Raw genomic sequence first — 57,671 nt, forward strand, 5'->3', positions numbered from 1 at the left:
AGATCCTGATCGAAGGGGAGCTGCCCGGCGACTGGCGCGAGGCGATCTCCGCCATCACGCGGCGTACGCGGGAGGTGATCCGGCGCCACCCCTGGCTGGTCGACCTCGTCTCCCGGCGCTCGCAGGTCGGCCCGAACGGGTTGCGGCACGGGGAGCAGTCGCTGGCCGCGCTGGCGCCCCTGCGGATCGCGCCGGAGTGGAAGTGGCGGATCATCGCGGCGGTCGACGACTACGCGCTGGGGTTCGTGATCAGAGAGGTGATGCAGCGGGAGGGGACGCGCAGATACGCCTGGACGAAGGAGGAGCGCGACGCCCTCATGCAGCCCTATTTGCGTGAGCTTGTCGACAGCGGTGAGTTCCCCAATCTCGCGCCGCTTCTCGCGGGCGACGCCCTCGGTGCCCCCGATGCCCCCGACGTCTCTGGGGATTCCGGTGTTTCCGGCGCGGGCGAGGAGGCGGACCGCGGGGCCGACGACGACTTCGAGCGCGGGCTGCGCTGGATGCTGGACGGTATCGCCGGGGACCTGCCCACCTGGTGACCGGTGGCGTGGCCGTACGGGTTCCCGGAGCCGCCGCGTGTCCGGGCCCTCATCCGGGCCCTCATCCGGGCCCTCATCCGGGCCCTCATCCGGGCCCTCGTCCGGGCCCTCTTGGCCTGCCGTGTCACACCACCGGGTCCGGGGAAGTCGTCAGGTCTCGCCGGGCCGTTCGAGGGCCGTCGTGTCACCGGGGTCCGTCGGATGCCCCGTCCCGTCTCATCTCTCGTCTCATCCGGGTTCGCCGCGCCGTGCTCCGTCGAGGACCGTCGCCACCGCCTTCGCGACGAAGTCGTCGTCGAGGGGGAGGCCGCGGAAGATCGTCCGCAGCCACACCGCCCCGCCCAGCAGATCCATGATCAGTAGCGGGTCGGCAGTGCCGGGCAGCTCGCCACGCCGTCTCGCGCGCTCGAAGACGACCTCCTCCCTGGCGAACCGGTCGGCGAAGAAGCGCTGGGCCGCCGCGGCCAGCTCCGGATGGTGCGCGGCGGCGCCCAGTGCGGCCACCGTGACGTCGGCCGCCGGGGAACGGGTGAGCAGTGCGGTCACCTCTCGCAGCAGCGCCTCCAGGTCCCCCCTGAGCGTGCCGGTGTCCGGCGCCTCGAAGGTGAGCAGGTCGGCCTCGACCAGCGCGGCCGCGAGCAACGCGGCCTTCGACGGCCACCAGCGGTAGATGGTCGTCTTGTTGACCTCGGATCGCTCGGCCACCCCTTCGACGGTCAGCCCCTCGTAGCCCTTGGCGGCGAGGAGTTCGAGCGTCGCCTGGAAGATCTGCTGCTTCTTGCGCGGTGCCACGTGCCCGACTATAGCAACGCAACGGTGCGTTGTGTTTAACTGTTGGCGTCTCGATTTCCGCAACGCTGCGTTGCGTTGCGTTTGATGCGACTGGAGGTCGCGATGCCGCCCATCGTCTTCGTGCACGGAATCCGGGTCAGCGCCACCATGTGGGAACCCGTCATCTCCCACCTGGACCGTCCCGCGACGGCCGTCGATCTGCCGGGTCACGGCACGCGCCGCGGAGAGCCGTTCTCGATGGAGGGCGCGACCTCGGCGGTGGCCGCCGCCGTCGACTCCCTCGGCGGCAGGGCGCTCGTGGTCGGCCTCTCGCTGGGCGGCTACGTCGGCATCGCCACCGCCGAACGCTTTCCGGACAAGGTGGCCGGTCTGGTGGCCATGGGCTGTACGGCCCGCAACGCGCCGGCGGTCCGCGCCTACCGGCTGATCGCCTCGCTCGCCGCGCGGAACCCGTCACTCGCCGATCGGATCAGCTCCCGCGCCCTGCGCCGCCTCCTGCCCGGTCAGGTGGGGGCCGCGATGGTCGCCGGAGGACTGTCGTGCGAGGTGATGCCGCAGGCCGTCGCCGCCGTCGCCGAGCACGACCAGCTCGCGGCACTGGCGGCCTATCCGGGGCGGGTCTGGCTGGTCAACGGCACCCTCGACCCGTTCAGGACCGACGAGCGCGCCTTCCTGCGCGCCTGTGGCAACGGGCGGCTCATCCTGATCCCCGGACGCGGGCACCTCGGGGTGATGGCGGCTCCGGGCTCCCTGGCCCGGCTGGTGGGTGATCTCGCCGACCAGGTCGCGGGGGCCCGTGACGGCCTGCCCGTGCCTCGTCTCCCACTCGGGCCGGCTCCCGAGGGAACCCGCGCCCGGGCCGGTTCCCTTCCCTGACCGGCTTCCCCCTACCTGCTTTCCGACCCCTTCCCTGCGCTCTGACCGCTTCCCTGTTCTCTGAGTGGTTCTCTGAGCGGCTTCCTCCGTGACCCGGCCGATTCTCCGACCCGTCAAGGTCCGGGCGGTGAGGTCCGGACGGTGAGGTCCGGACGGTGAGGTCAGACCGCCCGTCCGGAGAGCGCGGTCACGACGCCGAGTCCCAGATAGATCACCCCGCTGAAGTAGCCCAGCGCGCGCGAGTGGTTCCGCAGCCTGCTGCCGAGCGCACCGGCCCCCGCGGCGTAGATGATGTCCGAGACCAGGCCGATGACCAGGAGGGTGCCGCCGAGGACGACGATCTGCAGCGGGACCGAACCCGCCTCCGGACGCACGAACTGCGGCAGGAACGCCAGAAAGAACAAGATCACCTTGGGGTTGAGCACGTTGACGACCACGCCCTCCATGAAGATCGAGCGCAGGGGACGAGGCCGGGCCTCCTGGGCCTCGGGCTCCTGCCCGCGGGTCAGCGCCCGGATGCCCAGGAAGAACAGGTAGGCCACACCGGCCCACTTGATCACGTTGAAGAGGGTGGCGGACCGGGCGATCACGTAGGACAGCCCAGCCGCCGCCGCGGCGATATGCACCATCGTGCCGGTTTCGACGCCGAACGCGCTCGCGAGACCGGCCGCCCGGCCCTGCGCGATGCCCCGTGCGGCGATGTAGAGATGATTCGGCCCCGGAACCAGGACCAGTGCCAGGGACGTCACCGCGAAGACCAGGAACGTGGACATGGAGATCATGACTCCGACCCTAGGGCCGCTTTGGTCCCATGGCGAAGGCCATTGAATCCCTTCTTTCGTGGACCAATCGGTTATCACCGACAGGCCGTGGCATACTCGCCCGCGTGGGGTGGACGAGGGCGCAAGGTGCTCTGATCGGGCGATCGGCCGAGTTCGAACGGCTCACCGCCCTGCTCGGCTCGGCCGCCGCGGGCAGGGCCGGTGTCGCCCTCGTGGGCGGTGACGCGGGCATCGGCAAGACACGCCTCGTCGCGGAACTGACCGGACGGGCCGAACGGGACGGGTTCGCCGTGCTCGTGGGGCAGTGCGCCGAGCTCGGTGACGCGCTGCCGTACCTCCCGCTGGCCGACGCCCTGCGCGACGCGCGCGGAGAGCTGCGCGCGGAGATCGACGCCCGCCCCGTCCTCGGCAGGCTGCTGCCCGGGGGCACCGACCTCGGATCCGAGACCACCTCGGGCCTCACCCAGCAGCGGCTCTTCGGCTCGATGCTCGGCTTCCTGGCCACGCGACCCGTGCTGCTGGTGCTCGAAGACCTGCACTGGGCCGACCAGTCCACCCGTGACCTGCTGGTCTTTCTCAGCCGGATGTTGCAGACCGAGCGAGTATGCCTGGTCGGCACCTACCGCACCGACGACCTCCACCGGCGCCATCCGATGCGCCGGGTTCTCGCCGAGCTCAAACGCCTGCCGTCGGTGACATCCGTCGAGCTGGGACCGCTCGGCCGCGACGAGATGGCCGACTACCTCTCGGCCCTCGGCGGCACCGATCCCCGGATGATCGACGAGATCGTCGAGCGGGCCGAGGGCAACCCGTTCTACGCCGAAGAGCTCCTGGAGGCCGCGACCGACGGCTGCTCGATGACCCACGACCTGGCCGGTCTCCTGCTCTCCCGGACCGAGGTGCTCTCCGACGCCGCCCAGCGGGTGCTCCGCGGCGCCGCCGTCGCGGGCAGGCGGGTCGACCACGACCTGCTCCAGGACGCCTCGGGCCTGCACGACCTGGCCTTCGACGAGGCCATGCGGGAGATCGTCTCGCGCGGGCTGCTCCGCCTCGACGGCGAGTACGGCTACGCCTTCAGGCACGCCCTGCTCCAGGAGGCGGTCTACACCGACCTGCTGCCCGGAGAGCGGACCAGGCTGCACTCGGAGTTCGCCCGGCTGCTCACCGCCCGCGAGGGTTCGGCGGCCGAGCTCGCCTACCACTACCTGGCGGGTCACGATCTGGCCGAAGGGCTGTCCGCCTCGGTCGAGGCCGGGCACAGGGCCGAGCGCCTCGGCGCCCCCGCCGAGGCGCACCGCCACTTCGAGCAGGCGCTCGGGCTGTGGGACCGGGTTCCCGACGCCGACCGTCTCACCGGGACCGACCGCGTACGGCTCGCACTGCGCACCGCCGCTGCGGCGGCCGACATGGGCGACAACCACCGGGCCATCGCCCAGCTACGCGATCTTCCCCCCTCGGCGGAGGTCGGCGAAAGGCTCGCCTACTACCTTTACGACTCCGACTACGTCCAGGCGGCGATCACGGCCGCGGAGGCGGCCGTGGCGGCGGCGCCTCCGGACAGCCCCGTCCTGGCCAGGGCGCTGGCCACGCTCTCTCGCACGCTCACCTGGTCACCGCGCTTCGCCGAGGTCAGGCCGCTGGCCGACCGCGCCCTCGAGGTCGCCAGGGCGACGGGGGCGAGTGACGCGGAGAAGAGCGCGACGATCGTGCTGGCCTCCTGCGCCGAGTACGAGGGCGACATCGCCCTGGCGGAGGAGCTGTCCGGCTCCGTCGCCTTCCAGGACTCCGGCAACCTCGCCATGGACCTGCGCGCCCTGTTCCACCACGCCCGCATCCAGTACGAACGCGGTCTCATGGCGGGCGCGGCGGAGACCACCGAGCACGGCGTACGGCTGGCGCGTGAGACCGGCCTGTCCTGGAGCACCTACGGCACCGACCTGCGGTTCCTCTGGCTCCTGATCCACTACATGACGGGAGACTGGGCGCGGGCCGCCGAGACGGCCGCCGGCTTCGGCGCGCGGGTCGGCAGGATCCCCGAGGCCACCCTGTCCTCCTTCGCGCTGTTCGTGGAGGTCGCCATGGGACTGCCCGAGGTGGAGGAGCGGCTCGACTGGCTCAGGCCGTTCTGGTCCGACTCCCTCGTCGCCTACATGTCCCGGGGCATGGCCGCCGAGCACGCTCTCTGGCGGCGGGACCCCGAGCTCGCCCTGGAACACACGACCGCGGTCCTCGCCGCCGTCGACCCCGGTGACGTGGGCGTCATCCGCATCAGTGCCGTCGCGCTGTGGGCCCTGGCCGACCTGGGCCGCACCGACGGAGCCGACGAACTGCTCGCCCGCGCGCGGCGGGCGGTCCGGGCCGGAATGGGCGTCGAGGGCCAGGGGTGGATGGCGCGGGCGGAGGCCGAGTGGCACCGCGCGCACGGCCGTGCCGATGTCGAGGCCTGGCGCCGGGTCGTCGACTTTTTCGCGCCCACCTTCGTCTACGAGACCGCGCGCGCACGATGGCGGCTCGCCGAGGCGCTGCTCGCCTCGGACGACCGCTCCGCCGCGTCGGAGGAGTGGCGGCTCGCCGTCGAGGCCGCCGAGTCCCTGGGAGCCCGGCCACTGGGCGAGGCTCTCGCCGATCTGGGCCGCCGCGCCAGGTTCACCTCCGCCCGGCGGACACCGCCGCTCGCAGGCCGGGAGCTCACGGGCCGAGAGGTCACGGGGCGGGAGCTCACGGGGCGGGAGCTCACGGGGCGGGAGAAGGAGGTGCTCGCCCTGGTGGCGGAGGGCCTGCCCAACCGCGAGATCGGCGAGAGGCTGTTCATCGCCCAGAAGACGGTGAGCGTCCACGTCTCCAACATCCTCGGCAAACTCGGCGTCTCCTCCCGCACCCAGGCCGCCGCCATGGCCCGCAAGGAGGGCCTGCTCTAGCCCTCGCGAGGACCTATGCCTCAGTCCGGCAACGGGGCTTGCTTCGGTCTTTGCCGGGGCTTCTGCTCCAGTCTGGCAAGGGGGTCTGCTTTGGTCTTCGCGGAGGCTTCTGCTCCAGCTTGACTGGAGGACCTGGAGGACCTGGAGGACCTGCCCTGGCCCGCTGTCCACTTTCCCTCCACCGTTCCACCGCTTTCCCTCCACCGTTCCGCCGCGTCCGTTTGCCTCCACCGTGTTCGTGACTGCCCATGCGCCGGTACGGCGAGTGATGAGGCGGTGTGGATCGGCGCCGTTGAACGGCGCTTGGCCCGGCGAGCCTTCACCACACCGGCCATGTCTCTGAGGGCATGAGGCGGCCGCCTCCGGAGCGTGGGCCGTACTGTTTCCGGACGTCCAGCAGTCGCCCCGGGCGACCCGCGGAACCGGCACAGCACGGAGCCGGAGCCGATGCCGCGAAGCATCGAGAGGCGGAGGCCGTACGGCGGAGACCGTCAGCCGCTGTGGGCGGCCAAGGCCAGATCGCGGACGACCTGGATGAGCTCCGACGGATCGAAGGGCTTGGTGAGGTAGGCGTCGACGCCGATGTTCATTCCCCGCCGCTTGTCGTCCTCCTGCGCCCGCGCGGTGATCAGCACCACCTTGATGTGGCTGGTCTCCTCGTCGCCGCGCAGTCTCGTCGCCGTCATCCAGCCGTCGAGTCTGGGCATCATGACGTCGAGCGTGATGACGTCGGGCATCACGTCCAGCACCCGATCCAGGCAGTCCTGCCCGTCGGAGGCGGTCTCCACCTGGAACCCCTCCAGGGTCAGGTTGACCGCGATGAGCTGTCGGATGACCTCGTCGTCATCCACCACCAAAACTCTGCCCAAAAGCTCACCCACGGCCGTGAGGCTAACTCCTCGGAGCGGGGTCACGCGCGGTTTTCGATGGATCTGTACACACAGCTATCCGCGAACGACAGATTTCCTCAGGCCACACCGGGTTCCGAAGGCGTTTTTCGACAGATTCTCGTGGTTTTCCCTGAAGACGCCCAGCGATCTTCCCCGGGGCTTCGTACCGCCGTCGGGGAGGGGAAGCCCGCGTATCACCCCCGGACGGGGGAGCGGCATCCCCGTCCTCGGCGTTCCCATGGCGAAGCGGAGTTCACCTGTGATCCTCCCATGCGGCCCGTACCCAAGCCCGAAGAAGAGAATGAGCCCGAAGCGGAGAGGTGGGAGAGAGGAGGAGAGAGGAGGAAGGACGGGCGAGGCGAAGGTACGAGCCGATGGAGTGTCACCGCTTCCGGAGCCTGGACGGCTCGCCCACCGTTCCAATCCGGCGCTGAGCGTGGAACCCCGTCCCTGAACACACCCCCAGTCCCTGAACCACACCCCCTGTCCCTGAATGCGAACTCTGTCCCTGCGGTGAGTGCGGGACGTCGCCTTTGGGGCCATGGGCGGCTCGGCACCGTTTCGCCCGTGTGGTGAGCGTGGCATGCCGTCTCCGCAGGATTCTGTCCCCGGATGAGCGCGGGGCGTCGCTGTCAGGGGCTGTGGACGGCTCCGGAGTTTTCCCCAGAACCGGATTCGGCCCCTCGGCGATCACGCCGGCCCGCCGATCCTGGGGCCTCGATCGTTCATCGAGCCCAGGGAGGCCACGCGTGATCACGACCTTCGTCACCGCCACCATCCTCGCAGCGGCCCTCGCGGGCGCTCCGCAGATCCCCGTGACCCACCCCTGCCGGAAGGCCGCCGACGGCTGGGTGAGGCTGCTGTTCGACACCGACCTGCCGGACGACACCCGGAGATGGCTCGGAGGCGGCTGCCGTCCCGCGACGGCCGCCGCCTGCCACCCGGGCGGGCGAGATCCCGAAGCCACACCCGGGGTCGCGGCCGGAGCCGTCCCCGCCACCGCCCCCCTCTCCGGCGAAAGCGGTCCTCACCCCATCCCCGCCCCTTACGCTCCCGCCTTTTCCACTCCCCACCCCATCCCTGCTTCCGTCCCCACTCCCACCTCCGCCCCCACCACCCTCGGTTCCTCCATCCCCGCCGCGCCCGGTTCCTCGGACCCCGATCCCTGGGGACCCGGCCCCTCGGCGCCTCCGAAGCCTTCGAGACCCTCCGGGCCGTCGGGGCGCCCCTCGGGAGACTCCTCGCAGGTGCGCCCGCCTGCCGTCCTCCCCACCCCGGAGACAGGTGAGATCGGCGAGAGCGACGAGGTGGGCGGGGTCGTCGAGCGTGACGGGGCCGACCACGTCGACCGTGTCGACGCGCTCTCGCGGCACCTCGGCACTCTGTCTCCCGGGCGGATATCTCCGGGGCGGGCCGCCGTCTCGGCGGCGTTGCGCCAGGTCGGCACGCCGTACGTCTGGGGCGGCGGTTCGAGCACCGGGCCGACCGGTGGCGGCTTCGACTGCTCCGGGCTCGTCCTGCACGCCTGGTCGAGGGCGGGGGCCACGCTCACCCACTACACCGGCAGCCAGTTCAGGCAGGGACGACGGGTGTCCTTCGCCCGGCTCCGCCCAGGAGACCTGGTCTTCTTCGGTGGCGGCGCCGGAGACCCCACCCACGTGGGCCTCTACGTCCGTGACGGCGTCATGGTCCACGCCCCCAAGACCGGCGACGTCGTCAAAACAACGAATTTCGCCGCCTCTGTCTACTACCGTGCCCGCTACCGAGGAGCCGTCCGCCCACAGCCCAGCCCCCTCTTCGGGTAAGCCCGGCACCCTCCCCGGATAACCGTCACCGCCCCCCGAGATCGGCTCTTCGCGCTTCGAGTGTCAGTTCCCCTCCGGATGCTGGTAATCTAATCACTCGTTGGCCCCCTTAGCTCAGGGGATAGAGCACCGGCCTCCGGAGCCGGGAGCGCAAGTTCGAATCTTGCAGGGGGCACCAGCGATCTACCAGGGGAAACCCTCGACGGCCTGCGGCAACGCAGGTCGTTTCGCTTTTCGGGGTGTTCCGTCCCGTGCCGCCGTACTCGATAACTTCGCCCTCGCGGTCAGCGTGGTGGGTTGAGCGTCTCGCCCAGTGTTCTGCCGGGTTCGCTCGTCCTCGCGGCGGGCCTAGCGGGTCCGGTCGGCGTATTCCGGGACATGTCACATGATTTGCTGCGCCTTGGCGATGATCTCGTCCAGGTGGCCGCTGTGTGCGCCGTGCCAGTAGACGTGGTGACAGGCACGGCACCGGGCGAACGTCTCGTAGGTGCGGCGGGTCCCCGCCGGCAGCATCCGCTCCACCTCGTCCTTGTCCGCCGGAACGAGTGGCCCGTTGCACGCCGTACACCGGGTCCACGGAGCCAGCGGTGGCGCGAACCTGTCCAGCACGTCGGCCAGCTGTTCGTCCGGGCTGGTGCCCCGGACGTATCCCCCCAGGAGCAACGCCCGGCGCTTGAGCAGCCCCCGATCCTGCGTCAGCAACACGCGTCGCTCCGCGTTCGCCTGCGCGATCAGCGCGTCGTCGTCCAGATCGTTCCGGTACGCGGTGTCGATCCCGACCACGCGCAGCCGTCGGGCCAGCGTCCCCAGATGCACGTCCAGCACAAACCTGGGGAGCGGGATGCGCTGGGGCCGCTCGATCGCCCGCACGTGTACGGCCTCGCCCGGCCCGAGCCGGTACGACGGGGGCACCTGGCGGCCGTTCGCCGCCAGCGAGCCGACCTCCGTCAGCGGCACGCCGATCGACTCGACCACATGGCCGAGCGACGACGTTCCGTCATAGGGGACCCGCAACTCGGCGTCTCCGGCCCCGGCGCGTCTCAGCCGCGGCGAGATGAACAACCGCAACTCGGGCGCGACGACGACGGACAGTTCGCGGCCGGCCATGCTTCCAGCATCCCAGCCGCCCCCGTACGACACGGCACGGACCCGACGGTTGGCGGTCCGCCACCGGTACCCGCTACGTCCGATTGAGGAGCGGACCCCCACCCGCCGGAGGGGGCGGCCCGGCGACGGCGGCCCCGCCGAGCTCTTCGGCGCGCTCCGAGACTGAACGCGAGCCGACTTCCGGGCGCCGGGAGTCCGGCGGCGTACCGTCGTCGCGAACGGTGGTGCGGGCGGCACCGCCAGACCGGGGCGCCTGCCGGGCGAAGTCGGCTCATTCTTGTTGTACTTGCCCCGCCGGTGTGAAAACGTCCCTACGAGCCTACGAGAGGGAGGGGATGTGACAGCGGCGCGAGTACTGGTGATCGGTCTCGATCCCGCCAGGATCCAGGGCTGGGACCCGAAGCCGATCCAGGAGGCGATAGCACGCGGTCGGGCCCGTTTTGACGATCACGGTATCGAGGCCGACTGGTGCCTGGTGGCACTCGACGAGGACCCCGAGGGAGTGATCCTGGAGGCCCTGACCGGCGAAGACTACGGCTGTGTGGTGATCGGGGGCGGCATCCGCACGCACGAGCCGTTGCTCGAATTGTTCGAGAAGGTGGTCAACCTGGTCCGGCGGCACGCGCCCAACGCGGCCATCGCCTTCAACAGCAGCCCAGAGGACTGCGCCGACGCGGCTTTGCGGTGGTTGCGCTGATGCCGTGACCGGGAACGTCCACCGGGGCGGGCGCTGTGACCGCCCGGGTGGAGGCCGCTATCCGGCGGCGGAAGTCATCCGGCGGCCGGGTTCAGGGGAAGGGGAGTCTCTTCCGACGCGTTCGCCAGGTCGCCGATCGGCATCAGGTCATCGGCGGGAGGAGGCGTGATGTCGGTCTTGGCGCCCCAGCCGGTCAGACGGACGTCGACGACGTACGAGAAGGTGGCGTCGTGGCTTCTGGAGAACGGTTCGGTCCACGAGCCCCGGGCCCTGCGCACCAGCTGGTCCTCACCGAGCCAGAGCCGCCAGGAGATCCCGGCCTTCGCCTCCTTCGCGGTGGGCTTCTCCTCGAGGTCGAAGGAGAACCCGGGAGAGGCCCGGTAGAGCTCGCCGAGAGTGATCGCGCCCTGGTAGAGCGTGGTGCGGGTGCCGTCGTAGACGCCCGCGGGGCGTTTGGTCTCGGTGGTGGCCAGCACCGCCTTCAGCATGACCGGATCGGCGATCTTGGTCCAGTGGGCGTCCAGCAGGGGCCGGATCTCCTCGTCCTCGGACACGAGCCAGTGTTTGCCGTTGGGCAGCCCCCTGTCCCTGGCGTACTCGCGGCCTTCGAAGGTGATTTTCCGGACGGTGGGCATCCCCTTGAAGAAGTCGGATCGATACGTCATGTCGATGGCGGCGATCTTTCCCTTGCCGAACTCGGCGACGCCGTCGGCCCAGAAGTGCTTCCTCTCCCCAAGGATCTCCTGCGTGCCGGTGAGGACCTTCGACATCCTCACGCCCCTGTTCTCGACGAGCAGGCGCTTGAGCGCGTCGACCGGGCCGGCCGGAGTGGCCTGGGCGTTCGCGGTGGTGTCGAGTCCGGCGATCACGGCCGGGACGGTCAGCACGACGGCCATCGCGGCGATCCATCGCCTCATCTGAAGGTGTCCTCCCGTTCGTGCCCCCACGACGAAGGGCTGTGGCGCGATCTTCGCAGCCCAACGTCTCGCCGGTGTCTCGTCCCAGTCACGGCGCTCACCGGGTGGCTCGCGGCGGGCAACCCCGCCTCCGACGCCGCCGGGTCGTGGAGTGCGTGCCATGCCGGTGCCCAGGGACGGCGTTGACGTCCGTTGACGTCGCGGTCCGGAGGAAACCGACGTCATGGTCCGAAGGAAACGTCACCGGTTGGGGTTGAGGGAGAGCTCGGTCTCCTCGTCGGCCATCCAGCGTGCGAACTCGTCCGCGGTGCTCCACACCGGCTGACCCCCGAAGTCGCAGATCACGGTGGTCAGGCCGGCGAGGGCCCTGTCCGGATGCCCGCCGGCCGTCGTCTCCTGGATACGGCCGAATCTGGACAGGACCGTCTCGGCGGCCGTAGGCGTCGCACTCGGTTCAGAGTCTCGGTTCCGTGATGCCGCCCTCCGGTAGGGGCTCACGGTGCCGGGGGTGTCCTCGGGGTGCCGGGAGTCCTGGTGCTCAGGTGGGCGGCGAGTGTTTCGAGCATGACGACGAGTTCGCGGACGCGCCGGGGGTCGTCGGTGCCCAGTGCCGCGCCCAGGGCGTCGTCGATGGACGTCGAACGGACCTCGGTCACCCGGGGGGACGCCTCGGGGGCCTCCCGGATGAGGAGGCGGCGGCGGTCCCTGGGATCGGTCGCCGTCACGATGGAGCCGGCCTCGCGGAGCCGGGCGACGGCGGCCGACACGGCGCTCTGCGGCAGGCCGGTCCGGGCGGCGGTCTCGCCGACGGACGTGTCCGGGTGCTCGCGGATGTCGCTGGCGACGATCAGGACCGTCCTGACACTCGTGGAGTGCCGGCCGATGCCCTCCGTGGGCATGGCGTCCTCGCCGATCTTCATCAGGGTACGGCCCAGCAGGAACAGTTCGACTCCGTTCATACCGGCGAACTTACATCAAAAAAGATACATCAAGATTGATGTATCAAACTTGATGGGTTATCGTCGTCCCGTCCGAAGCGACCACACCGGAAAGGTCTTTGATGAACGACACGAAGACGGGCACGCTGCGGGGTTCGGGCGTCGACCTCCACTTCGAGGTGCGCGGCACCGGTCCCCTCCTCCTCATCTCCCAGAGCGGCGAGGGCGACGCGGGGCGCAGCGTGGATCTGGTCGATCACCTCGTCGAGGACCACACCGTGGTCACCTACGACAGGCGCGGGCTGTCGCGCAGCAGGCTCGCCGATCCCGAGCGAGGGGTGACCATGGCGGAGCACGCCGACGACGTCCACCGGCTGCTGGCCTCCCTGACCGACGAACCGGCGCTCATGCTCGGCTGCAGCCTCGGCGCCGTCATCGGGCTCCACCTGGCGGTCCGGCACCCCGGCCAGGTGAGCACGCTCATCGCGCACGAGCCCGTCGCGCCGCGACTGCTGCCCGACGCCGAACGGATCCGCCACGAGCGGGAGCTGCGGCGGGTGCGGGAGATCCACCGCCGTGACGGCCTGGCCCCGGCCGTCACGGAGATCGCCAGGGTCCTGGGAATCGATCCCGAGAACCAGGAGACCGAGCCGGGCCTCACCCGGCACCCGTTCACTCCGGAGCGGATCGCCGACTTCGGCTTCTTCATCGAGCACGACTTCGGCGCCGTCGTCGAAGACACGCTGAACCCCGCCGAGGTGAGGGACACGCCGACCCGCGTCATCCCCGCGGCGGGCCGTACCACGCCGAGGACGGTCTTCGACCACCGCTGCGCGCGGGAACTGGCCGACCTCGTCGGGGTCGCCCTCGAGGAGTTCCCCGGCGGCCACAACGGCAACCTGACCCACCCGAGGGCCTACGCGGCACGGGTGAGGGAACTCCTCACCCCCGACACACATCGGCGGACGAACCAGCAGTCGTCCACGCGGACCTGACATGGCCGACCCCGCCAAGCAGCTCGGGAAACCGTCTCCTCAATGGCGCGTCCGCTGCCGCGTCGGGATGCGTGCGCACCTCCCGCCTATCGCGTCCAGCGAGCCGACGAACCGAGACGGTCACGGAATCCGGGAGGAGAAGTCATCGCCGTTCGGTTCGGCGGTCAGATCGGTGAGAAGGTCCCCGAGGACCATCTCCTCCTCGATCCGTACGGCCCGCCGTACCATCGCCGTCGACAGTCCGGGATCCCACGGCGTCGCGAGAGGGCGGCCGCTGAGGGATGTCATGGAGAGCACCTTGCCCGAGCGGCCCGAGAAGACCGCCGCCTCGTAGGCGAGGGTGTCATAGCGCCAGGGGCGCCAGTTGACCCGTTCACGGACGGCGCTCGCTATGCCGATCCCGCCCCAGTCGAAGTCACCGTGGTAAGCGAAGTCCGAGCCTCCGGCGGCCAGCAGGTCCAGTAGCCGCCAGACAGCCGCCGAAGGTCTGCCACCTGTGCAGACGATGGGAGGGCAGCGCGGTCCGAGCGCGTCGGCCGCGGCGGCGACCACAACGGGGTTCTCGCAGATCCTGACCAGCCCCGCGCGGAGGGGGAACTCGTGCCGCTGAAGCTGGCGCAGTGTGAGCAGGCAGGGCTCACCCGCCTCCCAGGTCGCGGCGAGCATGCGCCCGACCGGGGTGTCGTCTCCGGGAAGGCCAAGGCACAGGACGGACGATGAGAGATCGTCGAGGTGAACTCCGACGGACGCCCAGGCCCTCCGCCGGGCGTCGGCTGTGCCGTCTCCTGCGTACGGCAGGCCCCCCAGAGTACGGGCCGCCGACAACGCCAGCGCGGCCAGGGGCCTTCCCTCGTCCAGGGCGTGCGCGTCCCCGCAGGTCTCGGCGGCCAGGCGGCCGATCGGGATACCGGCGTGCGGCAGACAGGCCAGAATCGCGGCCACGGTGTCGAGAAGGATCCGGGCCTCGTGCGGGTCACCGGCGCTCCGCCGTACCAAGCCGGTCGTCTCCAGCCAGGATCGCCAGCCGGACAGTTCCGGACGGACGGCGAGGAGCGCGTCCAGCTCCGCGAAGGCATCCCGCCAGGCCGCGTCTCGCAGGGCGTTCTCCCGGCCGAGATCGCGGACGGGGCCCTGCAGCAGCACGACCGCGGCGGCCAAGCCCTCAGGGCAGGCTCCGCTGGATCGGAGCACTCGATCCACCTCGTCGAGTGAGACCGACAGGGAGGAACCCGTGCCAGCTCTGCGCCCGAGCAATCGTTCGATCGCCCGACGCTGCTCCGGCGTGGCGGCGCCCAAGGTGACCGGGCCGCTCGGCGGCCTGCCCCGCTCAAGACGGCGGCGCACCCGGTCGACGAGCCACGAGATCTCCGGGCCGCCCAGCAGCCGCTCCAATCGCTCGTTCACGAGAACAGCCCGTCCTGTTCCGGATCGGCGGAAGGCGGCGGCGCGGGGCGTGGGGCGGGGCGCTCGGTCCGGCGGCGCTCGTGCCCGTCCCACCGCCACGGGGTGACCAACACGGCGTCGACGCCGTCACGTCTGGACAGCTGGCAGATCGCCAGCCCCGGTACCTGCGGGTAGCAACCCCATTCCCGCTCGCTGGTCATCACGACATCCATGTCGAACGTCGCCAGCAGACCGAGACACTTGGCCCGTGAATCGTCATCGACTCCCGCGAAAGCCTCGTCGAGCGCGACCAGGCGGGGTGCGTACGGATTGCCTGCGGACTTGTAGTGCGCCGAGGCGGCGGCGAACAGCGGGACAGAGGCGGCCAGGACGCGTTCGCCACCCGAGGCCGGGCCGGTGGCAGACCGCCACTGCCCGTCCTGGAGACGCTGGATCGCGAACTCGTGCCAGACGCGGTAGTCCAGCGCCCTGGTCAGCTGCTCGTTCCAACCGGCAGCGGGGTTGCCGGTGTGCTCTCTGGTGATCTGCTCCGCCAGGAAGGCACCCACGCTCTCGCGGTCGGCGGCCGACCACGCGTCCACGGTCTGCCGCAGCTTCTCCCGCACCCTTTCCAGTCCGTCGGGGGCGTTCCGCACGCTCTTCCAGAGCAGCCGCAGCCGCATGCCCGTCGAGGTGGGGCGGGACTCCAGCTCGGCGTTCATCGTCCGCACCTCCTCCTCGGCGGCGGTGATCAACTCGTGCAGGGTGCCGGCCACCTCATTGAGCAGATGGTTCTCCAGGATCTCCCGTTCCCTGGCCGACAGCAGCCGTGCCCGCTGCTCGGTCTCCTCCTTCAGCGCCTCCGCCAAGCCGGGAATGTCCCGGCTGTGACCTTGGAACAGCACGTCAACCGTCATGACGCCGTCGCGCAGGGTCAGCCCGACCGAGTGGCCGTGCCTGGTCATGGCGTCGGAGAGCAGCTTGTGCTCCTCGGTGACCCGCTTCTGCGCCCGGTCCCACGGGCCGTCACCGTCATCGACGCTGTCGAGGTCGGCGTTGACGGCACGGGCCAGCAGCACGGCGGGGGTGGCCGCCCATTCGGCGGTGGGATCGAGAATCTCCAGCTCGGGCAGGGCAATGCCGATCAGGCCGGTGGCGGCGAACGCGCGGAACTCGGCGACGGCCGTGTCGCGCTGCCGTCCGGCCTCCCCGATTTCGCCACGCAGGGCATCACGCTTGCCCTCGGCCTTGCCGCGCTTGACCAGCGCGGCCCGCTCCTCTTCGCGGGTGGCGCGTTCGGTGGCGTCCCGCTCCGTCAGCGCCCGCCGTACCTCGTCGAGACGGCGGTAGAGCTCTTCGACGGCGGCTCCGGCGGTCTCCACCAATGCCCGGTGAGCCTCCGTCGCGGCCTCCGCGTGCTCACGCGCCTCCGCCGCGATCTCGGCGGCCTCGGCGTGCCGTTCACGGGCCAGGGATAGCTCCTCCGCTGTTTCCTCCGCCGCCTGGCGGGCGGAGATCAGCGCCTTACCCGCGGGCCAGAGTCCCGCCAGGGCCAGCCGGTAATCCGTCACGCCGTTCCGGATCTCGGCGAGTCCGTCCTTGTCCGGCGGCAGCCCGACATCTCCGGCGAACTCCGCCGCCTGCTCCTGAGCCTCGGTCACCTCGCCCCGTCGAGTCGCCACGGTCTGAACGGCGGTGGTGTGGTCGGCGTCGAGCTCGCGTCTGCGACCGTGCTCGGTGGCCAGCCTGACATGGGCCTCACGTAGCGAGGCGTCGGACGGCAGCGCGCGATGCTCGGCCGCGAGTGTTCCCTGCCGTACGGCGAGCGCCTTCAGCCTCCCATCCAGCTCCGCGAGGATCCTGTGCACCTGAGCCAGCTCCTCGGCGAGAGCCGCCAGCCGAACCCGCCGGGCGGTCTTTCTCGCTCCTTCACCGATGTGAACGGCACTCTGTTTGTGCCAGGAGCCCCCGAGCACCCCGTTGGCCCAGCGTCCGTCCACCGCGACCCAGGTCGCCGCGCCGGGCCCCAGCCCGATTCCAGCGAGGACCGAATGGACGGCGGAGTCCGACAGTGCGGCTGCCTGCGGGTCCGCGCGGTCGACGGCCGGGCACAGCACGGCGGAAAGGCAGGGACCGGCGACGGGGGAGCCGGTCAGGACGACCGTGTCGTCCACCGGGAGGAGGGTCCCCTCGGGAGTCACCCAGGCGTCGAGGATCCCCGAGGACTCCAGTGCCGCCTCCAGAGCGGCGCGGTGGTCTCCGGAGACGGCCTCGGCGAAGTCGACCACCTTCCACAGCGGGGCTCCCGGGCGGTCGTCACGCACCCCGGAAGGGCGGGTGTGCGGAACAGGCGGGGCGTCATGGCCGCCTGCCTCCAACCGTGCCATCTCCTCTTGGACGGCCACGGCCTGCTGCTGCCGCTCACGTAGCTCGGCACCGAGCTCGGCCTCCCTGCGGCCGAGTTCGGCCGTAGCGGCCCGCGCCGCGTCGTCGATGGCCGACACCGCGGGATTCTGGCCCTCGGCGGTTTCGGCCCAGGATTCCAGAGCCGTCAGGAGCTCATCTGGATCGTCGATCTGCAGCTCCACTACGCCGGCGAGGTAGGAGACATAGGCGTCGGCCAAGCTGGTCGCTTGCCGCCGGACAGTCGACTCGGCGGTGGTGATCCGTCCGCTGGCGGCCTGGATCTCGCCGGTCAGGCGGTCCACCTCCGTCCGGGCGGCCTCGAACCGGCTCTGGGCTCGGTCCACGGCCGAAAGCAGCCGGTCGAGCTCGGCCACCGCCTGCGACCGCCGGTCAGCCAGGGTCTCGGCGTCCCGGCGGGAGGCGGCGAGATCCATCTCCCATCGGACAGTGATCTCCAGGTGAGCGCGCTCGCACCCAGCCCGCCGCGCCGCAGTGCTCGCCTGGCTCCGCGCGCTGTCCCAGTCACGCGAGGCCTGGTCGGCCTTCGTTCGGGCGGTGTCCGCCCGGTTCTGACGGCGCGTGGTCTCCGTCGCCAGGTCGTTCCGGTCCTTCTCCAGGGCACGCGCGTGCCGGGCCTGCCGCTCGGCCTCCTCACCGGCCTGCTTGATCCGTTCGGCGTCACGCATTTCAGGGCTCTGCTGGAGCGCTTGTCCACGGGCCTCCAGGCGGACCCGCGCCGCCGCCAGCTCGGTGAGCCGCGCCTGCGCCGTCTCCAGCTCGGCCTGAGCCTCGGCGTGGCGAGCCTCGGCATCGAGGAGATCACGTCCAAGGTGCTCGTAGCGGCTGTGGGTCAGGCGGGGCGCCGCGGCCTTGCGTTTGGCGGCGATCCGGGCATACCTGCGGTAGTGACCGAGGAAGTCGGAGGCGGCCCCGCGGGTCTCCTCCAGTGCCCGCAGCACGTCACGCTCCTCGTCGAGCCCGCGGAACGCCTCGGCCACGGTGGTGATCAGAGTGGGACTCATCGGCGGCAGCGCCTCGGTGAGCGCACGCGAGAGCATCCTCTCGTCGGGCTTCTTCGACAGCTGCGGCTGGCGGAGCTGGATGAGCAGGTTGACCAGCGCCTCGTAGCGGTGCTCGCCCAGGCCGAACAGGGCCTCGTCCACGGCCCTGCGGTAGTCGACGGCCCGGTCGTAGAGCATGCCGCGCCCGTTGACGGCCTCCCGGAGTTTCTCGCGGGTAAGCGCGACTCCGGCGGGGGACATCAGCTCCAGCCCGTCACCGATCCGCTGACCGGTGACGAAGAACCAGTGCTTGGCGATGCCTTGGCCCTTGACCGCCTTCAGCCCGCAGCCGATGGTCCGGAACTCCACGCCTCCGTCTGCCGAGCATCGGCCGAACTCCAGCCATGTGTACCCCAGCCGTTCGGGATGCGGATGTCTGCCGCCCAGCAGGAGGTTCCACTCCATCCGTTTCTGACGGTCGCCGTCGGGTTCGACGCGGTGCGGGGAGAGCTCCCCGTCGAGCAGGAACGGCAGGGTCAGGGCGAGCACCTTGGACTTGCCGGTGCCGTTGTTGCCGCGCAGCAGCAACCGCCCGTCGTGGAAGTGGAACTCCTCCACGTCGTAGTGGAACATGTCGACGAGCCCGGCTCGCAAGGGCTTCCAGCGCTCGGATGCGGGGATCGGGAGCATCACTGTCCTCGGATGACGGGGGTGTCGAGGGCGTAGCGGGCGATGGCGGGCAGGCCGCGGACGCGCTCTTCGTGGATCTCGACCAGACGAAGGGCGGTCAGTTTCTCCAGGGCCACACTGAGAAGCCCGTCTTCGGCGCCGGGGTCGGTCACGCCCTTGCGCCAGAAGGAGGCGTGCTTGGTGGCGGCCTGCCGTACGAAGGCACGCAACTCGTCCAGAGCCACTTCATCCTGGGCGGACCGGGTGGACAGATGCTCGGCCACCAGCAGGGTGACGTGCCCGTCGGTGCGCTGCTCGGGCATGCGCACGTCGGTCAGCTCGTCGTCGGGATCGACCATCGCGATCCCCTCGGCGCGGATCTCGGCGACCAGGCCGGTGGCCTCCTCGACCCTGCGGACGATCGCGTGACGCTGGGAGACGAGATAGGCACGCTCGGCCTCGTCCAGGTCGTCGTAGTAGACGACGGGGTCCTCCAGAAGCTTGCGGGTGAGCCGTCGGCGAACTTCCTGGTTCCGCAGGCTCTCGGTGTCGGCGACGGGTTCCGCGACGAGCTGGGCGAGCCGTTCCTCGAAGGAGGTGGCGCCGATCGTGGACGGTCCGCGTGCCGTGACCAGGAGCGTGGCCATGACATGTCTGCGCACGTCGTAGAGGACGTCCCCAGTGGCCGACAGGTAGGCGTCCTCGTCACCGGCGACCCTGCGAAGCACGCCCCAATCGAGCAGCATGCGCACCACCGCCACGAGGTCGGCTCGCTCCGCCCGGCTTTCCAGGGTGAAGGCGAAATCCAGTTCCGGCTCGGCCGCCGAGTTCAGCACTCCCTCGGCGAGCTGGCCAAGCGTGGTCTGCGCGTCAGCCCGTTCCAGTACGGCCAGCGCCAGGCAGAGGACGACGTAACGGCGGCGACCGAACGGTTCCCCGGTCCGGCCCCGAGCCGGACGGGTGGCGTCGTCGCCGTCCGGGACAGTCTTGAACAACCTGGCCGTCTCCGCGTCGGCCAGCAGGCGCCAGCCGGTCTCCCGGGTGAGCCAGTTGCGCAGCTCCGCAGTGTGCTGGCGGACGAGTGCGAGCCTTTCGGCGTCGTTCTCAACGGTGAGCAGCGGCTTCACCAGCAGGGCGCGGAGCGCGGTCCGCCGCCGGGCTGTCTCCTCCTCGGGAGTCACGAGACCTCCATCAAGTCTGTGATCTCGATGAGGTGCTCGGGCCCGGTGAGCACCCCGTCGACGGTGTGAATCTCGACCTGCCCTCCGCCTGGCACGAGGGAGAGCCGTATTTCCATCGAGCCGTCGCCACTCGCCACCTTCACCTCGGTTTCCCCAGGGAGACGGGCGGCCAGGGCGTCGCCGATCAGTGAAAGGAAGAGCCGGAACGCCCGTGGGTCGAGGACGTCCAACTCGGACAGGAGCGTCGGGCCGTCGGTGCGCAGCCGGGTCCGGGCGGCGGCGGTCTCGATGGCTTCCCGCTCGACGTGTTCCAGCAGGAGCCTGCGGGCCTGGGAACGATCCTGGATCCTGTTCGGCTTGCCCCGGCGTTCGTAGGAGCCGGTCATGCGCAGCTGGGGGGAGATCCGGATCGGTGGAGCGTCACGCCATGACGTGCCGGGAGCGAGATCCCCCTCCTTCCAGGTGGACAGCGTCTCGGCGGTGACGGTGAGGTGCCGTGCGGGCGACAACCCGAAAGCCGCCCGCCAGAGGCGGTGTGTCGCCGGCTCGTCCGGCGCCTCGGCGAACCAGCGGGCCAGGGCACGAAAGTCGGCCGAGCGGTCCGAACGGCCGGAACGCCGCTCGTTGAGCAGGCCCACGGCGTCGAGGAGTTGCTTGATGGCCGTCACTGCGGACTGCCTCAGGAGACGGGCCTGAGATGGGCGGCTCGCGTCCCGGGAAACGAACCACTCCCTGAGCCCCTGCCAGCGGTTCTCCCAGGAGGCGTGGGCCGCCGCCTCGGCCCTGCCGTACGCCTCGGCCTCGTCATCCCCCTCGGGTACGGCGTCCGCGGCCTCGCGCCGAGCGGCCAGCCGCAGCAGCCTGCCGTGGTCGTGGGCCTCCAACTCGGTCAGGAGCAGGGCTATGCGGGCCCCGGAGTTGGCCAGGTCGGCGATGAAGCGGTCGATATAGTCGATCAGCCGTTCCTTGTAGGCGACGAATCCCTCGACGTCACCGTCGGAGAAGTCGATGGCGCGGCGCAGCGAGGCCATGAACGCCTGGGCGTTGTCGGCCAGCGAGGAGAAGCGTTCGGCCAGGGAGAGCAGCAGGAGGTGAACCTTGACGGGATCGGGGTCGGCCTGCTCGGCGAGCTCGTGCAGGGCCTGGAGCTGACCGGCGATGTCGCTCAGCGCCACCGACTGGAGCGCGCCGCGTCGGCCGATCGCCTCCTCGTAGAAGGCGATGGCCTGCTCGGCGGCGTGTCCCGCGGTGGTGAGCTGAAACAGGAACCGCTTGCGGTGGAAATCCTCGACGGAGGTGACCCTGCCGGTGTCGGCGTCGGCCCGCAGGTTTCCCCACTCGACGAGTTTGTCCAGTGCCTGCGTGAGCTGCTCGTCGCCGTCCCTTCTCAGCTCGGCCGCGATGTCCTCAGGCCGCAGGTGTACGACGAAGCGTTCTTTCGCCCGCGCGAACGCGCGCAACACCTGGCGGTAGACAGGCGCGTTCGGCGCGCTCAGATGGGCGAAGGGCTGGGGATTCCGGTGAGTTGCCTGTAACGGGTCAATCACTGTGTCAGTTTGCCCGAGGTAGGCGCTTCGAGACGGGAAGATGGCGCGGTGTCCCGCACGTTTCGCCCGGACCGGTGCCGCAGAGCACTTTCGGTGCTCTCTGAGCCGGCCGAACGCGTGAGGGTGATCATTCGGAGGCCGAGTCATCCTGCTGCTCGGTTCGGTAGCCCGGATGGGTCCTGTCGGCGGTGTCGGCCATGTGGAGGGGCGTGGGCCGGCGGGTTCGGTTGTCCCAGGAGAGCGGCTGGGCGCACAGGCGCGCGGTGAGGGCCACGACCGTGTCCTCGCCGAGGACGCCGGGCCTGACCACCACGAACTCGGTGCCGGTGAAGGCGTGCCAGTTGTTGCCCTGCTCTCTCTGGCGGTTGGCAGGCAGGGTGAAGCGGGTGAAGTCCGCGCCGACGCGCCCCTTGCTGCCGCTGTTGAAGGTTCGGGAGGCCTGGCCGAGGATCCAGCTGCGGGTGCCGTCGTCCCCGACGAGCTCGTAGAGCCTGTTCCTGGGAGAGGCCGGCTTGCCCGGGTCCTTGCCGGGCTGGCGGCCGTCGGTGTGGTTGACGGGGCGGGGAACGGCGGCGTCCTCGGTGCCGACACGCACCACGGCGATGTCCCGAGAGGTGGGCAGACTGTCTCCCGGCAGAGTTCCCTCGCCCAGCCGGGTGTCGGTGAGCCCGCTCCAGACCCGCCGGGTGGCCTCGGCGTCGATCATGACCACCACGGGGTCGTTTCCGGGCAGCTCACTGAGCGCGCTGTCCACGAACCCCCGCAACTCTGCGTACGACTGCTGCCGGTTGACGATCGGGGTGCCGATGGAGCCCGCGTGGAACGCGCTGAGGCCCGCCGCGTGCCGGAGCCATCCCTGGCCGGGAACGTAGATCCTGAGATCCCATGGTTGAAGAGGGTCGGTGCAGGCGCGCGCGGCGACTAGGACGCTCACCATCAGAGGTCGGCCGTTCGTGCCGTTGGCCTTTCGTGAGGTGTTCTGGATCCGTACGTGCACGCCGACGAGCCAGGCGTCGCGGTCCATCGGGAACGGTGTGAGAGCGACGGCTCGGGTGAGGCGCCCGTCGGTCAGCCCGCCCGCTCGCAACAGGTCCCTGACCGCCGCGACGACCGAGTAGTCCGTCCGCTCGGCGGGCTCGGCGTCCGGAGCGGGCTGTCTGGGCGCGGGCAGGGTGCCATCCGAACCAGGTGGGAAGGCGATGAACTGCGAGTTCACGCCGATCTTGGCGAGGGCCTGCCGCAGCGCCGGCTTGGCGTCGTCCGGCAGGACACTGCCGTTCTCGTACTCGGTGTCCACCACGGCCAGAACCAGGGTGCCAGCATCAGCCGCGAGGAGTGGAGCGGCGGTGAGCAGCCCGGACCGGTCGATCCAGCCGTGCTGGAGCAACGGCGCGACGTCGTAGGACGCGAACTCGGCCCGTCGGGTCAGCCGTTGAGCGACGCCCACGTCGGGCAGCAGACAGGTGTCTTCCTGCCCGTACTGTTCGACCTCCTCCCGGATCCGTTCCCGCGTCGCCGGTTTGGCCGAGAGGTGGACGACGCGCAGCCTCTCGAACCCCGCGGACGAGATCGCGGTGTCCAGGGAGTCCGGGCTGATCCGCTCCCTGCCGATGGCGTCGTCGTGCTGAACCTTGATCTTCGTCGGCCGGTAGGTGACCGGCTCGATGTCGAACACCTTGGTCACGTGATTCATCAGCCGGAGGTAGGTGCGGGTCCCCACACCCGTGCCCAGGGGGTGGGACCAGTTGACGCTCCTGCCCGCGCGGACCAGGTTCGGACGCTCGGTGAGCACCGTCTCGCTCCATGGCAGGGGAGTCAGGCCGCACTCCTCCACGATGGCGCCGCTGTAGTCCTGGAAGAAGTGCTCCCACTCGCCGTCCACCTTCCTGGCGGAGACGGGAAGCCTGAGCAGCGCGGACCCGCTCGTGGAACGCCCGTGCTCGATCCACGCGTGCTTCACCGAGCGCAGGTCGTCCACCAGGCGGGTGAGACTCACCTGGGGGACGCAGACAAGATCGCCGACCCCCGGCAGGGTCTTGATCCCCAAAGAGATCTTGATTATTCCGCGGGCCACGGTGCCGTTGCGCAGTGGCAGCGTGATCACGTCGTCCCAGGCGACCAGATCGCCTCTGGTGTCGAGCCGGAAGTCCACCTTCCGGCCGTCGACGTCGACCGGCTGGGAGGCCAGCTGCTCGGCGACCGTCCAGCCGAGCACCCGGTAGACCCAGTTGGAGGCGACGACCCGGCCCGGTGTGGACAGGTCGACGTCGCCGCCGACGCTCAACCGCTGGGGGACCACCGCCTTCAGGAGGGGAGCGAGGACATTGGCGTCCTGGCCACCTCGGGCCAGCCGTTCCCACACGCCGGTGGCCACGTTCAGGACGGATGGCTCGATGGGGGCGGTGGTGATCAGCCAGGGGCCGTCCACGCCCGTACGCGGGTCGGGCAGGATGATCACGGGCTGTCCGGTCACCGCGGAGAGCGCGGTGGCGAGTGAGGCGTGCGGAGCACGGGCGTGCTCGCTGTTCCTGCCGTTCCGGCGCCATCTGCTGTTGAGCTCCTCCAGGGCGACGCCGAGGGCGGGCGCCAGGGGATAGACCCATACCTCGCCCAGGAGGTCAGGGGGGAGCCGGAAGGCGGTGGTGGTCATCATGATGGTTCTCCGGGGGAAGTCATACGGCTCATGCGGTCCGCGAAGTCGAAGAAGGCCTGGAGGGTGGGGCCGTACAGGGCCAGGAGCGGGTCGAGCTGTCCGTCCCCGGCCCAGCGTTCCCTGAGACGGCCGATGAGGGCGGGCAGGTCGGACCTGCTCCGGGGATCGAAGAAGGCGTCGTCGACGAGGTGTACCTCGCCGGGCGTGCCGCCACGGCGGGCCCGGCCGACAAGCTGGACGAGCCCGACGATGATCTCGGCGACGACACCTAGCTGGACCCATTCGGGCAGGGATCCGAAGTACTGCGCCGAGCGGACGATCTCCTCGAAGTGCCGGCCCGCCCGTCGCATCCGGTCGGTCAGCCGGTCCAGGGGGCTGCGACCGGCGGGTTCGTCGTCGCGTGTGTCCGACCACAGCCGGTGGCTGATGTGCGCCAGCAGTTCCTCGGGCTCGTCGAGGATCGGCACGGGACGGACGACCATGTAGATGGCGCCCAGCGCGGAGACACGGCCGTCGAGGATGTTCACGCCGCGTTCGACCACGGCGAGCGGGGCGATGAGGATGTCCGCGCCAGTCGAGGGGAACCGCTCCACCCGGTCGGAGGGCAGGACATGCCAGCGCGGATCCCTGACGAGGATCTCCCCCTTGGCGCGGGTGAGCAGGCAGAGGCTGCCGTGCGGGGCTCCCGCACGGATCATGCCCTCGGCGATGGTCAGCACGCTGTCGTAGGAGGTGGTGGCCACCAGAATGCGATCCCGGCCGGGCTCGCCCCGCTCGTCTCGCCGCCGCGCCAGCTCCCGCAGGTGGGAGGAGAGCTTGAGCCGGTAGAGGCCCTCCGCCACGTCGCCGAGGTTGATCGCCCGCTGGCGGCCCTGGACTCCGGAGACCCGGATCGCCTGCTGGTCGGGGGTGAAGACACGGGCGGCGTGGACGGTCACGCCCGTGGGATCGGTGTCGGGGATCACCCAGGCGGGGGCGGCCAGGACGTGGTGGTGTGGTGCCCCGGGAAAGAAGCTGGTCGCCGACAGTCCGAGGACCGCTCGAGGAACCCGTGCGTGTCCGCGCGCGGTGATCTCGCCCAGATAGCGGACGTAGCCGTGCGGATCACCGCCGAAGGCCGCCACGGACAGTGTGGTCTGCTCCGGCTGCTCCTCGTCGTAGCGCTCCTTGAAGGCGAAGAACAACCGGCCCAGCGGGCTGGCGGGCATCGCCTCCCATCCTGTGAAGCCTCCCAGCGCGTCGGCGACGGCCTCGGCCGACTCCGCTCCCAGTGCCCGCAGGTGGGCGGTGTGGTAGAAGAGCTCGGAGAGCTTGCGCCGGAGCGGCTCCAGATGGGCGCGGCGGACCATCCGGTCGACCACTTCGCCGCGGAGCCGGTCGTCGGGAACCACGCTCTGGAGAGACGCGCTGAGCGCGATCTTGTACGTCATCAGGGTCCCGGCGCGGCATCCGCCGGAGATCGCGGTCAGCGCCGCTGTGATCCTCGTCCGGGTCTCCGCCGCCGCTTCCTCGTCAAGACCGGCCAACTCCAGCGGTGCCACAGGGCGGGTGTCAGGCGCAGCGTAGAGCCACTGGAGAGCCTCGACCTCGTCCGGGGTGACCTTCCTGCCTTCGGGATCGAGGCCGAGCAGACGCGCGGTGATCCACGCGTCGTGCCCTCGTGGAACGATCCAGTGGTCGACGCGGCGGCGGTTCCGGCTCATGCGGACCGGCGGCGACCACCCCTTGACCAGGTTCGCGATGTAGTGCTCGGAGAGCAGCCGAAGGTCGGACAGGATCGCCCGGACCTCACCGTCCGACTCCGGCAGCACCAGACCGAAGATGTCGCGGAACTTATTGTCGAGCCGGTGGATGGGCGTTGTGCGCCGCCCGTGCGCGAGTTCGAGGTGGCGGGCGCTCTTGCCGATCACCGAGTCCTGGAACTGGTCCACCTCGTCGATGACGACGAGCTGGCAGCGGCGCAGCAGGAACTCCTCGACCGGCACCTGGTCGCTGTCGCCCCGGGCGGTGGCCAGGGGGATGTGCATGCGTCCCGAGGTGAACGTCTGGTGCGCGGTGACGATGACGTCGGCGTCGACGGCGTCGCGCATCAGCCGGAACTTGCCGCACGAGCTCCGCCACGGACAGGCGTGGCGACGCCCGTTCAGGCGGTTCAGGTGAAGATCCCGGCAGGGCTCGTCTCCGGGCTTCCACCCGTCGACCGTCTCCTCGGTCTCGGCGGAGGCCGACAGCGCGCAGCCGTACGAGAGCCGGTTGTAGGCCCACGTCCCGAAGTCGTCAGGACCGTCGAGGGCGATCCTTTCTGCGTCCTCCATGACCTTGGCGGGGGACACGAGCGGGGTACAGGAGCCGGAGACCCCCAGCAGGGAGAGGTTCGTCTCGATCTGGTACGCCAGGGAGAGCGCGGCGGCGCGGGAAGGAACGACCAGCGCCACCGGGATGCCCTTCTCCGGGGCCATCGTCCCGAGGACCTCCAGCAGGACCGACTTGCCGAACCCGGTCGGCGCCTGCAGCGGCTGGATGACACCGCCCGCCCGGACGAGCAGGGCCCGCTCCGGCAGCCGGGCGAAGATCGCCTCCATCCGTTCCAGGCGGTGGGACTCACCGCGTGCCGTGTCGATGCGTTCGGCCGTCTTCTTCAGCTCCTCGACGGAGATCTCGACCAGGTCCAGTCGGGGAGCGTCGGCGACCGCCGGAGTCCTCTGGACGGGGCCGGCGAGATCGGTGAGGTTGTACGCCGCCTCGGCCGGAGCGGTCGCGCCGTTGATTCGAGTCCCGCGCAGCATCGTGAGGTAGCGTCCGGGCCTGGCCACGGCCAGGACCCGGCTCTGCCGCAGCCGTGCCAGATCCGACAGCAACCGGTCGGCGTGCTGCCGGGGCGGCAAGCCGTGGATCGGGCGGATCACCTCCTCGTCCTGCCGGTAGCCGTCGAGCCTGCCCGCGGGTGCCAGCTCCCGCACGGCCTTGAGGAAGACCTCGGTGTTGGCCAGGTCGTCCCTTCGGTGCCGGAGCAGGTCGCTGACCCGCTGCCGGTCGTCCTCGGAGAGTTCCCGGTACCCCGGCCAGACGTCGATGCGGCCGGTGAGGAGGAACTGGGCGTGCCCGGCGTCCCCGGTGCCGAAGAACGCCTCCGCCAGCGCGAACGCGCAGGAGATCACCAACGGGCGCGCGGACCGCGCGGGGGTGCTCATCGGGTGCCTCCCAAGGCCTGGCGGATACGACGGTGGATCTGGGTCTCGGTGGAGATGACGAGGTCGGGCAGCCGTCGTCGAAGCTCTCTGAGCTGGTCGCGGCGGTAGTCGGGGATCACGAGGTGGTGCGCGGCGACCGGCCTGGCGGTGAGCTTGGCGGCCAGCGCACGTGCGGAGCTGAAGTCCTTGACGTCAAGCGTGAAGGCCCACTCCTCCGCTCCGGAGCGCCGGACCCCGATGTCGTAGGTGTCCTTGCCCGGGTAGAGCACCGCCTCGACGTCCGGCAGAGCGGCGATGCGGTCGCGCAGCCGTACCTCCACGACGCCCGGCACGACGATGTGGCGCCACACCGACTCCTCGACGCAGGCCGCGCCCTCGACCGTCCGGGCCTCGATCGCCCGCCGGGACCCCTGAGCGGGCTGCAGCAGAGGACTCCGGCCGTCGCCGTCCAGCAAGGTGTAGACGGCCTGGTGCGGGGTGAAACGGCAGCGGACGAGGGACGACGACACGCTCATCGGCCAGGAACAGACCGGGCAGGGCCACCACCGGCCCCGCCACTGGCGCTCGCGCGGGATATCCGTGAACTCCGCCAGCGGCGGCAGGCCCAGGTCCACCCGAAGGCCGACGATCGTCTGGGCGTGACCGGCGGGGTTCTCGACGAGGAAACGCCTGCCCACCGTGTAGTCGTCGTCGCCACCTGCGACGAGCCGTTTGAAGACGGCGTACTCCACCTGCTCGGCGCGGTGCGTCCGCCAGGAGGGCAGCCACCGCTCTCCCGGGTCCTCCTGCCCGGCCAGTACCTCGGCGGTGTAGTCGCAGCCGACCCCGAAGGTGTTGTCGGTGAGCTGGTCGTCCTCGTCCAGGATGACCAGCGCGGCGAGCGCCTCGTCCGCGGTCGGCAGCCACGTGCCGAGCGGGCGGCGCAGCAGCGGCACCAGCTCGGCCGGGGTGGTCGGGCCCCTGCCCGGACCGAGGTGCCGCATGATGACGCCGGTCATCCGGGCCACCTCCCGCCAGGCTTCCCGGCGTTCGCGGCGGACGCTCCAGGCGTAACCCGCGCGGATGGCCGCGGTGACCGACCGCTCCATCGGGGTCGGGAGTGTGTTCACGGCTGTTCGTCCCCTCTCAGAACGGGGGTTCGTCGTCGGCCTCGGGCTCGGCGAGCGCGGCGGTGATCGCCTCGACGTGGCTGTCCGTCAGGCCGGGGCCCGCCAGCAGCTCTCCGGTGACGGGGTCGAACGCGAGGTCGTCCGCGGTGCGCGCGATGGATCCGGAGGCGTCCGGACACCAGCGGGACACCGGACAGAACCGGCACCAGGGCCCCGGGGTCGCGCGGAAGGTGACATCGCGGTGCCAGGCCCGGACGCGGTCGAGGACGACCTGCCCGGCGGCCGAGACCGTCGCCGGGTCGGCCGCGTCGAACGTGAGCACCTCGGCGGAGGCCGGGGTGAGCTGCTCCAGCTCGACCAGCCCGTCGGTGCCTCCGAAGACACCCGCGGAGATCAGGCGGATCGCCAGGGCGAGCTGCGGAACCATCTCCAGCGCGTTCTCCGCGGAGATGCCGCGCGGCACCGCCGACGTCTTCTGCTCGCGGTAGACGAGACGTCCGTCCACCCGGCGCAGGAGGTCCGGGTGGGAGAGCACCACCACGTCGGCGTGGGGGTCGTAGACAGCCATCTTCGGCTCGGGCCTGACCTCGGAGATCTCGCCCGGGCCGTGTAGCGGGCACACCCCCAGGTGCTGGAGGAGGTACGGCCTGGCCCGGGCGTAATCCTCCCGCTCCATCAGCCCGTCGGCGACGCCGAGCCCGTCGGCGTCCACCTCGGGAAGGTCCGCCACGGTGCAGGGCCTCCCTCGGCCATGGGCGGCTTCGAGCCACGAATGCACGTTCCGGCCGCGCTCGGCCGCCGGGCTCGTCTCCCAGTCACCGGGGAGCCGGAGCTCCCGCAGGTGGGCCTGAGCGGGGCAGACCTGGTAGTAGCGGGACGTCGTGATCGACCATGTCCGCCGGTGCGTGCCCTGGCCGTCGAGACCGAGCAGTCCCGGGGCGTGCGGGAGAGCCTCGCAGGAGGCGCGCGCCTTGCACTCGGCGCAGTCCTGTCCCGGGGTCCGGCCGCCGCCGGCCAGCAGCCGGGTCGTCGCGGGTCTGACGTTCGCGCTGTAGGTCCGGTTGATCTCCTCCAGGTCCGTCGTGTCGAGAAGGATCTGGTCCATGCCGGCGGTCAGCCCGACCTCGACCACCCGCACCCGTCGGGGCACGGGCACGGGCCGCACCGGGACGGGGATGGTGGTGTAGAGCTTCGCCGGGTCCGCCACCTGCTTGCCGGCCGCCGCGACGTACGCCATCGCCTGCGTGGACGGGATGTCCGCGGTGCCCAGGGGGCGGCGCAGGCGCATCCTGCGGAACTCGACCACCGCGCCGTCCGGTGAGCCGTACCACCGGCCCCAGATGGTGAGGGAGCGCATCTCCGTGGGGGACCGGCCGCCCTGGACGATCCGGGGGTTGCGCTCGGGGCGGAGCTCCACCCCTTCCGAGGCGAGCACGGCCGCCATGCTCTCGGCCGTCTCCAGATAGGTGTGGCAGGCGTGCCGGACCCAGGCGGAGACCCCGGGGTGCACGCTGTTGCGGGCGCCGCCGAGGACACTCGCCAGGGCCTCGTCGGCCGGTACGCCGTTGAACTCGACCAGGTTTAGCGCGTCCATGACCAGGCCGAGCGGAAAGGTCTCCCACGGCGCGTATCTGCGTTTCTCGGACGGTTGCGGCCACAGCTGCGGCCGGGCCTTGACCGCCGCGAAGTAGTCGCAGTCGGCGTCCCGGCGGTCGAGCAGGCTCGCCGACAGCCGGACGACATGGGGGTTTCCGGTGAACTGGGTGGTGGGGGACTGGCTCATCGCACTCTTCCCGATGCGGAGGGCTGAAGGAGGGGCTCCTCTCTCTGGACACAGTGAAGCACACTGTGAATAGCAGTCACAAACATTTTTGAGATGACGCGGGGTTTTTCAGGATTTATGGTGGATTGTGTCGGGTGTGGGGGTGATCGTGCGCCGCCGGGGTGTGGCCGGTTACCGTGCCAGGCCGTACAGCAGGGCGACCCAGGCCGCGTCCGCCTCCGGAGCGGGCCACCGGTCGCTCTCGGCGATCGACGGTCCTTCGGGAGCGCGGCTCGTGCGGCGGATGAACCGCACCCCGCTCACCTGGCACAGCTCAAAGAAGGTCGGATCGCAGGCGCGGGTCCATCTGAGAACGCGGCCCCGTTCCTCTCCGTGCGGGCGTCGGAGTTCGAGAACCCGAGAAACTGGGAAACAGCAGGTCGGGTACAGCCTGGGCTCGGTACGATCCACCGGCGTATCCCATTACGGCTGTTCGGAGGACCGAAGATCTCCTTTCGGAGGATGGGTGCGTTTCATGTCTTGTCCATCGCCTCTGACGCGTGTGTGGCGAGGCACCCTGTCCGGCGATAGGACGATCGGCGATGATGACAGCTGACGCAGCGATGAGAGGAGGCGCGCGACATGGACGATCTCAGGGCTCAGGCGGGCCTGCTGAACCAGAGCGACGCCGCCCGCTTCCTCGACATTCGGCAGCAGACCTTCAACCGCTGGGCGAGGGGATACGAACGGGGGCGTCCGCTCCTGCACGTTCTTCCTGCCGACGGTTCCCGGCAGGCGACCGTGCCGTTCGTCGCCATGGCCGAGGCGTATGTGCTGGACGCTCTCAAACGGGCCGGGGTGAAGCCGAACAGGATCCGGCCCGCACTTCAGCGGCTTCAGCAGGAGTTCGGCCACGAGTACGTCCTTCTCGCCCCCGAGCTGGCGACGGACGGCATCGACGTGCTGTGGGACTTCTCGCGGACGAAGGCCGGTGCGGGCCTGATCGAGGCCCGGACTGGGCAACACGTCATCCGAGAGATTGTCACCGACTACCTGGACTACGTGATCCGGGCGGAGGACGGATTCCCCGCGAGCCTGCGGCTGCGGAGCTGCCTTCCGTCGAACGTGGTGATCGACCCGCTCCGTGCGTTCGGGCAGCCGATCTTCGCGGATACGCGCACGCGGGTGGCCGAGGTGGCGGCCATGATGAAGGCCGGCGAGGATCCAGAGGTGATCGCCGATGAGCTCGGAGTCACCCTCGACGACGTCAGGACCGCCACCCGCATCCTCCTGGGCCACGCCGCCTGAGTTCTACCTCGACGAGAACAGCGTCAGCCGCAGCGTCCGCAAGCTGCTGGCCAGGTTGGGGTATCTCGTGCACACTCCAGCAGAGTTATTCGGCTCGCGAGACGAGGCGCTGGGCGTCCCCGATGAGCGCTGGTTGCCCCTGGTCGGGCAGCGAGGCTGGCTGGTGATCGCCTGCGACATCCGCATATTCGAGCGTCCGCACGAATATGCGGCCTATCTGAAGGCCAAGGTGGCGGTTTTCCTGCTCCCGGGTGAGTCGAAAATCGAGGAGCGCAAAGAGCTGATCATCCGCAATCTCTCGGCGATGTGTAGTGAGTCCAGCCAGCTTCGATCCGGCGTGTGGCGACTGACCTCGCATGGGCTGGACCTCTATGAGGCCCCGGCCGCCAGGAGGAAGCGGGCACAGCGTCCGAGGAACATTGGCTGTGACCCCTCCGGCGGCCTGATCGACATGGTCGTTGAAGACGTCCGGATGCTGGACGAGTAGGAGAAGGGCGTGGTCGTGACATCTTGGCCCGCGGTCACCGGCCGCCGTGGAGCCTCACCACGGCGGCCGTCAAGGCAGAGAGCCTGTCACCGGTAGCGGCCGTCAGCCGACCTCTCCCAGGAAGTGCCGTCGCAGCAGTTTGACGTCCAGCGCGACCGTCCGATCTCCGTCGGTCAGCGTCAGCACGCCGTACCCCTCGAGGTTGAGCAGCCGCGAGGCCTGGCTGACGTAGCCGCGCATCCGCGCCGGGGGCTGCTCGACGAGCGCGGCGGCCTCGCTGACCGGCAGCCTCCCGCCCACCGCGGCCAGGCCGTCGATGAGGCGGGCGATCTGCTCAGGCGCGGGGGCGTTGCGCACGAACCCGCGCTGCTCCTCGAAGATCGCAGACCCGGTCACCCGCAGGCCGAGCGAGTCTCCCACCGCCTCGGCGACGGAGAACAGGCCCTCCTCCTCCTTGGAGCCCTTCGACTTTCTGGAAGTGACCCTGGCCGGCGCCTCGGCGACGGGGATGGGCCCGTTCCACCAGGCGGGAGCGTGCTGGGCCGGGTCGAAGAGCTGCCAGCCCGACGGGCAGTGCCGCTCACCGGGCACGAACACCAGGATCGGGATCACCATCTCGGCCGGGGAGATCCCGCCGTGATAGCCCGCCTGCTTGGCGGTGTAGCGAATGGACTCCTCCCACGGTGCCACAACCTCACCGTCCCCGGCCAGCACCCGTGGGCCGCGCAGCAGGATCTCGCCGTCGCCCGCCGTACCGGTCCGATACCGGGCCGCGTCCGACTTCTCCGCCCTCGCCAGGGTGTCACGCTGCAGGACGTGCCCGTGGTCGGAGGTCAGGACCGCGCTCCGCCCGGCCAGCCAGGCGGCCGCCAGCACCTCCGGCAGGTAGGCGACCCCGTCCAGTGTCCAGGAGTCACGGCCGTCCGTCGGGCCCTTGCCGAGCGCGTCGTCCACCGCGTTCAGCACGACGCCGACCACCGTCGAGGGGTCGGCGATCGCGGCCAGAACCTCGTCGCCCAGCTTGGCCCCGGCGTCACCTGGCAGGTTGCCCTTGTGGAACAGCGCGCTGCGGCGGCCCGGCCACGCCGAGCGGAAGCCCGGAACCTCTTCGTGGCGTGTGCCCTCCCGCAGCTTCCCGCAGAGCAGGCTGGTCCGCGAGAACCGCGTGACCGACGGGATCACCGCGATCGCGGGCTCCCGGCCGTCCGCCCGCCGCCCGATCTCGATCCAGTTCCACCTGGCGAGGATGTCGTCGGCCAGCTCACCGGCGACCGCCGCGCTCATCCCGTCGAGCACGATCACGACCGGCGAGCTCAGCGGCCTGACCGCCCGATCCAGCAGGTTCTCGGCCAGGACCAGCGAGGTGGTGTCCGAGCCGTGCTCCGTCCACGCCGCCAGCCGCCGCCCGAAGGTCTCGTCCAGTTTCGTACGGCGGGCACGCGCGTCCTCGTACAGCGCCCCGTACGCCTCCTTCAGGCGCGGAACCCTGGCGGTGTCCGCCTGCCAGACGGCGGCGACCGCGCGGTCCACCCAACTCCACTCCCTCAGGTGAGCCGTCGCCAGCGCGTCCAGGGTCGCGGGCGTCTCCAATGGCGTGGCCAGCCAGCGGGCGAGCCGCACCGCCATCTCGGCGGCCCTGGTCTCCTCCGCCCGACCGGCGGACAGCTGGTGCTTGCGCACCAGGTCGAGCGCCTTCTCCGCCTCGCGCAGGTTACGCGCCGCGAGCGGCTCGGCGAGCGCGCTCAGGCGCACGTCGAAGCCGAGCGAGAGCGCGTCACTCAGGTCCGCCAGCGATTCGGCCTGTATCTCCGCGAGAATCCGCTCGGCCCGGCCCGCCACCTCGGCGGCCTGGCGAGCTGTCTCGGGGGTGCCCAGCCAGCGGGTCCACAGCGACTCGGCCGTCTCGGAGAAGCGCTGCACGGCCTGCGCCGACAGCCCGGAGCCGCCGAAGAAGCGCTCCTCGATCCGGACCCTGGCCTGCACCGCCGCCTGTTTGCGAGCGGCTCTGTCGCTGAACACCACGGCCGTGACCAGCCCGAGCGGCACGGCGTCGGTCGCGTGGCCGTTCGCCACCAGCCGGAACACGGCCGAGGCGACCGGGCCGATCTCACCCTCCAGCCACTCCTGGAGCCCGGCGCGCTCGGTGTCGACCAGGTCCTGGAAGCGAGCGACGCCGGACGCCTTCCCCGTCCACGCCAGCAGGGTCGCCGCGTCCATCTCGCCGTCGAAGCGCGCCGAGGCCAGCGTCCGCACAGCCGTCTCCAGTGTGAGCACGCCGCCCCCCAGCTTCGGCCATCCGCCGGGCGGCTGCGCGTCGATCAGGGCCTCGACCAGCCACACCCGGTCGCGGGCCGACAGACGCGGGTCCACCAGGCGGGCGCCGAAGGCCTCGCGGACGAGGTCGAACCGGTTGACCGGGCGCAGCTCGTGCTCGGCGATGCGTGCGAACAGGCTGTCGCCCAGATCCTCGCAGGGCGTCAGGACGACCAGATAACCGTCACCGGACCGGGAGGTCACGGCGTCGAGCACCGCGAGCACGGTCCCGCACGCCCTCACCTCGACCCGGTGACCGTCGACCTCCACCAGCGGTTCGTCACGCCACTCGGGGGCGGCGCGCAGCGCGATGATCCGCTCATGGTCCTGCCGGTCGACGGCCCGGCGTACCGCCTGCTCGATCACGGCCCTGCTGGCCTGCGGCAACTGAAGCGTCGGGGTACCCATCGATCAGTCCACCACTCGCCAGGTGATCTCGATCTTCGAGCCCTTGTGCTCGCCGGCCAGTTTCAGCAGGTCGCCCAGGACGGCTTCGAGCTGGGACAGCGGCACGGTGCGACGCCCCTCCTTGGAGCCCGGAACCGGGACCGTAGCCCCTCCACCTCCCCCTGAAAGCTTGGCGGGGTTCGGAACCACGACGGGAGGCGGGTCCACGACAGGGGGCGTGACGATGGGGGGTGTGACGACGATGGGCGGATGGGCGGCCACCACGAGTTTGACGGCGTCGTCGTTCGCCGTCTTGAGCGCGGGGATCAGCGAGACGACCTGCTCGTTCTGGACGGAGACCGTGCGCAACCGCTCCAGGACCAGCTTGGCCTGCTCATCCGAGCGCTGTGCCACCGCCTCCACGATGGACCACTGCACTCCGGCGAGCGCCTTCGCGACTGCTTCTGCCTCCTCAAGGTTCACTCGGTAGGTCTCCAACGGCTGGTCCAGGGAGAAACTTGCGAGCTCACGCAGCAGGGGCGTGTCCTCACCGATCCCGGCCAGCCTCTCCACGAGCCCGGCAGCGGTCCTGGCGGTGGCCAGGCGCCGCGATGTACCCAAGCCGAGCAGGTCAGCGTGGAGCTCCAACTCGCGCACCAGCATCTCGGCGTCGGGCAGCAGTTCGCTCGCCTTCTTCCGTACGGCGGTGCCGAGGGCGTGCACCGCCCGCGCGCTCGCCACCGGCGGGCGCTCGATCTGGAACAGCCCGGACGCACGCTCCGACGCCACCCGGAACTCCTCCCGGAAAGGGAGGTCCTGCGCGCGGAGCACCATGTCCCCGGGCAGATTCCGCAGGTCCGGAGCCGCGACCACATGGCCGCCGCGCACCCAGGCCCGGTCCCGCTGGATCGCGTAGCCGTAGACGATCAGGCTGACGATCTCCTCCGGTAGGCCGGGCTGCTCGGCCCTGATCCACTCCTTGATCTCGCGGACGGTGAGGTCCCCGGTCTTGCCCGCCTTGCTGGCGGCCCGCTCGATCCGCAGCGGCCACTCCTCGCGGAGCACGAAGTGGGCCTCGTGCATGATGCCGAGCTCCAGAGCCTCCCCGATCCGCTTCAACACGGGGATGTCGTTCTTGACGACCTCGGCCCGCTTGGGGTCGCTCTGCGTGGCCTGCTCGATCTTCTCCAGCACCAGTTGCAGATCCCGCGGCCGGTAGGCGGTGCCGCTGCCATCCGGATCGAGGTTCGGGTGCTTGGCGAACTGGTGGTCGAGTAGTTTCCCGCAGATCCACTGCAGGGCGCCGTTCAGCCCCTTGCCCGCCTGCAGCCGGATGTCCAGCCCGTCGATCAGCGGCATGACCGGCTGATCCGACTCGCGGCCCACGTTGGCCGGGTCCGGTTCGGCCACGCCGTACGCTTCCTTGATCACATCGCCCAGCCGGACGAGGAGGGCCTCGCAGCGGCTTTCGAGTTGCCTGCGGGCGTGGTGGCGATCCTCCTCCGTGAGATTTTCGGCCAGCTCCTTCAGCACGTCGCCGGACAGGACGTGCTCGATGACGATCAGGTCTCCGAGGTCGCTCAGCCGGTCCTGGGAGAAGAAGTGCGGCAGCCAACCGGCCGTACTGGCGTTCGGCTGGTCGGCACGGATGCGCAGCAGCCGGTTCCGGTCGTCGGCCGGACCGAAGTTCCCCTCGTCGAACGGGTAGTCCACGATGATCCGCAGCGCGCAGGGCTCGGACGGCTCGAACTTGCGGCTGTCCAGCCGCTCGGGGTCGCGGATGTTCTCGAAGACCACCTCGACGACCCGGGGGGTGCCGCGCCAGACGATCTCGCGGCGCGACTCGATCTGACCGCTGTTGGGCACGCCTAGCTCAGTCCAGAGCATCTCCTGCAGCCGCCGCCGCTTGGCCGCCGAGTCGTCCTTGCCACGGGCCCTGGCCAGGATCGCCTGGGTGTCGACGCCGATCAGCGCCATCTCCACCGAGGGGTCGTCCGGGCTGCCGGAGATGCGGATCTGGCCGAAGGTGGAGGCCAGATCTCGCAGGGTGGCGGCGACCTGCTTCTTATCTTGATTAGGGATCATCGTGACGATCGAGCCGTAGTTGAGCGCGGCGATCCGATTCGCGGTCAGGTTACGCAGCGCGGGCACGTGGGGTACCAGGGCCGCCAGCAGCAGCGTCTTGGCCGTGAGGTCGTCCAGGCGGAAGGCCGGGGTGGGAGCGGCGTCCTCGGCGAGATTGTGCTTCTGCAGCAGGTGAGGCCGCAGGCGCTCGGTGTAGAACCGCTTGGCCTGGTCGAACTCCTCGCGGAGCTTGTCGCTGAACGGCTTGTCGCCGCCCGCCGCTAGCACGTCGTAGATCGCACCGAGCGGCACGATCTTCCCGGCTTCGAGGGTGTCCCGGTGGTCCACGAGGAGCTGCTGCGTCAGCTTCAGCGCGCTTCGCTCCCGTTGCAGCGCCGAGGAGATGTCGATCATGGCGGAGAGGAAGGCGGGGCTGAACGGGTAGGTCGTCCGGAAGTCCTGCCGGGTCGCGCCGCCGCCCTGGGCGTCCAGCAGCACGTCCCACACCTGCGGGTTGTTCCTGGCCGTCCGCTCGAAGGCCGCGTCCAACACGGCCGTCGCCTCCGTGCTCTTCGTCCGGAGCAGGCGGCGCTTGATGATCTCGCGGAGGTTCCGGTCGGCCAGTGTGAGCCTGCCGAAACGACCGTCCCAGTACTTGAGCGTGTCGAACAGGCTGGCCGTCTGCGAGCCCGCGATGTCCCGGCCGACCAGCTCGCGCAGGTCGCGCTGCCGTGGCACGAAGCTGACGATCGGCGCCGGCCGTTCGTGCTCGGCGCTCTCCACCAGCTTGGAGACGTTCTGCGCCTCGCGGCGGACGAAGGAGTCGTCGCCGAGCCGCCCGGCGAGCCAGAGCACCAGCTCGTCCAGGAGCAGCACGATCGCGTCGTATCCCAGCTCCTCCTTGGCATGCGCCGAGATGACCGAGAGGCCCTGGTCGAGGTCGATGAACGCCTCGCCGTCGCCGTGCATCGCCCCCGCGTACCGTTTGAACGGCCCCGCCAGCAGGTCGGTGACCAGCCGCCGTCGTTCCCGACTGCCCGGAGGGGCGGCGAAGGCCCGGTCGAGGAACTCACCGTTCCACGCCGCCCGCCTGTAGTCACCCTCTCCGGCGGGAAGCTCGGCGATGAACCGTTCGTCGCCGAGCCGGGCGCGCAGGTCGCGGGCGTCGTCGAGCAGTGCCTCGTCCCGGTAGACCGCGGGCAGTTTCTTGTCCGGGTGGAGCTTGCCGACGTGCTTGACGTAGCCGCCGAGGACGGCCGAGTCGAGGTTCTTCGCGCCGATCAGGTGGTACGGCACCAGCAGGATCCTGCGGTCCCGCAGCCACGGGTCATGCTTGGTGATGGTCGGGACCAGATCGCTCTTGTTCCGTACGTCCGGGTTCTTCTGCAGAATCGCGTGGAGCACGGCCATGAAGTGGCTCTTGCCGGAGCCGAACGAGCCGTCCAGGTAGGTGGCGTGCGAGCTGTTGGTCTCCACGGCCTTCTTGACGACGTCCAGCGCCTCATCGAAGGTCTCCGCGAGCTGTGGGGTCACCACGTAGTCGCGGATGGTCCGGTCCGCGTGGCTGACGCCCTCGGTCAGCTTCAGGACGAAGTCCCCGGCGTGGACGCGCTCGGGAATCTCAATCAGGTCGCGCAGCAGTTCCGCCATCGTCATGCCTTCTTTCGCCCGCGGCCGGTCATGAGGGGACGCCACGAGGTGAGATCGTCGTCTGTCAGGCCGTACCGGTGTCGCTGGTCGTCCAGGTAGCCGGTGAGCGCGTCGGCCCAGGAGCCGCCGTAGTCGGGGTCGACCTCGCTGTGCCACTGCCTGATCCAGGGCAGCACCTCGTGCAGACCCGCGATCAGCGGGATGAGCTCCTGCTTCTCCCAGAGGTCCTGGTCGGCGCGCTCCTCGATCAGGGTCATCAGCGCGTAGCCCTGGTCGCGGTGGTCCCAGCCCGCCCAGCCGAGCAGCATGCTGTCGTCGGTCTTCGAGTTGGCGCCAGGATAGGAGACGAACCGTTCCTTGGGCACGTCGAGCTTGCCGCGGTGCTTCCAGAAGCCGGGCCGGAAGTCGGCGCTGGCGTACTTCGGCGGGACCGGGATGTTCAGCCGCTTTCCGGTCTCGTCCTCCTGGCGCTGCAGCTCCCAGGTCCGCTCCCACTGGACGCGCTTGCGCAGCCCGGTGTCCTTGTAGCGGAGCGCGGCCAGGTAGGGCACGTGCTCATCGGCCAGGATCGTCTTCAGCACGTCGGCCAGGTCGGCGTCCGGGCTGAGGCCGATCGCCGTGGTGAGCAATCGCGCCACCCCGACCACGTCGGCGTCGTCACGCAGCTTGTCGGCCAGCCGGTTCACGGTCATCGGCTTCGGCTGAGGCTTGCCGAAGTCGTCCTGGACGTACCAGAGGTCCTTGGTCTCGCAGCGGTCCAGCAGCCACGCGGTGAGCGCCTCGCGCTCCTTCTTCGCGTACGGCTCGGCGGCCCAGCGGCGCTTGCACTCCGGACGCTCGATGAGCGCGATGTCCCGGCGCCTCTCGATGCACTCGATCCGCCTCTCGACCACCTTGCGGTAGGCGGCGGGCCAGTGCTCGGGCAGCTCGGTGATCGGCTTCGAGCCGTGCCGGGCGAACCACTGGGTCTCGATCTCTCCGGCGGTCATCTTCCGAGCGAGCACGATCTCAAAGGCCCGCTCACCCAGATTCAGGAGAGGAACCTCATCGGGCTCTCCCGGCCCGGCCGCCCAGTTCTCCACACACAGCTCAGCGGCCTCGTCGGCGTCGAGCAGGCCGTAGAGCTTGTAGACCTCCCAGTCCAGTTCCTCTTGAAGGGAGATCATTCGGCTACGGATCCGATGATATTTCGTCTGTCCACTGTCCAGTTGCTTACGCGTAGGTATAGATTTCGCGCAGATAACCGATGGCTCTACTTCGTTCGCTTGTTGGCTCAACGAATCAATCGCCAAGGCGAGCTTGGGAGAAAGATTTGCAGGAAATGGAAAGGCCTTCAGCTTTCCACCGTCGATGGTGTATCGCTCTTCCCAGGCTTCGTCTTGAATTCCTCGCCCAATTCCACTCCCTCCCTTTGGGGGCATTGTCTGCCTTAGCCAAAAGGTGGCAATTGAGCTATTTAATATATTTATGAGCGATGGAAATATATTCTCGTCGGCCGATGAGGGGAATCTAATTATCGGAGCTGAGCGTACGTATGCATCCTTTCCGCGATCCCACAGGAAGTGAGCATGGGTTGCGATCGCCGCGAAGACAATTGCGTGTCGATGGGCGCCTTGGTCGCGCGGCAGTTGATGCCACTCCCACCAAGGGCGCCCGTTCTCCTTGTAGGTCTGGCCGGTGAAGGTGGTGCGCGACCACATGCTAGAGCGGATTGGCCAGTAATAAGAAAGTGCTCCCCCTGGAAGCTCTTCTTCTTTGAATGCGGACTTGTCGTTATGGTAAGGGAAGAAGAATAGTCCTGGCCTTGATTTTTGCCAATCGCGCACGTTTTCCCCGCGATATGTTGACCTTCCGATAGGGAATTTCTCCCTTGCGTTCAGGCCTGCACTGTATGGGAGGGAAAACGCTTCGTCGGCGTGTGTGTCACCGTAGAATCCGATGCGAGTGACGAATCCTTCTAGCTTAAGATGGCTGGTGGAAATAAACTCCATGATTTCCTCTGCCGTCCCGCCTGAAAGTCGCCAGGGGTAGGTAGAGAACTTTGTGCGCTCGGAGTCTTGGACAGCGATCCAATCACAAACAGAACCAGGGGCGTCTATTAGATCAATTATCGACCTCCAGACGACTCCGCGTTCCGGGTTTTCGAGAACGGTCGGCTCGCTTCGCAATCCCTTGATGACGCGAATTTTTTTCGACCGGGGCCATCTCTTACGGCCGAACAGAATCATGGTAGGAGTGCCGTGGCCTGGAATTCGAACGCCTTCGGTGTCGATAATGTGGGTTAGATCGATGGTAGGAATGTAATTTTCAATTAGAGGTTTTCCGGATTTGCTCTGCGTGAAGGCTTTGGCGGTTATCTGGCCCACGTACCCAGAATGACTGTAGGAACCGTCATCGCGTTTCGCCAGCTGAAAGAATCTCTCAACAAAAGGAATGCTGAGGGCAAATTCGCCAGTGCAGTTCGGGAAGGATTTTTTGTAGTTTTCGCGCTCGCGTGGGTCGTCGACGTAAATATATGGAGGGTTCCCTATTACGCTATGGTAAGACCCTTCACCTAGAAGGTCATCGTCTGTAAACCTGGCGACATCTTCGGTTGCGTGGGTGAATTCTTCAACGAAGATTTCACCTTGTATGCCCGCAGCGCCTCGTCCGTGTAGGAGTGCGTCTCCAACCCCCACAATAAGGCGAAAATCGGGCATTTCCGAAAGCTTTTTAATGCTTCCGGCGTCCATTGCTGCAATGAGCAAGCGAAAGCGAGAGATAGCAACAGCGAAGGGGTTCTTGTCTGCGCCGTGGACCGACTTCAGGGCGCGGGCGATCAGGTCCCAACGGTTCGCGCCTGGGGCGTCCTGCTCCCACTGGGCCAGGAGCCTCTTGAACGCCCCCAGTAGGAAGTGGCCGGACCCGCAGGTCGGGTCGATCAGCCGGAACTCGCCCTTCAGGAACTCCTCGTGGAACTCCTCCAGCGCGGGCGTGAGCGTGTAGTCGAGGATGAACTCCTCGACGAACTCCGGAGTCTGGAGCAGGGCGTAGGTCTTCTTGGCGTGCTCGGACAGGTCCTGATACAGGTCGCCCAGGAAGCGGGTGTCCTCGCCGGTGAAGTCGTGCCTGACCTGACGGTCGGCGTCCGTCTCCCGCCAGAACCCGAGGAGCCGCTGTGCCACCGGGTGCGAAGGACCGGCCAGCCGGGCGGCGGTGGCCTCCCACCGGGCGTCGAACGACAGGCCGCTCTCGCCCTCCCCGGCTGGGCGGGCGATCAGCCACATGGCGTTGTGCTCGAAGTCGAACAGGCCCGCCACGACCGGCGTCGACGCCATCGCGCGGAACCCGGCGAGGATCCAGTCGCGGTCGGTCCTGTCCGGATGAGCCCGGAAGAAGTCGCCCTGCCGCTCCTGCGCCACGTCCAGCCGGTCACCGGGACCGGCGAGGTAGGGCAGGTCGATCAGCCGGTTGTCCTCGGCGTACCGGAGGAAAACCGTGCCCAGGACCCAGGCGACGGCCGACTGGGTGACCCGCTCGTCGCGCCACGACTCGAAGGTGGCGGCGATCCGCTCCGCCGTACGGGCGCGTTCCCATTCGCGGCGCAGCTCGGTGTCGACCTTCTTGTCCTGCTCGGCGCAGTCGCGCAGGTCGTCCTCCAGCGTGCCGACCTGCTTGCGGAGGTCGGCCAGCAGCACCTTACGGTCGATCACGAAGCTCTCCTGGGGGTGGAGGTGGCGTTGTCAAGGGCGGCCATCGCGTCGCGGGGCATGGCCAGCTCCTCGTTGCCGCCGGGGATCACGGGGATCGCCTGGCCGTCGAGCTGGGCCGCCTCGCGCGGGTCGGCCATCGGGGCGAGGAGCCACACGCCGTGCGGCGTCTCGTAGGTGCTGCGGGCGGCCTCGGCCAGGCGGGCCAGCAGCTCGGCCCCCCCGGCGTAGCGGGAGACGAGCCTGCCGTCCCGCACGACCTGGGAGAAGGGGGTCGCGTCGTGCAGCAGCGCGATCCCCTCCATGGCCCTGATCCGCTCCTCGACCAGGGCGAACGCCTCAACGGTCATGTCGGCGAAGCCGACCCGGTTCACCGGGGAGGCGTCGGACGAGTCGGTGGCCAGCACGATCGGCCACTCGGGCACGCCCCACTCGTCGCGCACCTCGCGCAGCGCCCGGATGAACTCCGCGGTCACGTCGACCGGCGAGATCCGTAGCTCGGGGATGGCTTCGAGAACGGCGGGCAGCTCGGCCGCCTGCCCCCTCTTGATCCGGGCCTTGACGACCAGGAAGCCGCCCCGGTCGGCCACGGTCGCCAGCCGGTTGAGGACCTCGGAGGGGTCGAGCCGCCCGACCCGGCCGAGGGTGGTGTGAGTGGCCGTGCTGCTGGGCAGCCGGGTGTGCAGGCTCGCGGCCGGCAGGTGGTACCGGCCGTCCACGTCGATCTCCACCGACAACCCGGCGTCCTTGAGGACCTTACGCAGGCCGCCCGCGTGGTCGGGGAACGAGACCAGGTGGGGAAGCCGGGCCAGCACCCGCTTGCGCAGCTCCTCGGGCGTGATCGGGGTCGACAGCATGCCGCCGACCTGCGCCAGCCGTACGGCCCTGACCGGTTCAAGGTCCGTCGGATAGATCTCGAACCGCTGGGTCACCGCGGCGGACACCGACGCCGCGGCGGCCAGGGAGACCAGCCGGGTGTCGGGCAGCGGGGGCATGCCGTCCGGGGCGAGGACGGCGCGTAGCGCCCGCAGCGCGGCGGTCGTCACCGGCAGCGGATCCCGCCGCGCCAGCTCGTCGGCCTTGCCGCCGAGGGTGAGGGCGTAGTCGATGAGCTGGGCGTCGCTCGGCAGCGCCCGCTCACTGCTGACGTGGGCCACCAGGACGCGCCCGTCGTTCTTGCGCCGCTTGACCAGGCGCGGGTTCTCCAGCTTCTCCTCGGTCTCGATCGCCGCCCGTACGGCCGCCGCCGCCAGCGCCAGCCGGGCGGCCGGTTCCTCAAGCGCCGAACCCCGCCGGGCCAGCAGCTCGGCCGCCAGCTCGGAGAACTCCATGATCCGGCCGTTGTCGGCGAGGATCCGCAGCAGGTCGTGGCGGAGGGCGGTGACGGCGCTGTCCTTGGCCCACCGCTCACGGGCTCTCTTGAGCACGCTGCCGACGTAGCCGGAGCTGACCCCGACGAGCTCGCCGATGTCCCGCTGCGGTGCCCACGGTTTCACCGGGGAGGGGGCGCCGTCCGGGCCCGGCAGCGCCAGGCTGAGCAGCAGCGCCTTCGTTCCGCTGTCACCGGGTTTGGCGTTCTTCGGGATCAGGCGTCCCACCAGCTCGTCCAGGCCGAGCGTGTCCACGTTCTCGCCGGCGGCGACCGGCTTGGCCTCGACGGCCCTGCGGATCGACTCGGTGATCTGGAAGCGGCGGCGCCACTCGCGGGCCCGGCGGAGCAGCTCGTTGCGCGGGGCGACGCCCACGCCGCGCAGCCGCTGGATGCGCCCGCCGGGCACCCGGATGAGCTCGCCGACGGTCTCCACGCCGAGGTCGTTGAGCGCGACCGACAGCGCCTTCGGGGTCAGGCCCGCGGCGACCAGGGGAGTGACCTCGGTGGCCGCCTCGGCGGCCTGGTCGCGGACCTCCTGCGGCGCCGCGGCCTCGTCGTGCCCGGTGCTGCTGATCGGGCGGCTGTCCTCAAGCGCCCGGAAGATGTCACGCCAGGCGTCGCGCATGGCCTGCAGCGTGCGGAAGCGCCTGCCCGAGTCGCGGGCCAGGGCCGTGGTGAAGAACTCGACTAGGCCCTCGCGGATCTGCGCGTCGAACCGGTCCTCGGCGAGCTGCGGCACCGTCTCGGCCGGGCCGAGCAGTTTCGGCTCGACCATGCCGTCACCCCACGAGGGGTGCTCGCAGCTGGCCATCTCGTGCAGGGTGACCGCCAGGGCGTAACGCTCGGCGTGGTCGTCGTAGACCGGGCGGCGGTCGGTGCCGACGAAGGGGTCGAGGTAGGGCGGGGTACCCGCGGTGACGACCTTGTCGTCGGTGTCGGCGAGGGAGAAGTCGAACAGGACCAGCCGGGTCTGCCGGTTGGACAGGGTCCTGACGGCCAGGTTGTCGGGCTTCAGGTCGCGGTGCCGGACCCCCTCGCTGGCCAGGTAGTCGACGGCGGTGAACAGGTGCTCGCCGTAGCGCTCCAGCTCCTCGATGGAGAGCTGGCCGTCGTGGCGCAGGTAGTCGGCGAGTGTCGTCTGGCCCGCCCGCTCCAGCACGATGAGCGTCCGGCCGCCGAACTCCAGCGTTCCCGACTTCTCGACGAGGTCGACGATGTGCTGCGAGTGCAGCCGCTTGAGGACGGCCGCCTCCCGCTCCAGGCGGGGGATCGCCGCGTCGTTCAGCGCGACCTTGAGGACCGCCTCCTGGGTGGCGTCTTTTCCGGCGCCGTCGGTGCCCCTGACCGTGCGCTCCGCGAGCAGAGCGCGGGCGGTCGAGCCCTTGCCCAGGGTGCCGAGGATCTTCCACGGGCCGACCTCGGCCCCCTTGGGCGCCTGGAGCGGGTCGACCTCCTTGGGCGCGTAGAGCCTCTCCTCCACCAGGTCGAGGCGGCGCAGCAGCGCGCGGACCGAGTCGAGCCGGTCGCACACCTCGGGCCGGGTGGCGTCCCGGACCAGCTCGTCCAGGAGGGGGTCCATCGAGTCGGTGACCGCGCTCGGGACCAGGCCCGACCGCTCGGCCAGCAGGAGGGTCAGCTCGCCCCGGCTCTCGGCGGGGGCCCTGCCGGTCAGGACGAGGTAGGCGCACGCGCCGAGCCCGAAGACGTCGAGGGGAACGCTCTCCGCGTCCGGCTGGACGAACTCGGGGGCGAGGTACGCCTGGGCGGCCTTCTCGATGTGCCCGGCCAGGGAGGGGGCCGCGTGCTGGGTGAGCGTCTGGCGGACGGCCACGCCCGGCCCGGCGATGCGGTTCAGCGCCGCGGTCTGCCAGTCGGCGACCATCAGCCGCGGATAGCGGCCGTTGGCGTGGAACTCGACCCAGACGCTGCGCGCCGCGAGGGCCCGGTGGTAGAGGTGCTGGCGGTGGGCGTGGTCCAGCGCCTCTGCGAGCTGTTTGATCATGTCCAGCCGGGTGGCGACGTCGAGCTGCGCGCCGTACCGGGTCATGTAGTGGTCGAGGCGGAGCCACTCCGGCTTGTGCGGGAAGAGGACGGCCGGGCCCCCGGGGTGGTCGTCGCTGAAGTCGAGCGCCTTGAGGATGCCCGGGTGGTCGATGCCCTGCAGGACGAGGTACTCGCGGCGGGCGACGCGGCGGGTCGCCTCGCGATCCTCCCTGGTGGCGCGCTGCTCGGACAGGTAGACGCGCACCCGCCGGTGCTCACCGGCCAGGGCGGTGTTCTCGGCGAGGTAGTCCTCCCAGGTCGGCCCGGTCTCCAGCGATCTGGCCTGCAGCTGCCACTGGCCGACCTTGATGTTCTTGCGGACCGCGCTGACGCCGATCCTACGCAGCAGGTCGGGCAGCCGCCGGGCGAACGCGGAGTCGATCCGCCGGCTGTCGCTGCGGGGCGCCTGGCCGAGCAGGCCCTTCCAGATGCCGGGCAGGCCGCTGCCCGCCTCGTCCCTGGCGTAGACGTTGAGCCGCTGAACCTCGTCGAGCTCGCTGACGAGGCCGGGGTCGGAGAGGAATACGGCCGGGGCGATATAGGGAATACGGACATGTAATTCCAGCTGCTGGGCGGCCCATTCGAGCTGGCCTCTGAGCTCTCGGCATTTCTGGTTGGTCAGATCGAGCGGGTTGTCGAGGGTGAGAGTCCGCTCGCCGATGAAGCTCCAGTGGCCGCCGTCGTTGACGACCCGTCCCGGATGGCTTTTTATCTCAACGAGGAAGCATCCCGCCGGGGTCGTGACGAGCAGGTCGACCTCGCGGGAGTGCCCGCTCCTGGCGGTGAAGCTGAAGGTCTGAAAGCCCAGGTGAGGATCCGTGTCGGGCAACTTTCCCCGGACGTAGTCGAGGGCCTCCTGCTCCCAGGGGAAAGGTGAGCGAGGTCCCTGCCAGCGGTCCACTGGGCTTTCCCTTCCTGCCGTATTCACATGACGATCCGCGTTCGGGACAGTGCTCGGCGTTGAACGCTTTGGACCGTCCCAAACGGTGATCAGAGGGCATTTTGTCAGAGCAGTCCGCAGATTTCATCAGATATCGCGGAGATCGAAACGGTAAGCGCCGGGTGCGATAAACACCCGGCAGTAAAAAGGGAACGTCCGGGCTGAAACGTCACATTTCAAGCTTGAGTGGTCCGTCCTCGCTGAGCAGCCGGAGCACCTTCAGCGCCGCGCCCCGGCTCAGCGACTGGTGGTCGCGCTCGTTGCTCCGGTTCCACAGGCAGCCGTAACAGGCGGTCTCCTCGCCGCAGCCGCAGTCCGACATGCGCCTGAGCGCGGTCTCGCCGACGACGTCGAGCTCCCTCGCGATCCGCATCACCGAACCGGCTCCGCCGGGCACCGTGTCGTAGATGACCAGGCTCGTCTGCCCGTCGGTCCCGGCGTGAACTGTTCCGTCGATGTCGTTGCGGCTGATCTCCAGCCCGTAGGCTGCCCCTTCGAGCAGGGCGTACAGCGTGGACAGCCACTCGTCCCACGGCATGCTCAGTCCATCGAAACGGATCTCCAGGATGTCGGTCTGGTACAGATGCGCCAGCGACCGCCACTGCAGCTGACCCTTGCACTCCGCCTGCCGCACCGGGTTGCTATGGCTCGACACCTTCCGACCCAGGTTGGCGACCGCCCAGCCGCACCTGTCGCAGATCAGGTAACCGGCGCCGCCGATCCCCTCGGAAAGGGCGATCATCTGTCCGCGCTCACCCGAACGGGCCCGCACACCGAGGCCGCCCGCCGTGCGCCAGCGGAACTCCACCGGATCGGCCGCCAACTCCACCACGTGGGTGGCTCCGTGCCACGACGTCTTGGGCGGTTCGGTGCCGGGTCTGCGGGTTTTCCGCTCCGCGATGAACCCGAACTCGGGTATGCAGTACTCGCGCGGCGTCGTGTCCGCGGGGGTGTCGCAGGCCGGGCAGACGAGGGACACATCGTCCTCGACGTACCGGAAGTGCCCGCAGGCCCGGCAGACGTAGTACCTCCTGCTGATCAGCTCCCGGCCGGGCAGGCGGTACACCCCGGCCGACGTCCACAGCTGGCCGCCCGCGACCACCTCGGCCCCCGGGGCGTACTCGTAGATGGCACTGGACAGGTCGCGGGCCAGCTCCAGGTTGGACCCCACCTGGCCGTCGCAGTGGATGGTCCGCAGCTCCACGGTGTCCACGGGGAAGCCGTACTTCGGCAGCACGTTCCTGTTGGCCAGGAAGCCGATGAGGTTGCGCTTGGTCAGCGTGTTGATGGTCTTCTGGAAGCGGTCGGCGATCTGGAACTTCTTGCTCTGCACGGCTTCGCTGATGCGCTGTTCGAAGATAGTGATGTCCTGGTCGAGCTCCTCGCGGGCCTTGTCCAGGAGGTTGCACAGCCCGATCACCCAACTCTCTGACTCCACCCCGATCTCGCCCTGGACCTCCGGGGGGAGCACCCGGCGCAGCGCCGCGGTGATCTCCTTGGGAACCGGGGTGAGGAATTCGAGGAGCCGGTTGCAGGGCGCGTCCTGCGCTCCCTGGGGGCCGCGGAAGAAGTCGCCCGCGTTCCGCCAGACCTCGCCGCTGGTCTCCTTGGCGTGCCGGAAGAACGCGGCCAGCGCCACCGAGTGCGCGTGCCTGCGGTCGATCCGCTCGTTGCCGAGCGGCACGTACGGCGCGCGCATCTGACCGGCGATCATCGCCTCCGGTTCCTGATAGCGAGCCAGGTCGTGGGAGCGGCGCTGCGCGTAGGTGAGCACCAGCGCGGCCGAGTCGGCGCGACGGCCCGCACGGCCCGCGCGCTGAATGTAGTTGGCCGTGGTCGGCGGCATGTTGCGCAGCATGACCGTCTGCAGCTCGCCGACGTCGACCCCCAGCTCGAACGTGGTCGAGCAGGACAGGACGTTCAGCTCACCCCTGATGAACTGCTGCTGGATCTCGGCGGCCTTGGTGCCGGTCCACTGCGCCGTGTGCTCCATGGCGGCCAGCGGAATGGGGGCCATGCTCTGGTAGAGCGTCGCGTAGTGGTCGTCGAGGTCGGCCGTCGCCTCGGTGAGACTGCCCGTGCACCCCATCATCGGGCAGACGCCACGGACGCTGACCCCGGCGAAGCGGCGGCATCGGTCGCACCGGTATAGCTTCTCCGCCGGGGAGAGCCGCAACCCCGTGTGGTCGATCTGGTGGACCGGGCCGACCAACCGCGGGCTGTCACCGGGCAACCACGTGCCCTTCTGCGCGATGAGGAAGCGCCAGCAGCCGCCCAGCACCTCCTTGGGGTCGGCTGGGGAGCCGAGCGCCGCAAGCACCCGTGTGAGATAGTCCAGCCGCCGGTTCACGCCTCGGGTGGGGAGCCAGCTCAGCACCTTCAGCTTGGCCTCCGAGCCGTCGCTTCGGACATAGATCGGGCCCGTTCGTGGCTGGAACGCCTCGTCCTGGGGGTTGACGTTCTCCGGCATGGTCAGTACCCCCTGGGTGCGCAGCGACCGCACCAGCTCCTGGAGCAGATCCCAGCACTCGTCCTCGGACAAGCCCAAGGCGAGCAGGGGGGCGGGCGGCCTCCACGAGGAGTTCCGCGCGAGTTCGACCCGGACCAGGCCCAGACCTTCCAGGGACTGCCGTTCGTCCAGTGCGAGCAGCTCGCGCATCACCCACAGCGCGACGGCCCGCTGCCGGGTCGGGTCGTCGTCCTTGCTCGGGAAGACACCCGCCCTGTTGGCGGCCTTGGTCACATAGAAGATCAACGAGGCCACGCTCACCTGGCCGCTGCCCTCGACCGCCTCGTGGAGACCTTCCATGATGAGGCGGCGATGCTGCAGTCCCGAGTAGCTCGTCTCCAGGTAGGGCGCGAAGAAGGCGGCCTGCTGACGGCTGTCGCTGAAGGTGAGGAGCTTGCGGCCCTCACCGGGGTGGTCGGCCGTGTCCCGGTCGGGGGCCGGAGGAATCTGCTGGTAGAGGGCGGTCGCCAGCACGGCCGCGGTGGCGTCCCGGCCGCTGTCGAACGGGCGGATCATGCCCGAGCCCCGGCCGCCGCACGACACGCAGCCGGTGGGGGAGGCGGCTTTGGTGTTCAGTTTCCTGACCGGTCGCAACGAGCTCTCGCCGCAGCCGTTCCTGCCGCAGAAGGACGGCCAGGAGCTGTGCAGGGCTCCGCAGCGCGGGCACAGGTAAGCGGTCTGGCCCTCGGTGGGCGCGACATCCGAAAGGGTGGTCTCGTCCTCGTCGACGACCTCGGGGGTGTCGTCCAGCAGGAGCCAGGCCCGGGGGTTGTCATGGGTGATTCGCGGTGTGAAGACGTAGCCTCCCGGGGAGTGGACGACGGCGCCCATCAGGTGCACCGCCCCGCACCGCTTGCAGCCGGCGAGCTCGAACATGGCGCCCTCACAGGCGGGACACGTCTCGTGCCGGTTCAGCGAGACGTGGGGACCCTTTCCGGTGAGGCAGGTGAAGGCCCCCTCGGTGGCTCTGGCAAACAGGTGGTAACGCGCCGAGAGGACGGAAGTGCCGGTCGCGTCCTTCACCCGACTGCCGACCTCGACGAGTGCGGCCAGTCCTCCCTCCGGATCCTCCTGGCCGTCGAAAAGCTCCTGCGCGAGAGCGTCGAACGCCTTCGGTTCACGAGACAGGGTCCCCCGGAGGTCAGCCATTGTGCGCTCGTGGGCGAGAGCCGAAGCGGTGTCGGGGAACTCGCCGGTCGTGTGCCAGCTCAGCGCGTCATCGAGATCGTCGTACTGCGCCAGCTCCCGGTACTGGTCAGCCGACAGCGGGCCCCAGAACGGGCCCCGGGGCATCGTCACCCGGGTCGCGCTGACCAGGTCCTGTCGGCTGCCGTCGCCCTCCGCCCACTCGAACGGCACGTTGAAGAGCTTCGAGGCGAACTCCATCACGGCCTTGGGCTGGTCTCCGACGGTCGCGCTGGTGGCGATGCACTGCAGGCGCTGTTTCGGAGCGACCCGGTCGTGCAGGCGACGCAGGAGCATACCGAGCTCCTCGGCCTTGGCGCCGTCGTAGACGTGGGCCTCATCGAGGGCGATGAACTCCCAGTGCCCGCTGTGCTCGCCCTCGAACAGGTCCATGTCGGAGGGACGGAGCAGGAGGTACTCCAGCATCGCGTAGTTGGTGAGCAGGATGTGCGGGGGCTTGTCGCGCATCTCCTGGCGGCTCAGCAACTCGTTCTTCAGCGGCTGCTGCCCAGGGTTCAGCTCGGAGAATTGCGCCAGACCCTCGTGCATCTGCTCCTTCGTGTCCCCGGTGTACCGGCCGAAGGTGATGTACGGGGTCTTCTCCAGAAGTTGGCGCAGACGCTTGAGCTGGTCGTTGGCGAGCGCGTTCATCGGATAAAGGAGCAGAGCCCGCACGCCGGGGCCGAGCGTGCCGTTCGCGTGCTCGGTGATCAGGGAGTTCAGAATCGGCAGGAGGAAGGACTCCGTCTTTCCCGACCCGGTGCCCGTGGCCACCACGAGGTTGCGGCCGCCTGCGGCCTTGCGGATCGCCTGCTCCTGGTGAAGGTAGAGCGGGCGGTCCAGGGGCAGCGCCGTACTTCCCAGCTTCTCGAACGACGACGACAGCACCCGTTCCTCGATGAGCTGCCGCAGTGTGGCGCCTGCCGCGTACGGCGGGGTCGCCTCCAACAACGGCCCCTTGGTCAGCATCGGGCTGTTCGTGATCTCCGTCGCCAGGGCCTCGGCGATCTTCGGATCGCGCACGGGCAGCAGTGACCGCAGGTAGCGCCGGTAGGTGTCGGTGATGAGCGAGCTGGTCTTCAGCGGATCCACGTCGAGCTCCGAGATCGGGGGAAGGTGTCGGTCAGCGTCCGTTGACGTCAGGTCGGCGGGGACGGACCGGATGGCGGGCCAGGAAGATCCACTCACCGCCCGGGTTCGAGGCGCCCAGCACGCGGCCTGAGTCGAGCAGCCACGGGAACTCCGCCTGCAGTTCCTTGAAGCTGTCGTTCGTCACCACGATCGCCTGCTTCCGCGCCGCCAGTGTCGCGACGAGTCGATCCGCCTTGCCTTTGGTGCCGGCGGGTACCTGCGTGATGAGACCGGAGCGCATGCCTTTTTTGAGCTCCTCCCTCTCCAGGAAGGTGAGCTGGTAGACAAGCGCGGCGTCGACGATCACGTCCACGGAGGAACCGGGATGTTGGGCCCTGAGCGCATCCACGGCGTCCAAGAGCTGGGCGAAGCTGGGGGAGTCGCCCGCTCTCACGTCCCGGCCGAGCCAGGCGAGGTTGGAGCCGTCGACCACGAACGACTTCCCTGCGCTGCTCCTCGCAGCCGCTGGTCCGGTCACGACGGGCTGTGGGACAGGAGATGAGAGCCGTGGCTGAGGGGCCGAGGGGAACGTGTGCTGGGGGAGCCCCTCCAATGCGGTCATCTGGCGCTTGATGTCACTCATGGTGAGTGTCTCGCCATGAGTGAAGTCGGAGATCTCCTGGTCGACCAGCATGCGGCCGTTCTTGTCGAGGGTGGCCTTCACGTGGAGCAGGCCGTCCGCCTGGTAGGTGTACTCCAGGGTGAAGGACGCCTCCGTGCGGGGAAGCGGCTGCGGGTAACGCACCTGGAGCGTGGTGAGCTGGAAGTTCTCCGGGTGCTGGAGGGGTTTGTCCGGATCGGCCTCCCATATCTCGATCTTCAGCTCGGACTGGAAGTCGTTCTTCGGGGTGTAGCTCTTCCGCTCGCGGGTGGGCAGCGGGGAACGCGGCTTGATGATCTCGCTGAACACCTTCTCGTTGCTGTCCAGGCTCCGGGCGGCCGTCGTGCCGAGCGCGTACATGGAGGACACCTGGAGGAGGCTGTCGAGCTCGCCGTCCATGATGGCTGCGGCGATGGCGGCGCCCCTGGCGACGGCCGTCATGGGGTGGCAGATCTCGGCCGGAACGGTTTCGGCGTCCATCAGCCGTTCGACGGCCCTACGCACGCAGGGCATCTGACTGGTGCCGCCGATCAGGAGGATGTCGGAGACCCCTGTCGTTTCGATGCCGAGATCGTTAAGGCACATACGAACGGGCTGAAGAGCCTCTTCGACCAGGTGATCGATCTGCGCTTCGAGGTCCATCCGAGAGACCTCGATCAACCTGCTGACACCCGGAATTCTGGTGAGGACGGTCTCCTCGGTCGAAAGCCGGATCTTGGTCCGCTCGACGGCCAGCGCGAACTGCCTCTCCTCCTCCGGCGAGAGGTCAGGCTCGTATCCGATCTTTCTGATGATGAGGGCGCGGAGTCTTCTGTCGACCTCAAGACCACCGAGCTGGGTGACACCGCGAGACGCGCGCTCTTCGAACAATCCATCCCTGTGTTCCAGAACGGTGACGTCGATGGTCCCGCCGCCCCAGTCGAAGACCATGATGGTGCCCTCGTCCTGAATGTCGTGCATATAGGAGAGCGCGGCCGCGGTCGGCTCGTTCAGCAGGGCCTTGACCTGGATTCCCGCGGCTCGGGCCGCGGCCCGCGTGCGGTAGCGAGCGCCGCCCTTCGCGTTCGCCGGGACGGTGATGACCGCGCTGTCGATCGTGGTGAGGTTCGTCTCTGCCCGGTCACGCATGGCCTGGAAGACTCCGGCGGCGACGGCGGTGGCGGAGATGCGGCGGTCACGGAGCTGGATGCCCCCGTCGTTGCGCAGCATGCGCTTGCACGCCTCGATCACCCGGTTCGACCGGAGCTTGGCCTCCCAGCCGAACAGGGTACCGAGGCGGAGCGAGCTCTCTCCCACGATGGTGGGAAAGAGATGCTCGAAGGAGGGGTAGAACCATTCGTCTTCGAGATGCTCGCCGTCCAAAGAGAGCACCTCGACGTCCTCACCGTTCCACTGCGCGACGACGGAATTGGTCGTGCCGAAGTCAATGCCGGTCGTCACGCTTCCCTCTCCTGGTCGTCACACTCCGCGGTGCTGCTGTCGAGCTGCGGTTCCGCGACGTGCCTCAGACGCCCGGCGCGCAGAATCTGACCGGTTGCCTCGTCCACATAGGCGGGTTCCACCACTTGGAGATAGGGCTTGCCGGCCGGGTCGTTGATGGCTTTGAAGAACTCCGGGCCATCCGCGGGATTCGAGATTCTTCGGACTCCGGCTTCGACGAAGAACTCGTCCAGCAATTGCGGGATCTGATCCATGGCCCCCTCCCGGACCGCCCGTTCGAGTTTCGTCAGGTGGGAGAGGTGCTGTTTCCGGCTTCGCAGCGCGTCGAGAACCGCTTGACGCAGACCGCTGTTCACTTGTTCGCGCAGTGCGCCATACTCCGGACCGTCGACCTTGCTCAGAAGAGCCGTGGTGTGCTCGGCGAATCTCCTCAACACGAGGTTCGGGTCAAGCTGCGCCCTCTCTTTGGCGATTGTCGCGAGCCGGGCCTCCATTTCGCGACGCAGCCTCGTCTCCAGGTCCGCCCTTTCCCGACTCGCACGTGCTGTCGAAGCCGCCTTGTCCTCGGACCTCTCCCGGTCAAGCCGTGCGGTGCGCACTCGTATTTCGTTCCTGAGGGTCTCTTTCAACTCGTTGCTGACAGCGAGCAGGCGGCGTTCCACCTCTCGTTCGAGGCGCTGAGTTAGATGGTCGGCGAGACCGTGGAGATCATTACTGTTGTTCGACTCTGGTCGGGGTCGCGGATTCACCGCTGGCTTCCGCGGTTTCCTGCCACGGTTTCCGGAAGGCTGGGTGGTTGACATGTTCTCAGGCTTCATCGCTCGGTTCCGTGTTTTTCGAAATACTGAATTCGAAATCATCCAGCAACGATCGTGTCGCGTTCTCCCGTAGCAGGTCGAAGTCTCCCGGTCTGCTCTGCGGAGTTCGGCGTTGTAGCGTTTCCAGGGGCGGAAGCAATGCTGCGGAACGTTCCCTGGAGAGGTGTATCGAGCTTTCCTCGAGCGGTAGGACGTAGAAGTCGGCGCCGTTTCTTTCGGCGTGCATGAGCCGTCTCTTCGCGGCGTTGATGTGTGTCAACCGGTCGATGTCGTGATCGAGCTGCTTACGGAGGTTGCGCCACTGGTCCTCCCAGCCGGGGTCGCCGTGCGGGACGCCCAGCATGAGGTAGGGGTTTTCCCAGTGATCGCGGTTGTTCACGGTCAGCGCGCGGCGTTCTCGCAAGCGTCGCAGGTTCTCCCGGACTTCCGGGTGCGTGTCCTGGGCCATTTCCAGGAGTTTGATCGCGAATTCCAGCTCGTTGTTCTCCTGGGCGAGGTAGGCGGCCATCGTGTGAATCTCCGCGCGCATCGCGTCGGGAAGCAGTCGTCCCCGTTTCCCGTCCGTCTCGTTCGACGCTTCCAGGAGACGTTCGACCTGGGGTTTGGCTCTGTCGAACCAGCCCATGAGAATCCACCGGTAGCAGTTGTACAGCGCCCGCCAGGCGTGAAACTCACTCAATTTCGGGTTGATGGAATCGCTCGGCGTCCAGTGCGCGGCCAGGAGCGGCCAGAGGCCCCGGTCGGTGACGACGTGCTCGGGCCATCGGCCGGTCTGGGCGCCGACGGTGATCTCGTCGTACAGCGTGCGGCCACCGGAAGACAGGCGCGTTCGCAGCGTGATGTCCGTCTCGCCTCGCCAGAACGCCGCGAGAAGGGAGAACAGGTCATCGCCGTCGAAGAGCTCGTCGCCGTCGAGGAAGGCGTGACGGCGCTCCATCTCGGTCCACCTGATAACCGCCGCGTCCTGCCGTTCGATCGAGTCCGGTGCCAGACGTGCACGGAGATACAGGCTCTCGTCGGGAGCGTGACGCTCGAGCCATGGCCGGTCACGGTGGCCGATCAGGCCGAGGTCGATGAAGTCGTCGACCACGGACAGGGAAACCTCTGGAACGACCAGCATGACTTCCGCCGCCCTCACACGGGCCGGATGGCCGAGAGCTGCCAGATACAGGCGCCACTCGGCTATGCCTTCGAGCACGTCGTCCCCGGGCAGCCGGACGGCGCCGGCGAGGGGATGCTCGAAGGAGAGCAGCTGTGCTTTGCGGCGTCCTACGTCGGTGATCCACGGCATGCCCGCTTGGAGTAAATCGCCGAGAGTCTTGATGAGGAGCCGGGGAGGAAGCGTCGCGAGCACCGACTTGACGATGGTGGGAAGTGAGGGGGCGGGCACGCCTTCGAGAGACCGCCTGATCGTTTCCAGGTCCTCGGCGGGTGGGGCGCTGTCGTCGAGCATCGCCGAGATGGCTCTGCGGAGCTCGCCGATGGTGTCGCCGCCGTGAACTCCCAGGGCGGCCCAGCCTTCGGCCACGGGGTCCGTGCCGACGATGCCGTCTCTGATCGCCGCCAGCCTGGCATTCCGCTTGCTACGCCAGGCCGCCACCAGTTCGGCGCGGGAATTAGGTGCGTTCAGGGCAATCTCTCACTCTCGGTACGCCCATCGAACTAAAGAGTAGCGATCAACGTGCGCTTTATAGCTGCTTTTTCGGAATTACCTGGTCCTTATGCGGAGTCGGCTCCCGCCTTGACCGCGACGAGAAGCTCCGCCCGGACAAGGTCGAGAGCCGTCAGATCAGGGGCGATTTTGGCCAATGCCCGCCACAGTGGACGAAATTCGCGTTCGAGATACAGGCAGCCCTCATGCCCGCGTGCCGCTATCCGGGCGATCAGGGCGCACGCGATGGACAGGGCGGGCAGCGACACCCAGCCGTCGCGACGCTGCGGATGGCAGCGGGCCTCGATGTACCTTTCCAGGCCGCGATACTCGGTGATCCGGATGGCCATCGCCTCTCGGATCACCCCGGCGACCTCGGCGGAGAGCATCCGTCCGTCACGGCGGTGTCGCTCGTCGAAGAGCCTGCGTGCGGCGGCGATACGGGTGTCGACGTCGAGCAGGCCGGTGGGGACCACCTGAACGGCGGTCCACATCTGCTCGATCTCCGCGGGGCTCTTGCGGTCCATCAGCTCCGCGAACCGGTCGAACCGTCCGGTCTCGGCGTGAGGGTCGCCTTCCGCCCGCAGTATGGTCAGTGCCGATCCACCGCATTCGGCCCTGATCTCGGCGAGCAGATCCGAGTCCTCCGCGAGGCCCGAGAGCGCCGAACCGGTCAGCAGCGCGGCCACCGCGGGTGATTTGCGCCATAGGTGATCATCGGACTCCCGATGGTCGTTGACGAGGGTGGCGGCGAATCCCGTCGTCACCAGCGCGACAATCGTGCGATCCGGAGGAAGGGCGGCGTCGGGCAGCGACCGGATAGCCTCCGGGTACGTACGGAGCAGCGACGTGCAGTCGTCGATCCGCCGAGCCGCCGACGGGTAGTCGATCCGGTTGGCCAGGTCGATGACGGTCCAGAGCCTGTCCAGACGGGAAACCCGCTCCGGGAGCCCGTTGGCCCCGGCCAGGTATCCCGAGAGCAGCCGCTCCTCGTCGTCGGCTCCACCGTATTGGCCGGGGACGTCGCACTTGAGCATCTCGCTGGGATGCGGCCATCGCGGCCACTCCGAGGAGACCCAGGGATCCTCGACCGCGAGGCGGATGTGCAACGAGCCCGCGCCGGCCACCTCGGGGGAAAGCGGGATCGAGCCGTCGCCCTTGACCGAGATGATCTCCGGGGCGCGCCAGGGGGCGGTACACAGATAGATTCCCGCGGTCAGGCCCTCGACCCAGGCGCAGTCCTCAAGTCTCACGTGGTCGCCTTGGTGGAAGGCGCCCGAGGCCAACCGGCTGGGGCGGACACTGCCGACCGGGAGCGCGAGCCCGGCGAGCGGCAGGACGAGATCCACGCTACGGTGCCGGGCAACCGTGTCCTGAGCTCGTTTCAGACCGTAGCGGCCCCGTCCGGACGGGGCGAGGCGCTGGACGAGCTTGCCGCCGACCACCACCTCCAACGGAGGCAGCGTGCTGACCCCGGGAACCTCTATCTGGAGCGATTCGACCTCTCCGAAACGCTCGGCCATCAGCCGCACCGGTCCGTACGTCCAGTAGGGGCTCTGATCCGTCTCCTCCACCATGGTCCTCATGGAGGGCGGGGTGACGATCAGAGGCTCGCTCTCACGGCTCGTGCCGCAGGTGATGACGTGTTCCCGTTCGACCGGGGAGTAGGCCGCCGCCGTGGGCCCGACCGTCATACCGGGCGCCGTCGAGAACGTCGCCTCTCCCGGTGTCAGACCGCCGGGCGCCAGAAGCCGTACCTGAGGCGTGAACCGCGCGGTCAGCCCTTCGGTGACGAAGACCGTTCTGCGGGTGCTCCGGCCGATCGGCCCGCGGACGGTGATCTCGAACGCGCCCAGGATCGGCCTGGGCACGTCCGCCCATAGCTCCTCCGATAGCTCGGTGGGCTCGCTGACGGTGAACGAACC

General features: G+C 69.2%; 33 protein-coding genes and 1 tRNA gene (2 of these 34 only partly in view). 9 read left to right on the plus strand and 25 right to left on the minus strand.

Features of this window, described 5'->3' with window-relative positions:
* Positions 1–539 carry the 3' portion of a TetR/AcrR family transcriptional regulator C-terminal domain-containing protein gene (locus AB0N02_RS04915; protein ID WP_363942845.1) on the plus strand. Its footprint begins 238 nt before the window's first position, so 539 of the gene's 777 nt are visible here — the last part of the coding sequence; its start codon lies beyond the left edge, outside the window; the stop codon is at positions 537–539.
* A gap of 228 nt (positions 540–767) precedes the next feature.
* Here AB0N02_RS04915 and AB0N02_RS04920 read toward each other — a convergent pair whose 3' ends face one another.
* On the minus strand, positions 768–1,331 hold the full coding sequence (locus AB0N02_RS04920; RefSeq protein WP_363942847.1) for a TetR/AcrR family transcriptional regulator: 564 nt from the start codon (positions 1,329–1,331) through the stop codon (positions 768–770).
* An 84-nt stretch (positions 1,332–1,415) separates the two neighbouring features.
* Between AB0N02_RS04920 and AB0N02_RS04925 the strand changes: the two genes are divergently transcribed.
* The gene (locus AB0N02_RS04925; protein ID WP_363942849.1) at positions 1,416–2,207 is read left to right on the plus strand and encodes an alpha/beta hydrolase; all 792 of its coding nucleotides are present in this window, start codon (positions 1,416–1,418) and stop codon (positions 2,205–2,207) included.
* A gap of 161 nt (positions 2,208–2,368) precedes the next feature.
* Here AB0N02_RS04925 and AB0N02_RS04930 read toward each other — a convergent pair whose 3' ends face one another.
* Positions 2,369–2,989 (minus strand): LysE family translocator, encoded by a 621-nt coding sequence (locus AB0N02_RS04930; protein ID WP_363942851.1) that lies wholly within the window; start codon positions 2,987–2,989, stop codon positions 2,369–2,371.
* A gap of 104 nt (positions 2,990–3,093) precedes the next feature.
* Here AB0N02_RS04930 and AB0N02_RS04935 point away from each other — a divergent pair, with 104 nt between their 5' ends.
* On the plus strand, positions 3,094–5,907 hold the full coding sequence (locus AB0N02_RS04935) for an AAA family ATPase (protein ID WP_363942853.1): 2,814 nt from the start codon (positions 3,094–3,096) through the stop codon (positions 5,905–5,907).
* A gap of 491 nt (positions 5,908–6,398) precedes the next feature.
* On the opposite strand, the gene AB0N02_RS04940 is transcribed toward AB0N02_RS04935, so the two are convergent.
* Entirely contained in the window at positions 6,399–6,776 is a 378-nt protein-coding gene (locus AB0N02_RS04940; RefSeq protein WP_363943427.1) for a response regulator, read from the minus strand.
* Between the two features lie 770 nt (positions 6,777–7,546).
* On the opposite strand from AB0N02_RS04940, the gene AB0N02_RS04945 reads away from it, so the two are divergent.
* On the plus strand, positions 7,547–8,602 hold the full coding sequence (locus AB0N02_RS04945; RefSeq protein ID WP_363942855.1) for an NlpC/P60 family protein: 1,056 nt from the start codon (positions 7,547–7,549) through the stop codon (positions 8,600–8,602).
* A 103-nt stretch (positions 8,603–8,705) separates the two neighbouring features.
* Positions 8,706–8,780: transfer RNA gene (locus AB0N02_RS04950), tRNA-Arg, on the plus strand.
* A 203-nt stretch (positions 8,781–8,983) separates the two neighbouring features.
* On the opposite strand, the gene AB0N02_RS04955 is transcribed toward AB0N02_RS04950, so the two are convergent.
* Complete coding sequence (locus AB0N02_RS04955) at positions 8,984–9,709, minus strand: Mut7-C RNAse domain-containing protein (RefSeq protein ID WP_363942856.1); 726 nt, start codon at positions 9,707–9,709, stop codon at positions 8,984–8,986.
* Positions 9,710–10,046: 337 nt separating this feature from the next.
* Here AB0N02_RS04955 and AB0N02_RS04960 point away from each other — a divergent pair, with 337 nt between their 5' ends.
* Complete coding sequence (locus AB0N02_RS04960; protein ID WP_363942858.1) at positions 10,047–10,406, plus strand: hypothetical protein; 360 nt, start codon at positions 10,047–10,049, stop codon at positions 10,404–10,406.
* 74 nt (positions 10,407–10,480) lie between these two features.
* Here AB0N02_RS04960 and AB0N02_RS04965 read toward each other — a convergent pair whose 3' ends face one another.
* The 3 genes from AB0N02_RS04965 to AB0N02_RS04975 form a co-directional block, all read right to left on the minus strand.
* A complete protein-coding gene (locus AB0N02_RS04965; protein WP_363942860.1) occupies positions 10,481–11,323 on the minus strand; it encodes a hypothetical protein in 843 nt (280 codons plus the stop codon).
* Positions 11,324–11,563: 240 nt separating this feature from the next.
* Complete coding sequence (locus tag AB0N02_RS04970) at positions 11,564–11,821, minus strand: hypothetical protein (RefSeq protein ID WP_363942862.1); 258 nt, start codon at positions 11,819–11,821, stop codon at positions 11,564–11,566.
* A complete protein-coding gene (locus AB0N02_RS04975) occupies positions 11,818–12,282 on the minus strand; it encodes a MarR family transcriptional regulator (protein ID WP_363942863.1) in 465 nt (154 codons plus the stop codon). Before AB0N02_RS04975 ends, AB0N02_RS04970 begins: the two co-directional genes overlap by 4 nt.
* Before the next feature lie 101 nt (positions 12,283–12,383).
* On the opposite strand from AB0N02_RS04975, the gene AB0N02_RS04980 reads away from it, so the two are divergent.
* Positions 12,384–13,256 (plus strand): alpha/beta hydrolase, encoded by an 873-nt coding sequence (locus AB0N02_RS04980; RefSeq protein ID WP_363942864.1) that lies wholly within the window; start codon positions 12,384–12,386, stop codon positions 13,254–13,256.
* A gap of 120 nt (positions 13,257–13,376) precedes the next feature.
* Here AB0N02_RS04980 and AB0N02_RS04985 read toward each other — a convergent pair whose 3' ends face one another.
* From AB0N02_RS04985 to AB0N02_RS05025, 9 genes are all read right to left on the minus strand, one after another.
* Complete coding sequence (locus AB0N02_RS04985) at positions 13,377–14,660, minus strand: TIGR02679 family protein (protein ID WP_363942865.1); 1,284 nt, start codon at positions 14,658–14,660, stop codon at positions 13,377–13,379.
* Complete coding sequence (locus tag AB0N02_RS04990) at positions 14,657–18,736, minus strand: TIGR02680 family protein (RefSeq protein ID WP_363942866.1); 4,080 nt, start codon at positions 18,734–18,736, stop codon at positions 14,657–14,659. Before AB0N02_RS04990 ends, AB0N02_RS04985 begins: the two co-directional genes overlap by 4 nt.
* Positions 18,736–19,896: a TIGR02678 family protein gene (locus AB0N02_RS04995; protein WP_363942868.1), complete on the minus strand. Its 1,161-nt coding sequence runs from the start codon at positions 19,894–19,896 to the stop codon at positions 18,736–18,738. The genes AB0N02_RS04990 and AB0N02_RS04995 overlap by 1 nt, the downstream gene beginning before the upstream one ends.
* The gene (locus AB0N02_RS05000) at positions 19,893–21,443 is read right to left on the minus strand and encodes a TIGR02677 family protein (RefSeq protein WP_363942869.1); all 1,551 of its coding nucleotides are present in this window, start codon (positions 21,441–21,443) and stop codon (positions 19,893–19,895) included. The genes AB0N02_RS04995 and AB0N02_RS05000 overlap by 4 nt, the downstream gene beginning before the upstream one ends.
* A 127-nt stretch (positions 21,444–21,570) precedes the next feature.
* Positions 21,571–24,096: an RNaseH domain-containing protein gene (locus AB0N02_RS05005; RefSeq protein WP_363942870.1), complete on the minus strand. Its 2,526-nt coding sequence runs from the start codon at positions 24,094–24,096 to the stop codon at positions 21,571–21,573.
* Complete coding sequence (locus AB0N02_RS05010) at positions 24,093–27,287, minus strand: hypothetical protein (RefSeq protein WP_363942872.1); 3,195 nt, start codon at positions 27,285–27,287, stop codon at positions 24,093–24,095. The genes AB0N02_RS05005 and AB0N02_RS05010 overlap by 4 nt, the downstream gene beginning before the upstream one ends.
* Positions 27,284–28,396 carry a hypothetical protein gene (locus AB0N02_RS05015; RefSeq protein WP_363942873.1) on the minus strand — a complete coding sequence of 371 codons (1,113 nt, stop codon included), beginning with the start codon at positions 28,394–28,396 and terminating at the stop codon, positions 27,284–27,286. Before AB0N02_RS05015 ends, AB0N02_RS05010 begins: the two co-directional genes overlap by 4 nt.
* Positions 28,397–28,412: 16 nt before the next feature.
* The gene (locus AB0N02_RS05020; protein WP_363942875.1) at positions 28,413–30,179 is read right to left on the minus strand and encodes a PD-(D/E)XK nuclease family protein; all 1,767 of its coding nucleotides are present in this window, start codon (positions 30,177–30,179) and stop codon (positions 28,413–28,415) included.
* Between the two features lie 171 nt (positions 30,180–30,350).
* Complete coding sequence (locus tag AB0N02_RS05025; protein ID WP_363942877.1) at positions 30,351–30,482, minus strand: hypothetical protein; 132 nt, start codon at positions 30,480–30,482, stop codon at positions 30,351–30,353.
* A 318-nt stretch (positions 30,483–30,800) separates the two neighbouring features.
* Between AB0N02_RS05025 and AB0N02_RS05030 the strand changes: the two genes are divergently transcribed.
* The gene (locus tag AB0N02_RS05030; protein ID WP_363942878.1) at positions 30,801–31,466 is read left to right on the plus strand and encodes a DUF433 domain-containing protein; all 666 of its coding nucleotides are present in this window, start codon (positions 30,801–30,803) and stop codon (positions 31,464–31,466) included.
* A complete protein-coding gene (locus tag AB0N02_RS05035) occupies positions 31,399–31,953 on the plus strand; it encodes a hypothetical protein (RefSeq protein ID WP_363942880.1) in 555 nt (184 codons plus the stop codon). The genes AB0N02_RS05030 and AB0N02_RS05035 overlap by 68 nt, the downstream gene beginning before the upstream one ends.
* Before the next feature lie 102 nt (positions 31,954–32,055).
* Here AB0N02_RS05035 and pglZ read toward each other — a convergent pair whose 3' ends face one another.
* From pglZ to AB0N02_RS05080, 9 genes are all read right to left on the minus strand, one after another.
* Positions 32,056–34,674 (minus strand): BREX-2 system phosphatase PglZ, encoded by a 2,619-nt coding sequence (gene pglZ / locus AB0N02_RS05040; protein ID WP_363942882.1) that lies wholly within the window; start codon positions 34,672–34,674, stop codon positions 32,056–32,058.
* Between the two features lie 3 nt (positions 34,675–34,677).
* The gene (locus AB0N02_RS05045) at positions 34,678–38,373 is read right to left on the minus strand and encodes a phage resistance protein (protein ID WP_363942884.1); all 3,696 of its coding nucleotides are present in this window, start codon (positions 38,371–38,373) and stop codon (positions 34,678–34,680) included.
* On the minus strand, positions 38,370–42,059 hold the full coding sequence (gene pglX / locus AB0N02_RS05050; protein WP_363942886.1) for a BREX-2 system adenine-specific DNA-methyltransferase PglX: 3,690 nt from the start codon (positions 42,057–42,059) through the stop codon (positions 38,370–38,372). Before pglX ends, AB0N02_RS05045 begins: the two co-directional genes overlap by 4 nt.
* Positions 42,056–46,372, minus strand: a complete 4,317-nt coding sequence (gene pglW, locus AB0N02_RS05055; protein WP_363942888.1) for a BREX system serine/threonine kinase PglW — start codon at positions 46,370–46,372, stop codon at positions 42,056–42,058. Before pglW ends, pglX begins: the two co-directional genes overlap by 4 nt.
* A 208-nt stretch (positions 46,373–46,580) precedes the next feature.
* Positions 46,581–51,197 carry a DEAD/DEAH box helicase gene (locus AB0N02_RS05060; protein WP_363942890.1) on the minus strand — a complete coding sequence of 1,539 codons (4,617 nt, stop codon included), beginning with the start codon at positions 51,195–51,197 and terminating at the stop codon, positions 46,581–46,583.
* 31 nt (positions 51,198–51,228) lie between these two features.
* Positions 51,229–53,277 (minus strand): Hsp70 family protein, encoded by a 2,049-nt coding sequence (locus AB0N02_RS05065; RefSeq protein ID WP_363942891.1) that lies wholly within the window; start codon positions 53,275–53,277, stop codon positions 51,229–51,231.
* Complete coding sequence (locus AB0N02_RS05070) at positions 53,274–54,095, minus strand: hypothetical protein (RefSeq protein WP_363942892.1); 822 nt, start codon at positions 54,093–54,095, stop codon at positions 53,274–53,276. Before AB0N02_RS05070 ends, AB0N02_RS05065 begins: the two co-directional genes overlap by 4 nt.
* On the minus strand, positions 54,085–55,695 hold the full coding sequence (locus AB0N02_RS05075; protein WP_363942893.1) for a hypothetical protein: 1,611 nt from the start codon (positions 55,693–55,695) through the stop codon (positions 54,085–54,087). Before AB0N02_RS05075 ends, AB0N02_RS05070 begins: the two co-directional genes overlap by 11 nt.
* 119 nt (positions 55,696–55,814) lie before the next feature.
* Positions 55,815–57,671: the 3' portion of a hypothetical protein gene (locus tag AB0N02_RS05080; RefSeq protein WP_363942894.1), read on the minus strand. The gene runs 1,455 nt beyond the window's last position; 1,857 of the gene's 3,312 nt are visible here — the last part of the coding sequence; the start codon falls outside the window, past its right edge — the gene reads right to left on this strand; it ends in the stop codon at positions 55,815–55,817.

Source organism: Streptosporangium sp. NPDC051022, from assembly GCF_040683035.1.
Classification (GTDB): Bacteria; Actinomycetota; Actinomycetes; order Streptosporangiales; family Streptosporangiaceae; genus Streptosporangium.

What these genes read in the sequence shown, in the direction of transcription:
- AB0N02_RS04955 (WP_363942856.1), bottom strand. Translation starts at nt 9,709, where the DNA reads ATGGCCGGCCGCGAACTGTCCGTCGTCGTCGCGCCCGAGTTGCGGTTG.
- AB0N02_RS05010 (WP_363942872.1), bottom strand. Translation starts at nt 27,287, where the DNA reads ATGAGCACCCCCGCGCGGTCCGCGCGCCCGTTGGTGATCTCCTGCGCG.
- AB0N02_RS05020 (WP_363942875.1), bottom strand. Translation starts at nt 30,179, where the DNA reads ATGAGCCAGTCCCCCACCACCCAGTTCACCGGAAACCCCCATGTCGTC.
- AB0N02_RS04975 (WP_363942863.1), bottom strand. Translation starts at nt 12,282, where the DNA reads ATGAACGGAGTCGAACTGTTCCTGCTGGGCCGTACCCTGATGAAGATC.
- AB0N02_RS05035 (WP_363942880.1), top strand. Translation starts at nt 31,399, where the DNA reads ATGAGCTCGGAGTCACCCTCGACGACGTCAGGACCGCCACCCGCATCC.
- pglZ (WP_363942882.1), bottom strand. Translation starts at nt 34,674, where the DNA reads ATGGGTACCCCGACGCTTCAGTTGCCGCAGGCCAGCAGGGCCGTGATC.
- AB0N02_RS05070 (WP_363942892.1), bottom strand. Translation starts at nt 54,095, where the DNA reads ATGAAGCCTGAGAACATGTCAACCACCCAGCCTTCCGGAAACCGTGGC.
- AB0N02_RS04925 (WP_363942849.1), top strand. Translation starts at nt 1,416, where the DNA reads ATGCGACTGGAGGTCGCGATGCCGCCCATCGTCTTCGTGCACGGAATC.
- AB0N02_RS04965 (WP_363942860.1), bottom strand. Translation starts at nt 11,323, where the DNA reads ATGAGGCGATGGATCGCCGCGATGGCCGTCGTGCTGACCGTCCCGGCC.
- AB0N02_RS05030 (WP_363942878.1), top strand. Translation starts at nt 30,801, where the DNA reads ATGGACGATCTCAGGGCTCAGGCGGGCCTGCTGAACCAGAGCGACGCC.
- AB0N02_RS05005 (WP_363942870.1), bottom strand. Translation starts at nt 24,096, where the DNA reads ATGATGACCACCACCGCCTTCCGGCTCCCCCCTGACCTCCTGGGCGAG.
- AB0N02_RS05045 (WP_363942884.1), bottom strand. Translation starts at nt 38,373, where the DNA reads ATGACGATGGCGGAACTGCTGCGCGACCTGATTGAGATTCCCGAGCGC.
- AB0N02_RS04930 (WP_363942851.1), bottom strand. Translation starts at nt 2,989, where the DNA reads ATGATCTCCATGTCCACGTTCCTGGTCTTCGCGGTGACGTCCCTGGCA.
- AB0N02_RS04980 (WP_363942864.1), top strand. Translation starts at nt 12,384, where the DNA reads ATGAACGACACGAAGACGGGCACGCTGCGGGGTTCGGGCGTCGACCTC.
- AB0N02_RS04990 (WP_363942866.1), bottom strand. Translation starts at nt 18,736, where the DNA reads ATGCTCCCGATCCCCGCATCCGAGCGCTGGAAGCCCTTGCGAGCCGGG.